The organism is Aromatoleum sp. (assembly GCF_032027225.1).
Classification (GTDB): domain Bacteria; phylum Pseudomonadota; class Gammaproteobacteria; order Burkholderiales; family Rhodocyclaceae; genus Aromatoleum.
This window is the reverse complement of the sequence record NZ_JAVSMM010000002.1, coordinates 113,529-171,199: the sequence shown is the minus strand read 5'-3', so window position 1 is coordinate 171,199 and position 57,671 is coordinate 113,529. Positions and strand designations below refer to the sequence as shown.

46 protein-coding genes and 1 pseudogene (2 of these 47 cut by a window edge) are annotated in these 57,671 nt (G+C 66.7%); 29 read left to right on the top strand and 18 right to left on the bottom strand.

Annotated features, from left to right (window positions below; all coding sequences use genetic code 11):
• From ROZ37_RS04010 to ROZ37_RS03990, 5 genes and pseudogenes are all read right to left on the bottom strand, one after another.
• Positions 1-100: the beginning of an EAL domain-containing protein gene (locus ROZ37_RS04010; RefSeq protein WP_312657705.1), read on the bottom strand. 4,460 nt of this gene lie to the left of the window's left edge; 100 of the gene's 4,560 nt are visible here — the first part of the coding sequence; it begins with the start codon at positions 98-100; its stop codon lies beyond the left edge, outside the window.
• 272 nt (positions 101-372) lie between these two features.
• Complete coding sequence (locus ROZ37_RS04005; RefSeq protein WP_312657704.1) at positions 373-1,425, bottom strand: AI-2E family transporter; 1,053 nt, start codon at positions 1,423-1,425, stop codon at positions 373-375.
• Between the two features lie 26 nt (positions 1,426-1,451).
• Positions 1,452-2,798, bottom strand: coding sequence for a Na+/H+ antiporter NhaA (gene nhaA, locus ROZ37_RS04000; RefSeq protein ID WP_312657703.1), 1,347 nt, complete (start codon positions 2,796-2,798; stop codon positions 1,452-1,454).
• Between the two features lie 363 nt (positions 2,799-3,161).
• Positions 3,162-3,731 (bottom strand): mechanosensitive ion channel family protein, encoded by a 570-nt coding sequence (locus ROZ37_RS03995; RefSeq protein WP_312657701.1) that lies wholly within the window; start codon positions 3,729-3,731, stop codon positions 3,162-3,164.
• A gap of 270 nt (positions 3,732-4,001) precedes the next feature.
• Positions 4,002-5,636 (bottom strand): annotated as a pseudogene (locus tag ROZ37_RS03990) (methyl-accepting chemotaxis protein).
• Positions 5,637-6,199: 563 nt separating this feature from the next.
• On the opposite strand from ROZ37_RS03990, the gene ROZ37_RS03985 reads away from it, so the two are divergent.
• The 3 genes from ROZ37_RS03985 (at position 6,200) to ROZ37_RS03975 (ending at position 9,615) form a co-directional block, all read left to right on the top strand.
• Complete coding sequence (locus ROZ37_RS03985) at positions 6,200-7,393, top strand: hypothetical protein (RefSeq protein WP_312657699.1); 1,194 nt, start codon at positions 6,200-6,202, stop codon at positions 7,391-7,393.
• A 670-nt stretch (positions 7,394-8,063) separates the two neighbouring features.
• Positions 8,064-8,936, top strand: coding sequence for a hypothetical protein (locus tag ROZ37_RS03980; RefSeq protein ID WP_312657697.1), 873 nt, complete (start codon positions 8,064-8,066; stop codon positions 8,934-8,936).
• 10 nt (positions 8,937-8,946) lie between these two features.
• Positions 8,947-9,615 (top strand): hypothetical protein, encoded by a 669-nt coding sequence (locus tag ROZ37_RS03975; RefSeq protein ID WP_312657696.1) that lies wholly within the window; start codon positions 8,947-8,949, stop codon positions 9,613-9,615.
• A 118-nt stretch (positions 9,616-9,733) separates the two neighbouring features.
• Here ROZ37_RS03975 and ROZ37_RS03970 read toward each other — a convergent pair whose 3' ends face one another.
• From ROZ37_RS03970 to ROZ37_RS03960, 3 genes are all read right to left on the bottom strand, one after another.
• On the bottom strand, positions 9,734-11,011 hold the full coding sequence (locus ROZ37_RS03970; protein ID WP_312657695.1) for a nucleotidyltransferase family protein: 1,278 nt from the start codon (positions 11,009-11,011) through the stop codon (positions 9,734-9,736).
• Positions 11,008-11,946, bottom strand: coding sequence for a hypothetical protein (locus tag ROZ37_RS03965; protein WP_312657694.1), 939 nt, complete (start codon positions 11,944-11,946; stop codon positions 11,008-11,010). Before ROZ37_RS03965 ends, ROZ37_RS03970 begins: the two co-directional genes overlap by 4 nt.
• 516 nt (positions 11,947-12,462) lie before the next feature.
• Positions 12,463-12,756 carry a PqqD family protein gene (locus ROZ37_RS03960; protein WP_312657693.1) on the bottom strand — a complete coding sequence of 98 codons (294 nt, stop codon included), beginning with the start codon at positions 12,754-12,756 and terminating at the stop codon, positions 12,463-12,465.
• Between the two features lie 338 nt (positions 12,757-13,094).
• On the opposite strand from ROZ37_RS03960, the gene ROZ37_RS03955 reads away from it, so the two are divergent.
• From ROZ37_RS03955 to fdhD, 4 genes are read left to right on the top strand one after another with little or no spacing between them, the layout of a single operon-like run.
• Entirely contained in the window at positions 13,095-15,722 is a 2,628-nt protein-coding gene (locus ROZ37_RS03955) for a molybdopterin-dependent oxidoreductase (protein WP_312657691.1), read from the top strand.
• Positions 15,722-16,336: a 4Fe-4S dicluster domain-containing protein gene (locus ROZ37_RS03950; protein WP_312657689.1), complete on the top strand. Its 615-nt coding sequence runs from the start codon at positions 15,722-15,724 to the stop codon at positions 16,334-16,336. The genes ROZ37_RS03955 and ROZ37_RS03950 overlap by 1 nt, the downstream gene beginning before the upstream one ends.
• A 22-nt stretch (positions 16,337-16,358) precedes the next feature.
• Entirely contained in the window at positions 16,359-17,261 is a 903-nt protein-coding gene (locus tag ROZ37_RS03945; RefSeq protein ID WP_312657688.1) for a DmsC/YnfH family molybdoenzyme membrane anchor subunit, read from the top strand.
• 22 nt (positions 17,262-17,283) lie between these two features.
• A complete protein-coding gene (gene fdhD / locus ROZ37_RS03940; RefSeq protein WP_312657687.1) occupies positions 17,284-18,180 on the top strand; it encodes a formate dehydrogenase accessory sulfurtransferase FdhD in 897 nt (298 codons plus the stop codon).
• A 30-nt stretch (positions 18,181-18,210) separates the two neighbouring features.
• On the opposite strand, the gene ROZ37_RS03935 is transcribed toward fdhD, so the two are convergent.
• The 3 genes from ROZ37_RS03935 to ROZ37_RS03925 all read right to left on the bottom strand — a co-directional run bounded on the left by ROZ37_RS03935 (position 18,211) and on the right by ROZ37_RS03925 (position 21,731).
• On the bottom strand, positions 18,211-18,762 hold the full coding sequence (locus tag ROZ37_RS03935; RefSeq protein WP_312657686.1) for a hypothetical protein: 552 nt from the start codon (positions 18,760-18,762) through the stop codon (positions 18,211-18,213).
• Positions 18,763-18,980: 218 nt separating this feature from the next.
• Entirely contained in the window at positions 18,981-20,996 is a 2,016-nt protein-coding gene (locus tag ROZ37_RS03930) for a 3-hydroxyacyl-CoA dehydrogenase NAD-binding domain-containing protein (protein ID WP_312657685.1), read from the bottom strand.
• A 132-nt stretch (positions 20,997-21,128) separates the two neighbouring features.
• On the bottom strand, positions 21,129-21,731 hold the full coding sequence (locus ROZ37_RS03925; protein WP_312657684.1) for a winged helix DNA-binding protein: 603 nt from the start codon (positions 21,729-21,731) through the stop codon (positions 21,129-21,131).
• Between the two features lie 303 nt (positions 21,732-22,034).
• Between ROZ37_RS03925 and ROZ37_RS03920 the strand changes: the two genes are divergently transcribed.
• The 10 genes from ROZ37_RS03920 to ROZ37_RS03875 all read left to right on the top strand — a co-directional run bounded on the left by ROZ37_RS03920 (position 22,035) and on the right by ROZ37_RS03875 (position 37,210).
• Positions 22,035-23,240, top strand: a complete 1,206-nt coding sequence (locus ROZ37_RS03920) for a thiolase family protein (protein WP_312657683.1) — start codon at positions 22,035-22,037, stop codon at positions 23,238-23,240.
• A 50-nt stretch (positions 23,241-23,290) separates the two neighbouring features.
• On the top strand, positions 23,291-25,399 hold the full coding sequence (locus tag ROZ37_RS03915; protein ID WP_312657681.1) for a hydantoinase/oxoprolinase family protein: 2,109 nt from the start codon (positions 23,291-23,293) through the stop codon (positions 25,397-25,399).
• A complete protein-coding gene (locus tag ROZ37_RS03910) occupies positions 25,396-27,147 on the top strand; it encodes a hydantoinase B/oxoprolinase family protein (RefSeq protein WP_312657680.1) in 1,752 nt (583 codons plus the stop codon). Before ROZ37_RS03915 ends, ROZ37_RS03910 begins: the two co-directional genes overlap by 4 nt.
• Positions 27,144-28,784 carry an acyl-CoA mutase large subunit family protein gene (locus tag ROZ37_RS03905; protein ID WP_312657679.1) on the top strand — a complete coding sequence of 547 codons (1,641 nt, stop codon included), beginning with the start codon at positions 27,144-27,146 and terminating at the stop codon, positions 28,782-28,784. Before ROZ37_RS03910 ends, ROZ37_RS03905 begins: the two co-directional genes overlap by 4 nt.
• An 18-nt stretch (positions 28,785-28,802) precedes the next feature.
• Complete coding sequence (locus ROZ37_RS03900) at positions 28,803-29,195, top strand: cobalamin-dependent protein (protein ID WP_312657678.1); 393 nt, start codon at positions 28,803-28,805, stop codon at positions 29,193-29,195.
• Positions 29,192-29,878 (top strand): hypothetical protein, encoded by a 687-nt coding sequence (locus ROZ37_RS03895; protein ID WP_312657676.1) that lies wholly within the window; start codon positions 29,192-29,194, stop codon positions 29,876-29,878. The genes ROZ37_RS03900 and ROZ37_RS03895 overlap by 4 nt, the downstream gene beginning before the upstream one ends.
• On the top strand, positions 29,875-31,428 hold the full coding sequence (locus ROZ37_RS03890; protein ID WP_312657675.1) for a long-chain-fatty-acid--CoA ligase: 1,554 nt from the start codon (positions 29,875-29,877) through the stop codon (positions 31,426-31,428). The genes ROZ37_RS03895 and ROZ37_RS03890 overlap by 4 nt, the downstream gene beginning before the upstream one ends.
• Before the next feature lie 27 nt (positions 31,429-31,455).
• Entirely contained in the window at positions 31,456-33,213 is a 1,758-nt protein-coding gene (locus ROZ37_RS03885; RefSeq protein WP_312657674.1) for an acyl-CoA dehydrogenase, read from the top strand.
• A gap of 204 nt (positions 33,214-33,417) precedes the next feature.
• A complete protein-coding gene (locus ROZ37_RS03880) occupies positions 33,418-35,370 on the top strand; it encodes an FAD-dependent oxidoreductase (RefSeq protein ID WP_312657672.1) in 1,953 nt (650 codons plus the stop codon).
• Positions 35,371-35,674: 304 nt separating this feature from the next.
• Positions 35,675-37,210, top strand: a complete 1,536-nt coding sequence (locus ROZ37_RS03875) for an AMP-binding protein (protein ID WP_312657670.1) — start codon at positions 35,675-35,677, stop codon at positions 37,208-37,210.
• A 150-nt stretch (positions 37,211-37,360) separates the two neighbouring features.
• On the opposite strand, the gene mobB is transcribed toward ROZ37_RS03875, so the two are convergent.
• The gene (mobB, locus tag ROZ37_RS03870; protein ID WP_312657669.1) at positions 37,361-37,915 is read right to left on the bottom strand and encodes a molybdopterin-guanine dinucleotide biosynthesis protein B; all 555 of its coding nucleotides are present in this window, start codon (positions 37,913-37,915) and stop codon (positions 37,361-37,363) included.
• Between the two features lie 283 nt (positions 37,916-38,198).
• Between mobB and ROZ37_RS03865 the strand changes: the two genes are divergently transcribed.
• Complete coding sequence (locus tag ROZ37_RS03865) at positions 38,199-39,215, top strand: AraC family transcriptional regulator (protein WP_312657668.1); 1,017 nt, start codon at positions 38,199-38,201, stop codon at positions 39,213-39,215.
• Between the two features lie 2 nt (positions 39,216-39,217).
• Positions 39,218-39,739 (top strand): MarR family winged helix-turn-helix transcriptional regulator, encoded by a 522-nt coding sequence (locus ROZ37_RS03860; RefSeq protein WP_312657666.1) that lies wholly within the window; start codon positions 39,218-39,220, stop codon positions 39,737-39,739.
• Between the two features lie 97 nt (positions 39,740-39,836).
• Here the strand turns inward: ROZ37_RS03860 and dctP are convergent, their stop codons facing one another.
• From dctP to ROZ37_RS03845, 3 genes are read right to left on the bottom strand one after another with little or no spacing between them, the layout of a single operon-like run.
• Positions 39,837-40,802 carry a TRAP transporter substrate-binding protein DctP gene (dctP, locus tag ROZ37_RS03855; RefSeq protein ID WP_312657664.1) on the bottom strand — a complete coding sequence of 322 codons (966 nt, stop codon included), beginning with the start codon at positions 40,800-40,802 and terminating at the stop codon, positions 39,837-39,839.
• Between the two features lie 54 nt (positions 40,803-40,856).
• Complete coding sequence (locus tag ROZ37_RS03850) at positions 40,857-42,173, bottom strand: TRAP transporter large permease (protein ID WP_312657663.1); 1,317 nt, start codon at positions 42,171-42,173, stop codon at positions 40,857-40,859.
• Position 42,174: 1 nt separating this feature from the next.
• Positions 42,175-42,705, bottom strand: a complete 531-nt coding sequence (locus ROZ37_RS03845) for a TRAP transporter small permease (RefSeq protein WP_312657661.1) — start codon at positions 42,703-42,705, stop codon at positions 42,175-42,177.
• 334 nt (positions 42,706-43,039) lie between these two features.
• Here ROZ37_RS03845 and ROZ37_RS03840 point away from each other — a divergent pair, with 334 nt between their 5' ends.
• The 7 genes from ROZ37_RS03840 to ROZ37_RS03810 all read left to right on the top strand — a co-directional run bounded on the left by ROZ37_RS03840 (position 43,040) and on the right by ROZ37_RS03810 (position 51,115).
• Positions 43,040-45,439 (top strand): bifunctional salicylyl-CoA 5-hydroxylase/oxidoreductase, encoded by a 2,400-nt coding sequence (locus ROZ37_RS03840; protein ID WP_312657660.1) that lies wholly within the window; start codon positions 43,040-43,042, stop codon positions 45,437-45,439.
• 40 nt (positions 45,440-45,479) lie between these two features.
• Positions 45,480-46,292 carry an SDR family NAD(P)-dependent oxidoreductase gene (locus ROZ37_RS03835; protein ID WP_312657659.1) on the top strand — a complete coding sequence of 271 codons (813 nt, stop codon included), beginning with the start codon at positions 45,480-45,482 and terminating at the stop codon, positions 46,290-46,292.
• Between the two features lie 207 nt (positions 46,293-46,499).
• A complete protein-coding gene (locus ROZ37_RS03830; protein WP_312657658.1) occupies positions 46,500-47,345 on the top strand; it encodes an enoyl-CoA hydratase family protein in 846 nt (281 codons plus the stop codon).
• Between the two features lie 10 nt (positions 47,346-47,355).
• Positions 47,356-48,537, top strand: coding sequence for an acyl-CoA dehydrogenase family protein (locus tag ROZ37_RS03825; protein WP_312657657.1), 1,182 nt, complete (start codon positions 47,356-47,358; stop codon positions 48,535-48,537).
• 65 nt (positions 48,538-48,602) lie between these two features.
• On the top strand, positions 48,603-49,001 hold the full coding sequence (locus ROZ37_RS03820) for a RidA family protein (protein WP_312657656.1): 399 nt from the start codon (positions 48,603-48,605) through the stop codon (positions 48,999-49,001).
• 275 nt (positions 49,002-49,276) lie between these two features.
• The gene (locus ROZ37_RS03815; RefSeq protein WP_312657654.1) at positions 49,277-49,792 is read left to right on the top strand and encodes a MarR family transcriptional regulator; all 516 of its coding nucleotides are present in this window, start codon (positions 49,277-49,279) and stop codon (positions 49,790-49,792) included.
• Positions 49,793-49,939: 147 nt separating this feature from the next.
• Positions 49,940-51,115 carry an FIST N-terminal domain-containing protein gene (locus tag ROZ37_RS03810; RefSeq protein WP_312657653.1) on the top strand — a complete coding sequence of 392 codons (1,176 nt, stop codon included), beginning with the start codon at positions 49,940-49,942 and terminating at the stop codon, positions 51,113-51,115.
• A 16-nt stretch (positions 51,116-51,131) separates the two neighbouring features.
• On the opposite strand, the gene speE is transcribed toward ROZ37_RS03810, so the two are convergent.
• Together speE and ROZ37_RS03800 are read right to left on the bottom strand one after the other, a co-directional pair.
• On the bottom strand, positions 51,132-52,001 hold the full coding sequence (gene speE / locus ROZ37_RS03805) for a polyamine aminopropyltransferase (RefSeq protein ID WP_312657651.1): 870 nt from the start codon (positions 51,999-52,001) through the stop codon (positions 51,132-51,134).
• A gap of 12 nt (positions 52,002-52,013) precedes the next feature.
• Complete coding sequence (locus tag ROZ37_RS03800; protein ID WP_312657650.1) at positions 52,014-52,394, bottom strand: S-adenosylmethionine decarboxylase; 381 nt, start codon at positions 52,392-52,394, stop codon at positions 52,014-52,016.
• A 274-nt stretch (positions 52,395-52,668) separates the two neighbouring features.
• Between ROZ37_RS03800 and ROZ37_RS03795 the strand changes: the two genes are divergently transcribed.
• The 3 genes from ROZ37_RS03795 (at position 52,669) to ROZ37_RS03785 (ending at position 57,299) form a co-directional block, all read left to right on the top strand.
• Positions 52,669-53,625 carry a radical SAM protein gene (locus ROZ37_RS03795; RefSeq protein ID WP_312657649.1) on the top strand — a complete coding sequence of 319 codons (957 nt, stop codon included), beginning with the start codon at positions 52,669-52,671 and terminating at the stop codon, positions 53,623-53,625.
• A gap of 232 nt (positions 53,626-53,857) precedes the next feature.
• The gene (locus ROZ37_RS03790; protein WP_312657647.1) at positions 53,858-56,671 is read left to right on the top strand and encodes an aconitate hydratase; all 2,814 of its coding nucleotides are present in this window, start codon (positions 53,858-53,860) and stop codon (positions 56,669-56,671) included.
• 175 nt (positions 56,672-56,846) lie between these two features.
• A complete protein-coding gene (locus ROZ37_RS03785) occupies positions 56,847-57,299 on the top strand; it encodes a CBS domain-containing protein (RefSeq protein ID WP_312657645.1) in 453 nt (150 codons plus the stop codon).
• Between the two features lie 102 nt (positions 57,300-57,401).
• Here ROZ37_RS03785 and ROZ37_RS03780 read toward each other — a convergent pair whose 3' ends face one another.
• Positions 57,402-57,671 carry the 3' portion of a cupin domain-containing protein gene (locus ROZ37_RS03780; protein ID WP_312657643.1) on the bottom strand. 144 nt of this gene lie beyond the right edge of the window, so 270 of the gene's 414 nt are visible here — the last part of the coding sequence; the start codon falls outside the window, past its right edge; its stop codon occupies positions 57,402-57,404.

The following is a 57,671-nucleotide window of genomic DNA, read 5'->3' as shown; positions in this document are numbered from 1 at the left end:
CAACGACGCCGAGGCACGCGGGTCGACTGCGCGTGCTGACCGCAGGAGGGCCCGGGTCGGCCGGCCGACGCGCGGAGGGTGAAGACGGATGCGTTGGCACATTGATCCTTTCGAAATGCGAGATCGGCACCGCCCCTGGTCGAGGTCTCGAAACTGCGCCGGGTTTGGCTATTAACGCCGTCGCTTAAGGGTAGGTCGTGCGGCTGCGGCTCGTTACGGGCGAGCCGGGGATGCTTCCCCATCTTAATTCGAACAGGACGCGAGGCGATGTCGCTGCCAGGGCAGCAGGCATCGTCCGACCGCATACATGCGCTGTGCCGACCCCTACGGACTGACGACGGTTTAGGTGACAGGCGTTCCCTTGTCCTGTGGTCAGGGCTGGTGTGACAACGTGTCGTCGACGAAACGCAACAGGGCAACCAGAACCGTCAGCAGGACCGGCCCGACAATGAGGCCGATGATGCCGAAGGCCGAGACGCCGCCGACGACACCTACGAATACTACGAGCGTCGACACCGGCGCCTGGGTCGAAATCAGCAATGGGCGCAGCAGATTGTCGGAGACCGACACGGCCGTGCCCCAGACGGACAGGAAGATCGCCCAGCCCCACTGGGAATCTGCGGCTAACGCAACTACCCCCGGTACCCACACGAGTGCTGCACCGCCCACCGGGAGCAATGCCAGAAGCGCGGCCAGCACGCCGAACACAACCGCCGACGGCAATCCTGCTATGGCGAAGCCGACACCCACCAAGGTGCCTTGGGCGACCGCGGTCAAACCGGTACCGTAGACTACGGCACGCGTCGTGCTGGCAATCAGTCGGAGCAGGTCTCCTCTACGCTGCGCTTCCATGGGGACCAAGCGGACGATCCGGTCGAGCAACTGCTGGCCGTCGCGCAGCAGGAAGAAGAGCAAGAACAACATCATGAAAAAATGAACGACCGTACCGAGAGCACTGATTACAAAGTTGCCTCCCGTGGCTGCCAGCGACTGCAGCAGCAGTTGGGCACCCTTTACCAACCAGCTCTGAAGCTGTTCGGTCGTGGCCGTGAGGTTCTGGCGTAGCCATTCGACAAAACTGCCGACGAAGGGATACTGCTCCAGTTGCGCAAGCAGGTGGACATCGAAGCGCAGTTTCTCCTCCTGCAAACGCGTGACCAGTTCCGTCACCTGGTTCGCGAATGCCACACCGAGGCTCACCATGGGGCCTGCGAGCACGGCGGGCACGAGCAGCGTGATGATTCCAGCGGACAGAGCGGAGCGTCCCTTCAGCTTGCGCGTCAGCCCACGATGCACCGGTGCCAGCAGGAAAGCGAGACAGATACCCCAGGCAAGCGCACCCCGAAAGGGCGCCAGCATCCAGTACAGGGCGAGGGCGAAGAGGGCTGACACGACGATCACGAAAGCCTTGCGGTAATCGTTCACGGACGCTCCTTGCGCTAGATGAGCATTCAGTTGAGGTCCGCTTCGCGCAACGCGCGACGGGTCGACCACATCAATAGAGCGAGACCCGCTCCCGCCGAAAAAATGGATCCGAGGAAGATTCCCACTTTTGCGCTGTCGATCAGTTCCGCGCCGAAGGCCAAGTTGCCAATGAACAGTGCCATGGTGAATCCGATGCCGGCAAGCAGGGCGCCACCCGCTATCAAACGCCAATCGAGGTCCGGGGGCCGGACCGCAAGTCCCGAACGCACCGCGAGCCAACTGAACGTAAAGACCCCGATGGGCTTGCCGAGCGCGAACCCGGCGAACACCGCCACGACGACAGAGGCATTCAAATCGCCAAACGCGAGCCGTAATCCGGCGTTGGAAATGGCGAAGAGCGGCATGATGACAAAGCCGACCCACGGGTGCAGGGCCCTCTCCAAGCGTTCGACTGGAGACAGGGTTTCGCGCGCTGCAATCTCCGCCACCCGCAAAGTCTCGCGGTCCCTCGTGTGGCCGCTGCCTTCGTCTCTCGCGGGGTGCGCGACCACCTGCCGCAAGATCGCGTATAGACGTTCATCGCTCACCCATCTACGCGCGGGCGTGAGCAACCCGAGGATTACGCCGGTGACCGTAGCGTGGATTCCGGACACATCGACCGCAAGCCAAACGAAGCACCCCACGAGGAGGTAGACCGGGGTGCTCCGGACGCCGGCCAACGCCATTATTCGAACGCTCGCGAGACCAAGGACGCCCACGCTCAGTGCACCCCAAGAAATGTTGCTGCTATAGCCGATCGCGAGAACAAGAATGGCGCCGAGGTCGTCCACGATCGCCAACGAAAGCATGAACACGCGCAGGCTTTGAGGGATTCGCGAGCCGAGGAGTGCCAGACAACCCAACACAAACGCGGTGTCGGTCGCCATCACGCTGCCCCACCCCGTCTCACCCGGTCGCCCCCATAGCAGCGCGAGATACACCCCTGCAGGGACGACCATGCCGCCGAGTGCGGATGCAATCGACAGCGCAGCTACGCGAGGATGTTTCAACTCGCCGAGCACGAGCTCCCGCTTGAGTTCCAACGCGACCAGAAAGAAAAACAAGGTCATCAGCCCGTCGTTGATCCAGTCCCTGAGGGACCGAACGAAGTGCAGCGTGCCAATTTGAAATCCGACTTGAGTCTCCCATGCTTCAAGAAAGTGGTGTGCCCACGGAGAGTTGGAAAGCACGAGCGCAGCAACGGTAGCCAACAGCAGAACGGCCGCGGCAGCGACCTCGAAGTGCAAGAAGCGCGCAAAAGACGCGGTTAGTCGGTTAACGGCCTCCTTCGGCAGGTGCGCCAGTTCTCCATCGGCTTGCCGAATTTCGTTCATTGCGAGCCTCTCCAATGCGTGCCCCGCAGCAAGGAAGCCGTGCAAACGGCGACTTAGCTGGGCGGTCAGAACCCGATGCGCGGTTCCGACGCCGCCCATTTCGGGAATTGACTACTGGCGGGTTTCGGGCACATGCAACGGAAGCAAAGGCGTCGACATCCTGAGATCTCGGCGCTGCGCGCCGACGCTTTCGCCACCGCTTATCCCCAAGATCGAGTTAATCCCCCTTTCATCCGCTCTTCCTCATACATCTTCGCGAGCTCCGCCGCGTGCTCGAATGGGCTTGCCTCCGTTTCGAAAATAGAGGCTACGTTTGCCCGGGCGGCAGCAGAGCTGCGGACGTCGGGTCCGGCATCAGTCGCTCTATTTGGCGCCGTGCTCCGGCTCCAATTCCTTCGAGCAGCGGATGATGCGCTGGAAAAACAGGCTGTTCGGGACTCGCAGGATTGCGCCGCGGTGCTCTGCGGAGGTCTCCTGCAGCGTCGTGTAGATCAGGTTGATATCGATCACGTTGCCCTTGAGCCCCGGCTTCTCGCCGTTTTCGAGCACCTCGACGTGGTCGTGCAGGCGAAACGGTCGGACAATGAGGATCAGAAGCGTGCAGAAGATGTTCGACAGCACGCTCCAGGCAGCGAAGAACGCGACCGCGCCGACTGCGGCGAACCCGGTGAGCGCCGTCCACAGCACGGTGGCAGAGACCCCGAAGCGGTCGAGGATCATCAGCAGCGCGCCGGAGTAGATGAGGAAGGAGCTTATCCGGCGGGCGCCGAGGACCATTTCCGGCGGCAGGGCGTAACGCGCACCGAGCCGTCGGATCAGGCGCGACAGCAACATGCGCAGTACCCATGCGCCGACGAGGATCGTGACAACCTGCAGGCCGAGCGAGCTCACTTCGAGCCACGGGAAGATCCATTCGGGAAGTATCTGTCTCATCTCATCCGCTTCGGAAGTGACGGCGGGGCGGACGCCGTGCCAGCCGCGAATTGTAGTCGACGCGTTCCGGATCGAGCCGGCGGCTGGCGCTGCGCCGGAAACGCGGGACGCGTAGCGCGTGCGGCGCTATCGACTCACGAGCGGGCGAGGCGGCGATTCCCCCGCCATATGGTCAGCGGCCGGACCTCCGCGCCGAAGCCGCCCGCGGTGCCGACGTGACACCCGGCGAGGGGCGCCGTCATGCCATTGGTGTCCCGCGGGGCCGGCCGATCAGATTCTGAACTTGCCGATTTCGCCGTTGAGAGTGCGGGCGAGGGCGTCCATATCGTTCGACGCCGCGGAAACCTGCCCGGCGGCGACGCTGCCCTCCTGCGCCATGATCGCGATGGTTTCGATATTCCGGGCGATTTCGGCGCTCGCCGCGCTTTGCTCGGCCAGCGCGGACGAGATTTCGCCGATCTCCGCGCTGGTCTGCTCGACGCGGCCGGCGATGCTCTGGATCGCAGCATCCGCCTCCGCGGACAAGGTCACGCCGCTGCGCACACGTTCGAGGTCGCCGTCCATGCTTTCGGCGGCGCGGCGTGTCCCGGCCTGGATGCGCTGCACCATGTCGGCGATCTCCTGCGTCGAACCCGCTGTCCGCTCGGCGAGCTTGCGGACTTCATCCGCCACCACTGCGAAACCCCGCCCCTGCTCTCAGGCGCGCGCCGCCTCGATCGCCGCATTGAGCGCCAGCAGATTGGTCTGCTCGGCGATTTCCCTGATCACCTGGACGATGGCGGAGATGCTTGCCGATTCGGATTCGAGCGTGCCGATGACGATCGAGGTGTCGGAGACCGAAGTTTCGATGCGCTCGACTTCCTGGACCGACCGGCTGATGACGACGCGCCCGTCGCTCGCCTCCTTGCGGGCTGCCGACGAGATCTGCTGGGCTTCGTGCGCGCTCTCGTTGATGTGGTTGATGCTCACGGTCATCTCTTCGACCGACGCCGCGATCGCCGAGGCGGCGTCGTTCTGCTGCGCGGCGCGCTGCGAACTGTCGCGCGACAACTCGGCCATCGTTCCCGCGGCCGTCATCAGGTCGCGACTGCTGCGCGAGACGTTCTCGACGATGCGCCGCAGGTTTGCCTGCATGTCGCGCATGGCGTGCAGGACGCTGCCGGCACGGTCGCTGCCGCGTATTTCAGTCAGGAGATCGCCCCCGGCGATCCGGTGCGCGATCTCGACGACATCCGCGGGTTCGGCGCCCAGCGTGCCGAGAAGATTTCGCACGATGAAGAAACCGAGCGCGGCCAGCAGCGCGACGCCGACGGCCAGTACGGCGACCAGCAGTGCCGCTGCGGTGCGGGCGCTGGTATCGGCGGCCCCGTAAGAATCCGCCGCCTGCGTCTTGTTGAGTTCGAAGAGCTTGTCCGCGGCCTTTTCGAACCCGGTGAAGCGCTGTACGCCTTCGCCGTTCATCAGGTTCGCGGCCTCCGCGTCCTGTCCGACCTCGGACATCGCGATGACTTTCGCGACGACGGCGAGATAGGCTTTCCAGTTGGTGTCGAGCTCGCCCAATGAAGCCTTCTCATCGTCGCTCGTGTCCGAGTTGCGAAAGAAATCGACGCTTTTGCCGACCTGCGCTTCGTCAGTCTTCATCTGTGTGACGAGCCGCTCCATCGTCGCGTCGTCGGGCGCGATGATGTGCTGCAGCGTATTGACCCGGTGCGCTTGCGCGTGGATGTTCACCTCAGCCAGTTCGGTGACCGGCGTGAAGTTCGAGTCGTACAGGTCGGTGAGCGAATCGTGAATACGGTCGATCGCAACATACCCGGTTGCCCCGACGACCGCGCCGAGCAATACGGCAAGGGAAAACGCCAGGATCAGGCGGGTGGAAAAACCGATCGACGATTTGTGCTGCATCGCTATTCTCGAAATGTGGCTGCGCCCCGAAAGGCATGAGTTATGGGTCGACTGGGGTTCGAGGGGAGGACCATCGCTTGACTCGCAGCAAATCCCGGTTGGACACGACAAAGTCGTGTTGCCGGCGGCGGACGAGGGCGCGCAGGAGCTGCGGTCAAGATCAATAACGGCGGCCGTGCGGCTTACTTGAAGCGGTGACGAAGCGGCTCGCTTAGCGCTAATCCGAAGAGCCGGCACGCGCAGCGCCATGGCAGTTGATGCGCGCGGAAACTGCACATGGCGAACCGCGTTGTCGGAAGCGGCGAAGAGGGCGAGAGACCGCTATATCGCAAGAGGCAGATTCACTTCTTGCGTTTGCCGGTGATCGGGCACCGCCATCAGGCGAGCCTCCGGAACAATCGGCCCGAGCGTGGCCACGCGTAACCTCGCGCACCCGCGTTTCATCTAATCGGCAGCGTCCCGGGTTTGCAGGAAGCGTCCCGTGAAGCGCCGACGAGCCGTTCCCGGCGCAGGCGTGGCGCTGCCGCCCGATGATGCCGACCAATTCCCAAAGGAGAAGGATCATGCCGCTACGTCCCACCATGTCACGGTCCAAAAAGCGTCCCGTATGGCTCGGTGCGCTCTCGACGCTCGCATTGGCGGCCGGCTTGCCGGCGGCAGCGGCGGCTCCGGACGCGACGGCGCGCAGTCCGCACTCCGGACAGTCGATCTTCCGTTTCGACACCTTCGGCGACGAGGCGCAGTGGACGGACAAGCTGCGCCTGCACGAAGTCATTCAGGCGGCGGTCAGCCCGCGCGTCGCGTTGTCGGTCGGACTGAAGGTGGATGCCGAAGCGCTGCCGCCCAATTTTCTTGCGCGGCACGACCTCGACAGTCCGGCGACGACGCTCGAACTGCTCCGTCGCAACGCGGTCGTCGGGCTCGTCGGCAAGGTCAAGGACGGCCGCCTGGTTTCGGTCGGGACGACGTGCGCAATATGCCATTCGACCGTCGACAACTCGGTCGCGCCGGGCGTGGGCAAGCGGCTCGACGGCTGGCCGAATCTCGACCTCAATCCCGGCGCGATTATCGCGCTCTCGCCGGCGCTGACCGACGAGCAGAAGGCGGTGTACGGCTCGTGGGGTCCGGGCCGCTACGATCCGCGCTTCAACATCGACGGCATCAACGGCCCGGTCGTCATCCCACCGGCTTACGGACTGTCGGGCGTGCCGTTCGAGACCTTCACCGGCGACGGCCCGATTTCCTACTGGAACAACTACGTCGCGGTGACGCAGATGGGTGGGCATGGCAGTTTTTCCGATCCGCGGCTGGGCATCGACATCGTGCAGGAGCCCGACCTCGTCACGCCGAAGCTGCCAGCGCTGCTCGCGTACCAGTTGAGTCTGCCGAAACCGCAGCCGCCGACGGCATCGGTGAACGAGGCCGCGGCGCGACGCGGCGAGACGCTTTTCAATGGCGCCGCGGGCTGCGGCGGTTGCCATATCGCGCCGACCTACACCGACGTGCACACCGGCGGCAACGCGCCGCTGCTGCACGACGCGGCCGAGACGGGGATGGACCCGGCGTACGCGCGGCGCACCGCTACACAGAAGTACCGGACGACGCCATTGCGCGCGCTGTGGCAGCATCCGCCGTATTTTCACGACGGAAGTGCGGCGACGCTGCTCGACGTCGTGAATCATTACGACCGCCACTTCGAACTGCGCCTGACGCCGGCCGACAAGTTCGATCTCGTGGAGTTTCTCAAGTCGCTGTAGCCGTGACTCCGGCGCGTGGCGGTCCGCCGCGGGCCGCTCTCCGCGGGCTCTGCCTTCGCGGCGGCGTCTGTGCAGATCCGTCGGCGCCGACTGTCTGTGCAAATCGATGGATAGTCGTAAGGTCGACGGATAGCGGGGAGGGCGGGGCGCCCTTCGCCCCCGCCGCTGGACGTCGCCGAGGAGGTGCTGGCGGCCGAGGAGGGCGACGTGCCCGCCGATCTGGCTTACAATGCCGGTCGAACTCCTTTTCCCCATCGCCGACGCACAATGACCGCTGCTGCCCATTCCGACGTTTCGCCCGCGCTCCGCGCAGGTGCCGTCGCGCGCGCGGTCCGTGTCGCAGATCTCGTTCGCCGGTCGCGCGCCGACCTGGCATTCAAAGTCACAGGGTCTCCCGCCGTGCTTTCTCAAGCCGTGCGGGAACAGACACCGGGCTAAGCCGCCCACCTTCCCGCACGGCACCTTGCCCAAGGCGTTCGCGCCTTGTTCAACGTGCAGCCGGGGTAGGCCTTCCCATCCGTAGTACCCCTTTCCGAGCCTTTGGCGCTCGGCCGAGCGCTCGGCCAAGCCGCGGGATGCGGCCAGGAAAGACGGATCGCCATCCACCCCTGCTGCGATTTTCCGCTGCCGCGAATGCCGCGCAGCGACAAGATTGCAAAGGGGGCAAGTGATGGATTTCACGAAAAAATTTGTCAAGGCCAAGCGGCCGTGCGCGGACGGGTTCCGCTGGTTCATCCGGCATTACGAAGACGGCGGCGACTACCAGGAGCTGCTCGATGCGCTGGTCGCCGATGGGCGCGTCAATGACGCCTGCTGGCTGCTCGACCAGTTCGGGCCGACCGACGGGCTGCGCGTCGTCGACGCCGTCGATGCCGACGCGCTCGTCTTTGCCGGCACGCTCGAAGTTCGCGGCAACATCGACACCGCGGGGCTCGTCCGCGCGGGTCGCTCGATCCACGCCGAAGGCGGAATTCGAGCCGGCGGCTCGCTGATCGCGGGCGAAGACCTGCGCGTGGGCGGCAGCGTGCGGGTCGAAGGCGATGTCGATGTCGGCGGCGACATCCGGGTCGGCTGGGGCATCGAAGTGTTTGGCGGCCTGCGCGGACGCGGCGATCTGCGCGCGGGTTGGGATGTGCAGATCAGCGGTCCGTTCGACCTCGCCGGCAACGGCTTCGTCGGGCTCGATCTCAATGTCGGCGGCGTGATGCGCTGCGGCAAGGGGCTCCACGTGCACGGCACGATCGAGGCCGAGGACGACGTGCGCGCCCATCACGGAATCGTCGCCGGGCACGAGATCCGTACGGCAAACCACATCGAGGCCGGATGGGGCATCAAGGCCGGCGGCGCGATCGTCGCCGGCGGCGCCGTGCGTGCCGGCGAAAGCCTCGAGGCGCAGGAAGAGATCCAGGCCGGGGACGGATACGGGGTCTTCGCCGGACTCGCGGTGCCGGTCGAGGCCTGGGATGCGAGCGCACGGGTCGTCGCCCGCGCGCGGCCTCGTGGGTTGATGAGCGGCTGGTGGGACGGCCGCGAGCTGCGCTGAGGAGACGGCCGTGCATGCATTCGCCCTTCCCGCGTTCCCGCAGGGTGTGTTTCTGCGCGCCGCAACGAGTGTCCTCGCGCGGCTGCGGCCTTGGTTGGAGCTGCGCGTCGACGTTCAGCAGCGACCGGACGACATCGAGACCGAGCTCGAATCGCTGTACGAGCGTCTGTGCACGCTCGACGACCCGCTCTATCGCAGTCGCATCCTCGGTGCGCTGCCGTCGGGCTTCGTCTTCCGCCATCGCGAGGCCGACGGCGAGCACTACATCTACGTCGAGGACCGCGTCCGCCGCCGGCTCGCCGGTTACACGGTCTTCAACCGGCTGATCGAAGTCAATCGTCGCGTGGACCGCTACGTGCGCGCGCCGCATTCGAAGTACGCGCCCGAGTACCAGCGGCAGGGACTCGCGACGGCGGTCTATGAGTTCGGTCTTGACGCCGGCTTCTGCCTGATCAGCGGTGCGCGCCAGTCGCCCGGCGCGCACGCGCTGTGGCACGCGCTCGCCCGCCGGCACGTTCTCGGCTTCGTCAGCTTGCGCGAGAAAAAGCTGCACTACCTTGGCGCCGAAGTGGCCGATCGGGATCGCGACGAACTCGAGACCCGCATGATCCTGCTCGGCAAGGGCTGGACGCTGGAACGCTTGCGGAGGATCGCGGGGGCGGAGCTGGCGCGGAGATAGCGGAAGGCGGCACTTTTTTGGAAGCGGCCGGCCGGTTCGCGAACGAGGTTGGGGTGCACGATTCCTGATGGCGCTGCCGGTTGCGGCGGCTGCCACGTCGCGCCCGGCTGACCGTGCGTCAGGCGAGCCAGTGATCCAGCCCGGCGATTCGTCGCACGGCAGCGCGCGCCTCCATGTCTCGCAGACACAGACGAATCACCGATCTCCCATATCGGCGGGCGAGATGGACGACTCTCTTGAATGCCAATAAGGGCAGAGCGCCGCTGCCGTATTCATCGCGCAGTGCAGCGTTCGAGAACGACTTTGCGACCTGCTGCAAATTCGCCCACGACAAGCCCTGAGTGCCAAAAGCCGCGAGCGTGCTCGATATCGCGATCGCGGGCTGGCGCAGAAAGACCCGATTGATGCCTTCCCGCACCAGTTCAGGCGGAAAATCGGCCGGACGCAAATTGGCGGTAAATCCTTCCGGAACCTTTGCGCCGCAAACCAGCCGCGCCAGCTCCAGCGACAAATAAACGTAGGGCGCGGCCCCGCAGCGCTCGGCCCGTCGAGCGAGTTCATTCCAGTCGAGGTCCACACGCATCCGATGGACGACGGTCGCGACGTCGCAGGTTTGCCGCAAGCCGGGCCCCGTAAGTTTGTCCAGATAGCAGCTGTGCACGGCCAAATGGAGCAGTAGGTCAATAGCGTCCAGCGCGAGCGCCGGCCCGCCCTCCGTCTGGATCGGGACCGCGCGGGTCCAGAGCGCGTCGTCGTCAAAGCGCACTTTGTCGTTTTCGCGTGTCAGTCGAAAGTGAACTTCCACCGCGTGGGTGTGTTCCCGATGTGCGAACGGGTTCAAATGAAAATGCTCGCTCCTCCACACGCCGGGAGTCTGCGTCCCGTCGATGTATCGATATCCCAGTCGCCACATCATGCGTTCGGCGGCATCCAGATCATCGCGACGCACCAGAATGTCGATGTCCGACATCGGTCGGAGGCCCAAGTCGTCATACGCGTACTTCGCCAGATAAGCTCCCTTGAGCACAATGATCTTCAGGCCGCAGCGCGTTGCTTCCCGCACGAGCTGCGCGAGCTGATCGTAAAGAGCGGTATTGATTCGCACCGTGTCGATGTAAGTGCGATAGAGCGTGCGTTCGAGGAGATGGGAACTCCCGGATCCCGAGGGATCGTGAGCGGCGACGGGGTGGGCAACGGCAGCGCGATGCAGTCCCCGATACGCCATCGGACCGACTTCAAGCAGAGCGACCCGGGAATGCACGTCACGCCAGTGCGCGGCTGTCCCTGGCAGACGTATTTCTTCGCCCGTCGTGTCAGTCCTCGTGCACGCGGTCGCGATCGTGGCCTGGATGAACCGGTCCACGGGTTGCAGATCGGCGAACGCGAGGTCGTTCATCGCTCCACCGTGGCGAGAATTTCGGCGAGATCTCGTGCGAAGTCGCCGATTTGGAGGCGGTAAAAGGACGCCTTGCCAAATACGCTCTCGAAAAACCGCAGATCCGGGTCCTGGGCGAGCAGGTTGGAATGCCGCGCGATTTCCATGATCCCCCGAGAAAGGGAAAGACGGCTCAGCGATTCACGTCCCGACGGGCCACCTTTCGACAGAAAGAACACGTGGATGGCGGCGTGCGTTAAAGGTGGGGAGGCGGATTGGAACCGGTTCGGAGGGAGCACGACGTAGCGGCTGATCAAATCGGCGTCGGCGCTCAGGTCGACGCCGATACTGCCGAGCTGCGATAACGCCGTCCCTCGAATTCGCGGGCATCTCGGGCACAGAATCAATCGATCTTCGACCACGTCGAACAATACGACGTCGTCGGTCGCGATCAGGAAGCCGTGATGGGCCAATCCGAGGCTGAGGGTGGTCTTTCCGAACCCTGACGGGGCAACCAGAAAAACGAGCGACTCTCCTCGGACGATGCATGCAGCATGAATCCAGAACTTGTCCGAAGAGCGTGTCACCGCGTAGTCCAGCGTGATTTCCTCCGAGCGGGTCAGATAGGCCAGATCGTCGCCGCCATTGGCCGGGAGGCGGTAATGGAAGTTCAGTTTGCAGCCGTCGCGCGTCACGGTTATCGCTTCGGAACCGTCCTGCAACAACACTTCACGACTGTTACGTCGAGATGCACGTTTCTGCGGCTCTCCCCCGACGTCGTCGTCGCCCTTGATCGCGGGAGTCTCGGCGAGTTGGAATGGGCCGAGAACTTTCCGAAACCAATCGTCGGCGTATTGCAATTGCGCCGGATTTGCTCCGGAGAAGTGAAGGCTGACGTCGAAATCGACCAGTCGGTATCGCGCGGGGCTAGTCAGGACAAAGTCGCAGGCACTCATTGACTTTTCCATCGGCGCTTCGTGGCCTGGCGGCGGTGGAGGGGTGCCGCCAGCTCGGGGCGACGCGTGTATCCGGGTAGCGAAGATTCCCCTGGAAGCTGCTCGGAATCGACGAATCTCGAGGAGATCATCCTTGAGGCATCGAGCGTCGTCTTGTCATCGGATCGACGTTCGTTCAGGTCGCGTCGCTCGATCCGATGCGGTCGGACGGTGGACGTCGCGCGGGCGAGGGGGCCAGGCCCTTTCAAGCCGCACTTGCGTACGGGGCCGTCATTATTGATTCGAACTACCGCCGGGTAGACCGGCTGACCGCGATGACCGGCATTCGACCGCGACCGGTGCTCGGAGCCGCAAAGGCATCTATGACGCTCATTCCCAGGTACACGCCCGCACTGCGTTCAAGCGCCTTCGCGATAAAGTCGCGTCTCGGTGCCGAAGTCAGGTGCTTTGCCTCGGAGACGGTTCCGTCCTCGAAACCATCGGTGCGATTCGAGTTGTCATCGTTCCGAGTCACCGTCACACCTCCATGGCAGGAAGGAAAGCGCCGACTTGCAGCAAGTCCAGATCGACTAGCTGAGCGGTCATTCGCTCGATGTCCGTGCTGATCGTTTCGATGGTCTGGTCCGGATAAAGCTCGCACATCGTGCGGACGATGGCTGATTGCGTCCTCACGCCGTCGCAGAGCTCCCAGTAGATGCCGGCAGGCGGTGTGAGCACGACGGTGCTCGCCGTGTCCGCGTCGAACAATATCCACGACCCGTCGGGCAACACTGTCGGAGAGTAATTCCGGTTCTTCGCGATGGAACGCATATCGACCCACCTCGTTGAGCTTTTGCGGAGTTCCGACAGAGATGCTCGAATCCTAGACCACGAAGTCGGCAACAGGTAGCTCAGGAGTCTTGCCGCGCCGCGTTCGGCAGCAGTGTTCCCTTCGCCGACGCCACGCAAAACAATGTGTCGAGCCGTCTTTGCCGGTTCGAGTCGTCATTTTCGAGTTCGTAAATCTTTGAAAATGCCCTCAGGCGAGGTGAAGCGCCCGCTCCCTGCACTCCGCGGATACGCCCTGCACTGGGCGGATAGCGAACGCGCGCTGCGCCGCTTACCTTGATCGCGAAGACCGGATGGTCTGGCCGACAAGGAGCGCGACAATGAGCGGTAACCCGCCACTACAGAATTCATTGAAGCCGGGAAAGTGGGTCAACTCGACCTGCAAGATGTGCCTGCATTCCTGTTCGATCCGCGTGCATGTCACGGATGGCGGCGTGGTCAACAAGATCGAAGGCAATCCGACCAATCCGTCGAACGCCGGCAAGCTGTGCCCGAAGGGAAATGCGGGCATCATGCGTCACTACGACCCGCAGCGCTTCAAGCAGCCGCTGCGCCGCACGAATCCCGAGAAGGGGCCGGGGATCGACCCCGGCTGGGAGCCGATCGGCTGGGACGAGGCGCTCGACATCACCGCGCGCGAGATCAAGCGCTCGCTCGACAAGGATCCGCGGCTGATCATGCCGTCGCTGGAAGACTTCCAGAAGATGCACATCTGGTTCTGGCCGCTGGCGATCGGCAACCACAACTTCTACCAGTCGGGCGGCACGATGTGCGGCGGCGCGTATCACCCGCTGAACGGCTACATCCACTCCGCGTTCGGCGCGGCGAACGACGCGAAGTACTGCAACTACTGGATCAGCAATGGCGGCGGCGACGGCTTTTCGTCGCACCTGCACGCGGCGGCCGCGGCGCACTGGGTCGCGAAGGCGCGCGTCGAGCGCGGCATGAAGGTCGTCACCGTCGAGCCGCGGATGTCGATCGCCGGCGCGAAGGCCGAGGAATGGATCCCGATCCGTCCCGCGACCGACCGCCTGTTCGCGATGAGCCTCAGTCACGTGCTCGTCAATGAAGGGCTGTGCGACTACGAGTTCCTGCGCAAGGACACGAATGCGCCGTATCTGGTCGGCCCCGACCAGTTCTTCGTGCGCGATGCCGACGGGCAGATTTTCGTCTGGGACAAGGCCGCGGGCTGCGCGAAGCGCTGGAACGATCCGACGCTGAAGAACGAGCACCTCGCGCTCGAAGGAGAATACGTCGTCAATGGCGTCAAATGCCGTCCGGCGTTCCAGGTGTACAAGGACATCCTGCGTGACGCCTCGCCCGAGGCGATGGAGAAGCACACGACGGTGCCGGCCGCGACCGTGCGCCGCATCGCGCACGAGTTCGCCGAGGCCGCACGGATCGGCGAGACGATGACGCTCGAGGACGGGCGCACGGTGCCGTTCCGCCCCGCGGCCTACAACTACTACCGCGGCGCGCAGGGCCACAAGACCGGGATGCAGACGAACCAGGCCTTCCAGCTGGTGAACATGCTCGTCGGCAACATCGACCATCCCGGCGGGCGCTGCGGCGTCACGATCACCGACGGCTGCGTCGACAACAACCACTGCCAGCCCGGCGAATGCGGCCAGATGCTCGGCGCGCCGCACCAGCTCGGCCACATGCCGCCGTTCGCGTGGCCGCCCAACGAGTATCACCTCGCCGGCTATTTCCCGGTCGGCGTCAACGGCCCGCACCTGAACATGCTGTCCTACACCGAGCCCGAGAAGTACGGCATCACGTTCAAGCCGGACGTGCTGGTGAACTGCCATTCGAACCCGGTGTGGTCGATCCAGGGGCCGCGCGAGAAGTGGATCCAGTTCCTCAAGGACATGCGCTTCATCGTCTGCGTCGACGTGATCCCGACCGAGATGACCGACTTCGCCGACATCATCCTGCCGTCGAGCGATTACCTCGAAACCTACAACGCGGTGATGATCGAGCCGCCGTATACCGAGGGCATCTGCTTCCGCCAGCCCGTGACGCCCCCGATTTACGATACCAAGAGCGAGGAGGAGATCTTCTTCGAGCTCTCCGAACGGCTCGGCGTGCTCGACCAGTACAACGAAGTCATCAACCTGATCCTCGGCTTCAACCAGAAGCCGCACCTGGCGCTCGAACCGGGCACGAAGTACTCGGACCGCGACATCGCCGAGCGCCTCGGCAAGCTGTGGAACGACAAGCCGATCGAGTGGTACATCGAGCACGGCCACTCGTCGACCGAGCGCCGGCTCGACAAGTGGTACCGGCCGTGGGAAGGGCTGCGCCTGTTGTTCTACATCGAGGACCTGCCGTTCCAGCGCGAGCAGCTGCGCAGGCAGTTCGAGGACGCGAAAGTGCCGTTCCGCGACGAATGGCCGTTCGACGACTACCAGCCGCTGCCGACGACGGTGCTCGACCCGCTGCACTACGAGCCGCCCGAGTACAACCTCTACGCGATCACCTTCAAGGACATCCAGATGAACTTCGGCGAGAGCCTGAGCAATCCCTGGATCAAGGACATCACGTATCGCGATCCGGTGCATACCGGCCTGCTGCTCAACACCGCGACCGCGCGGAAGATGGGCTTCGCGAACGGCGACATCGTTCTCGTCGAATCGCCGTACGGCAAGCTCTACGGGCGGCTGACGACCGCCGAGGGCATCCATCACGAGACGCTCGGCATCTCGAACGCGCTGTCGCGCACCCGCAACGAGAACCGCTCGGTGCTGATGTCGGGCGGCCATTACAACGACCTGCTGCCCTACGACATGAAGCACACCGACGGCGCCACCGGCCAGCCGGAGACGACCTGCAAGGTGAAGATCACGAAGCTCGCCGACTGGCCCGATTTCCTGAAGCAGGGCTCGACGGTGTACGACTTCGTCGATGCGATCGAGAAGGCGGAAGGAAAGGGGGGGATGCACTGATGGCCAAGATGGGCATGGTCTTCGACCTCAAGGCGTGCATCGGCTGCAACGCGTGCGTGGTCGCGTGCAAGCAGGAGAACTCGCTCCCCGACGGCGTGTTCTTCACGCGCACGCTGAGCCACGACTACGGCGAGTACCCGAACAACAAGCGGGTGTATATCCCGACGATCTGCAACCAGTGCGAGGACGCGCCGTGCGAAACGGTCTGCCCGAGCGGCGCGACCTACACGCGCGAGGACGGCATCGTCATGATCAACAGCCAGAAGTGCATCGGCTGCAGCAGCTGTGCGGTCGCTTGTCCGTATGACATGCGCACAATGCTGAGCGACGAGATGTTCCAGAAGGGGCTGTTCGGTACCGGGCAGCTCACGCCGTTCGAGGAGCAGGGTTACGACCGCTACATCGCCGGCACCGCGGCGAAGTGCGATTTCTGCAGCCAGCGCGTCGACGCGGGGCTGACCCCCGCCTGCGTCTCGACCTGCCCGACGAACGCGCGGATCTTCGGCGACCTCGACGACCCGGACAGCGCGCCGAGCCAGGCGATCGAGAAGCGCGGCGGTCGCCAGCCGCTGCCGGAAAAAGGCACGAAGCCGAAGGTTTATTACATCGATTGAGACCCAACAGGTGGATACCAAGATGACGCAATCCAATGATCGCCTGGTCGGCAACTCGTTTCGCCCGGGCTACCGCTTCCAGCGCTATTGGGATACCTCGATGGCGCTCGCGTTCTTCTTCGCCGAGGTCGGCGCCGGGCTCTTCGTCGTGTCGCTGTTTCTCGACCTCGTGCCGGGGATGGTTCTCGGGCTCGCGCTCGCGGCGACCTTGAAGCCGTACTTCCACCTCGCCCACATGGGCGTGCCGAAGAAGTCCTGGCGCGCGATTGCCCGCCCCGATCGCTCGTGGGTCAGCCGCGGCGCGATCGCGGTCGGCGTGCTCGTCGCGACCGGCGCCCTCCACATCCTCGCGCAGACGGTCGGCGTCGGCCTGCCGCCCGGCGTCGCAGCGGCGATCCGCTATGCCGCGCTTGCGGCCGGGATCGTCGTGATGTGCTACCAGGGTTTCGCGATGTCGGCGTCGGAAGCGTTCGCGTTGTGGGCGTCGCCGCTGTTGCCGGTCGCGAGCTTCCTCTACGCGTCGACGGCGGGCGTGCTGCTCGCGTCGATCATCGGCGCCCTCGCGGGACACGGGCCTGCGCTTGCGCCCGGGCTGATCGCTCTGCTGCTTGTCGCCGACCTCGCCGTCGTTGCCGGCATCCTCGTCGCCGCGCGCCGCAAGTCGAAGGGCGGCGCCTTCTCGGCGGAGTTGCTGCTGAAGGGACGGTACGTGCGCGACTTCGTCGGTGGCGCGCTCGGGGTCGGCCTCGTGCTGCCGCTCGTCGCCGTCGTCGCGGGGGGCGACGGCCTCGTGCTGCGGATCGGCGCCGCGCTCGCGATGCTGATCGGCTTCTTCGCGTTCCGCCTGCTGATGTTGCGCGCCGCGGTCTACGAGCCGATCACGCACGAGCTCGCGGCGAGCATCGGCCTGCCCGCGCGTTCCTGAATCGACGATCCGGAGCGCTGCGATGATCGAACCAGCGGTATCCGCCGACTCCGCGGGCAGGACGTTTTGCGCGACGCGATTCGGCGGCGACGGCCGTTCCGGCAGTGTCGCCAACCAAGTGATCGCCGAGGAGGTGCTGACGCTCGACGTCGGGGATGTTGGCGCCTACAACCTGATGTGGACGCCGACCCGGCCGGTCGACGGGCCGGTCGGCTACACGCCCGACGACGGCATCCTCGCCGACGACGCGGCGCCCGAGCCGCTCGCGCTCGCGGCCGGCTTCCTGCTCACCGAAGGGCTCATCGACAGGCTGTCGGATATCGCCGAAATGGCGGTGTGCGCGCAGCGGCCGGACGTCGTCCGCGTGCGTCTCGCGAACCCCGGTGCGGCGCAAGTGAGGCGCCGCAACGTCGTCATGAACAGTTCCTGCGGCGTCTGCGGTGGGGGTGATCAGATCGCGGCGCAGCTCGCGTGTCGCGCCCCCGTCGGCCGCCGACTGCGCGTCGCGCCGAGCGATCTCTCACGCCTCGTTCGCACGCTGAATCAGCGCCAGTGCGTCTTCCGCAGCACCGGCGGCGCGCACGCGGCGCTCGTCTTCGGCGCCGACCTCGGCGTCCGCGCGTTCGCCGAAGACCTCGGGCGCCACAACGCGCTGGACAAGGTGATCGGAGAGCTGCTGCTGCGCGGCGAGACGTTCTCCGGCTGCGGCGTGCTGGTCTCGAGCCGGTTGAGTTACGAGATGGTCGCGAAGTCCGTGAGGGCCGGCTTCGAGCTGATCGCGGCGATCTCCGCGCCGACCTCGCTCGCGATCGACATCGCCGAACGCGCCGGCATCACACTCTGCGCCTTCGTCCGCGGCGACGGTGCGGAGGTCTATAGCCATCCGGAACGCATCCGCTCGCTGGTCGCCGTCGCCTGAACGGCGCGCGACCGGCGGCAGATCCGGGTTTCAGGCTTTCCACGCGTTGAAGCGGGCCTCGGCCTCTGCGAACAGGGACTTCACCCTCTCGACTTCCCACGGCTGCTCGACGAGAGTTTCGTGGTCCCACAAACTCCGGGGTTTCTCCGGCGCGAAAAAGTCACCCCCGTAGACATGAACCGCGCACGTCATTTTCCCGATGGGATTGAGCACGGAATGGATCGTGTCGCGACCGAGGACGGCGACGTCGCCGACACCGAGCGACTTGGCCCCTTCGGCCTCGATACTCCCGTCCGTTCGTCGCCAGAAGACGTTGTCTTCCCGGCCGCTGTAGATGCCGACCACCGAGAACATATGGTGGTTGTGCGGCATCAGGCTCATGTTCGGTGCCCAGACGAAATTGATGATCGTCAGGTCCTTCGAGCGGTAAAGCGGGGTGATTCCCGCATGGGTCGGCTCGCCGAGCTGGGCCATTGCTTGCGCGCTGTCCGATACCGCTTCGGTCACCAGCTCCCGAAGTGCGCCGCGCCCTTCGGCGACCGCCTCGATGCAGTTCTGGATGAATCGCTCCTTGTCGATCATGACTCGCTCCTGCCGCCCCCTTGCTCCCCGTTCTTCGCCTTTAGGCGCCGCAATGTCCGTCGACCGACGCTTCGGGCCAGCGGCCCGCGGCGCCCCCAGCCGCGTGCAACGTAGACAGGCCGCCCCGGGCGGCGTTTCCGGTGGGTGCCTTTGGCATTCCACCGCTGCGGGCAAACGGCGGAATGCCGGGCCGATGCAGCCGCCGCTGAGCGCCCGGATCACGGGGTCTTCGTGAAGTCCGGCAGCCGCTTCTGCTGGAACGCGGTGATGCCTTCGCGCGCGGCCGCGGTGCAGGCGCTGCGACCCCACGCGCGGTAGCCGATTTCGAGCGCGTCGGAAAAGCGCTCGGCCGCGGCGGCTTCGGTGACCGCGGCTTCGATGATGCCGATCACTTCGGCGCTCAATGGCTGGCCGTTCGCCGCCTTCGGCTCGATCGGCGTGAAGGTCGCGATGCGAACCTTGCCGTCGCGGACGCCCGCGGGTTTGTCGGCGAGCGCATGGACCTGTTCGACCGCCGCCGCGATCAGCTGCGGATAGTCGTCGACGAGACGATCCACGATTCCGAGCTCGAACGCGCGGGACGCATCCAGGTGGTCGGCCCGCCGCAGCATGTCGTGGAACACCGCCGACGCGTCCGGCCAGCGCCGGTAGGGCACGACCATCGCGCCGATACCCGGGACGATGCCGAGCGTGATCTCGGGCAACTGCAGCCGAGCCGAGCGCAGCGCGACGATGCCGCGACAGCGGGTCGCGAGTTCGAAGCCGCCGCCGATCGCGAGGCCGTTCAGTGCCGCGACGACCGGCTTTTCCATCGCATCGAGGTGCACGAGCAGCCGCGAGCAGTCGCGCGCGTATCGGGTCGAGGCTTCGGCGTCGCCGAGCATGTTCGTGAAGCGGCGGATGTCGCCGCCGGCGCAGAACGCCTTGGTGCCGTAGCCGACGAGGACGAAGCCGCGCACCGCCGGGTCGGCCTCGTGGCGACGGATCACCGCGAGGATCTCGTCGGTCATCTCGTCGTGCAGCGCGTTGAGCGCATCCGGCCGGCGCAGCGTGATGACCTTGACGCCATCGACGTCGTCGACGAGGAGGTGCCGCGAGAACGCCTGGTATTCGGCGAGCGCCCGCTTCGGCATCGGCATCCCGGGGCGCTCGGCGGCGAAACGTTCGAGGATGCGGCGCGTCTCGGGTTCGCCGAGATCGCGCATCAGCTCGAGCGGACCGTGGCGGAAACCGAGCGCGAGCTTGCAGCCGAGATCGAGGTCCGCGGGCTCGCCGATGCGACGGTCGAGGATGTCGACCGACTGCGAGAACAGCACGCCGAGCAGGCGATCGCGCACCGCATCGGCGGTTTCGGGCGTCGTCTCGACGGGCTTGCCGGGCGCGGCGGTGAGCCAGTTGTCGACCGAGCGGAAGATCGGCGCGGGGCGGTAATGCTCGCCTTCCTCGTCCGCCTGCAGCGTGTTCGTCTCGGTGATGATCGGGTTGCCGCGCGCGAGGTTCAGCACGAAGAACGGCCCGGCATGGACGAATTCGTCGGCGACGCTGTCGATCTCGCCGGCGGTCGCGCGGTCGAGCAGCAGCCCGGCGTCGTTGCACCAGTTGTCGAAGATCCGGTCGAGCATGAAGCAGACGACGTCGTCGGTCAGCAGCGGCACCTTGCCGGTGAAGGCGAAGAGCCAGCGCAGGTAGGCGAGGACATCCGCGTCGAGCTTGTCCCAGTCGATCACCTCGACCGCCGGGTTGCGCCACGCGGGTGCGAAGAAGTGCGTGATCGTCGCGCGGCCCGGGTGCGCGAGCTCGGCGAAGATCCGCTTCGCCGGTAGCGAGCTGGTGTTGGACGTGATCAGCGCCTGCGGCGAGACGATGCGTTCGACGTCGGCGAAGATGCGCCGCTTCAGCGCGAGGTTCTCGGTCGCCGCCTCGATGACCCAGTCGCAATCGACGAGCGCGCCGTAGTCGAGCGTGCCGACGATGTTCGCGGTGACGGCCGCGGCGTCGGCTTCGCTCATCTTGCCGCGTGCGACGGCCTTGCGCGCGTAGTCGGCGCAGCGCTGCAGCGCGCGGTCGAGCGCGGGCTGCGCGACGTCGACCAGCGTGAGGCGGATCTGCGGCAGCGCGCTCTTGAGGTAGTAGCCGATGTCCGGCCCGATCGTGCCGGCGCCGATGATGGCGACGTGCCGCGGCAGGGGGCGTTGCGGGCGATGCAGCAGCGGGTTTGCGGGGATTGATTGCACTGAGCGGGTCTCCTTCGATGTGGATGTCCTTCGGAAGGGACCGATCGTGCGCGCGGCCGCCTGCCGGCTACCGGTCGAACGCGATCCCCTTTTTCTTGTGCAGCCCGGGCGCGGACGGGCGTCCCCGCGCGTTCATTCTTCCGGCTCGCTCCTGTCCGGTTCTTTCGGCGGCGCGACCCGGCAGTACGTGGCCGAGATCCGGCTCGCTTCATCGTAGGTGCCGGTGAGCAGGCTGATCAGCTTCGCGGTGTCGTACAGCTTCTTGTCGATGTTCTCGATGTTCTTCGTCTGGTCGGTGAGCATCTCGCGGCGGATGCGCGTGTATTCGTCCAGCATCCCGGCCGCGCGCTCGGTCGCGGCGTACATCCAGATCTTGCTGTTCGCGCCCTTGATCTTGTCGACCAGGCCGAAGTTCAGCAGCTTGCGCAGGCTGTACTGCACGTTCGTGATGCCGTCCATGTTGAGCTGGCGCGCGAGCACCGCCGCGGTCTTCGGGCCGTCCTGCATGCGGATGACGTGGAGCAGCACGAGCTCGGCCGAGCTGAGCTCGCCGAGCCCGCACATGCTCCCGGCCTGCAGCATGAAGCGCAGGAAGGCCTGCTCGAAGCGCAGCACCGCCCATTCGAACTCGGTGGTCATCGCATCGTGGTGCGTGCCGCCGAGATGCCATCCCTTGTAGTAGCCCTGATCCAATTCGTCTTCCCCGGTCGGTGCTCGGTTGAGTTTCGTATCCAAAGTGCCTCGCGTGATCGATGCGTGAATGATCAATGTTCAATTGATTTTCAGAGTATCCGTCGTCGTTCGGTGCTGTCAATCGTCGGCGGAGATCCGCCCACGAGGAAACGAGACGGTCCGTAAAGAAGCGAAAAGACGAAGTGGAATGGGCGGTTCACCTTCAAAATAAAAACGATCAAAAAAGTTTCAAACATCGATTGACTTTCAATCGATGTAGGAAGAGAGTGCAGCAAAACGAGTCTGTGCGGTGCCTTCGCGGCCTTGGCTGCGGGCCAGGCAGAAGACGACAAAAGGAGGAGACACGTGGCATTCAAAGCCGAGATTCCGTACGGCGCGTACTGGAGTACCCCCTTCGCGCGCTGGCAGGGCAGCTTCGCGTCATTGCACAGCGTCGAGTTCGCTGCGCACGTGACGAAGCGCGAGCTCGCGAAGCGCAGCATTTCCCCGCAGGACTTCGATTTCGGCGTCCTCGGGCTGTCGGTGCCGCAGCGTCATGCGTTCTACGGGCTGCCGTGGCTCGCGGGGATGGCGGGCGCGCCGCAGGTGGCCGGCCCGACGGTGATGCAGGCCTGCGCCACCGGCGTGCGCTGCCTGCTGACCGCCGCGCAGGAGATCGAGAGCGGCGCCGCTTCGGTCGCGCTGACCGTCACCTGCGACCGCACGTCGAATGGTCCGCACCTCTACTACCCGAACCCGCAGGCGCCCGGCGGCACCGGCACAGCCGAAAACTGGGTGCTCGACAACTTCGGCTGCGATCCGCTCGGCGGGCACTCGATGCTCGCGACCGCGGAGAACGTCGCGTCGAAGCACGGCATCTCGACGTCGCAACAGCATGAACTCGTGCTGCGGCGCGAAGCGCAGTACCGCGACGCGCTCGCTGACGACAGCGCCTTCCTGCGGCGCTTCATGACGCTGCCGTTCGAGGTGCCGACCGCCGATTTCCGCAAGACGGCGACAACGCTCGCCGGCGACGAGGGGATCAACTGCTCGACGCCCGAAGGCCTCGCACGCCTGCGCCCGGTCGCCGCCGGCGGCAGCGTCACCTTCGGCTGCCAGACCCATCCGGCCGACGGCAATGCCGGCCTCATCGTTGCCGACGCCGCGCGCGCGAAGGCGCTTTCGACCCGCCCCGAGATCGCCGTGCGCCTGCTCGGTTTCGGCCAGGCGCGCGTGCCGCTCGCGCACATGCCGGAGGCGACGATTCCCGCCGCGCGTCGCGCGCTCGACGCCGCCGGGGTTTCGCTCGCGCAGATCGACGCGATCAAGACGCACAACCCGTTCGCCCTCAACGACATCGTGTTCGCGCGCGAAACCGGCGCCGATCTCGACAGCATGAACAACTGGGGCTGCTCGCTCGTCTGGGGCCACCCGCAGGCGCCGATGGGGACGCGCTCGGTGATCGAGCTGATCGAGGAGCTCGCGCTGCGCGGTGGCGGTTACGGCCTCTTCACCGGCTGCGCCGCCGGCGACAGCGCGATGGCCGTCGTCTTGCAGGTCGGCGACCGCTGACCGTGACCGGCCCTGCGACGGGCCGGACGAAAACCACAGGGAGGTTCCGGATGAACTATCGAATCGGCGTGGACGTCGGGGGCACGTTTACCGACTTCCTTCTCATCGACTCGGACGGCAATTCGAGCGTGTTCAAGACATCGAGCACGCCGAAGGATCCGTCGATCGGCGTACTGAACGGCCTGCGGGAGATGGCCGACTCGCTCGGGCTGGCGCTCGGCGAATTCGTCGCGCAGGTCGACCTGATCGTGCATGGCACAACCGTCACGACGAACGCGGTCCTCACCGGGCGCGGCGTCAAGACCGGGCTGCTGACGACCGCGGGCTTTCGCGACATCCTCGAGATGCGGCGCGGCTACCGCGAGGAGCTGTACAACAACAAGCTCACGCCCCCGCCGCCGCTGGTGCCGCGTGACCGGCGGCTGCCGGTCGTCGAGCGCATCAACGCCGCCGGCGAGGTCGTGACCCCGCTCGACGAGGCGTCGCTGCGCGCGGCGGTCGAAGAGCTGAAGCGCCAGGAGGTCGACGCGGTCGCGATCTGCTTCATGCACAGCTACGCGAACCCGGCGCATGAACAGGCGGCGAAGGCGATGGTCGCCGAGGTGCTGCCCGGTGCCTACCTCACCGTGTCGTCCGAGCTGCTGCCGCAGGCGCGGATGTACGAGCGCGTGTCGACCGCGGCGCTGAACAGCTACGTCGGCCCGATCCTGCGGCGCTACCTCGACGCGCTGCTCGAAAACCTGAAAGGCATCGGCTTCGACGGCGTGCTGCTGATCATGCAGTCGAACGGCGGCGTCGCGACGCCGGCCTCGACCGCGGAGCGCGCGGTGATGACGCTGCTGTCCGGCCCCGCGAGCGGCCCGACCGCCGGCATCACCTTCGCGGCGGTGCAGGGCTACGACCGCTGCATGACGGTCGATATGGGCGGCACGTCGTTCGACGCCGCGGTCGTCCAGAACGGCGTCCCGCTCCTGCGCAGCGAAGGCTGGATCAACCGCCAGCGCCTCGCGCTGCCGATGCTCGACATCCACACGATCGGCTCCGGCGGCGGCTCGATCGGCTGGATCGACGACGGCGGCCTGCTGCGCATGGGACCGCAGAGCGCGGGCGCCGATCCCGGGCCGGCCTGCTACGGCCGCGGCGGCAGCTTGCCGACCTGTACCGACGCGAGCCTCGTGCTCGGCTACCTCGATCCGGAATATTTCCTCGGCGGCCGCATGAAGCTCGACGTCGAGGCGGCACGCGCCGCGATCGACACCCACATCGCGAAGCCGCTCGGCCTCACGATCGAAGACGCGGCGGCCGGCATGTACCACCTCGTCAACGTAAACATGGCGGCCGGGCTGCGCGAGATCACCGTCAGCCGTGGCATCGACCCGCGCGAGTTCCCGCTCGTCGTCGCCGGCGGCGCCGGGCCGATCCACGGCGCGATGATCGCGCTCGAACTCGACCTGCCGGTGATCCTCGTGCCGAAGGAGTCGTCGATCTTCTGCGCCAGCGGGATGCTGCGCTCGGATTTCAAGCACAGCTACGTGCGCACCTACCACGCGCTCGCGTCGAAGGCCGATGCGCGGCTGATGACGCAGTATCTCGGCGAACTCGAGCATGAAGGGCGCGCGGTGCTGCACGACGAGAAGGTCGAGGACCGCGACCGCGTGCGCGTCGATTACGCCGCCGACATGCGTTACCTGGGCCAGCACAACGAGATCACCTGCAGCTTCGACATCATCCGCTTCGAAGCCGACGGCCTCGACTACCTGCGCGAAGTGTTCCACCGCGAGCACGACGCGCTCTACGGCTATTCGCTCGCCGGTTCGCCGACCGAGATCGAGGTCGTCAACCTGCGCGTCACCGTCGTCGGCATCACCGCGAAGCCGGCGATGAACTTCATGACGCGCGGCGACGAGAGCGCCGAGCGCTGCCGCAAGGGCACGCGCCGCGTGTATCTCGCCGGCGAACGCGCGTTCCGCGACATCCCCGTGTATGACGGCGAGGCGATGGTGTTCGGCAACATCGGCAGCGGACCGGCGCTGATCGAGCAGGTCACGACGACGACCTTCGTGTCCCCCGAGTACGACTTCGTCGTCGACCGCGCGGGCACCTTCTGTCTCTTCCACAAGGAAATCGGCCACACCTATCTGCGGAGGGTATTCGAATGACGAACGCAATCGACCCGATCCTCGTGACGGTGATTCAGCGCCGATTGAAGGCGATCACCGAGGAGATGGGGCTGGTGATGCTGCGCACCGCGCGCTCGCCGATTCTCAGCGAAGCGCGCGATTTCGTGACCGGCCTGTACGACGCGCGCGGCCAGATGATGGAGCAGACGGCCTACATCCCGATCCTCGCGTTCGCGGTGCCGCTCGGCATCAAGTACATCGTCGATTACTACGGCGACGAGCTGTACCCGGGCGACGTGATCATCCACAACGACCCCTTCACCGGCGGCAACCAGGCGGCCGACGTCAAGATCGTGCGGCCGATTTTCGCCGGCGAGCGGCTGATCGGCTTCTCGGCGATCAACGGCCACCAGGCCGACGTCGGCGGCGCGGTCGCCGGCGCGTACAACCCGGGCGCGACCGAGATCTGGCAGGAAGCGCTGCGGATCACGCCGGTCAAGCTGTACGAGAAGGGCAGGAAGCGCCAGGACGTCTGGGATCTCGTGTTCGGCAACATCCGCTTCCCGATCGTGCAGGAGGACATCCAGGCCGCGATCGGCGGCTGCGCGGTCGGCGAGCGCGAACTCGGCAAGCTCGTCGAGCGTTACGGCTGGGAGCGCTTCGACGCGCACCTGCAGCATTTGTACAACGCGACCGAGCAGCAGATGCGCGCGGAGATCGCCGCGATCCCGGACGGCACCTATCGCGGCGCCTCGACCGTGCATTACGACGGCTTCAACGACGGCTCGACGATGGACATCAAGGTCGCGGTCACGGTGAAGGGCGAGGACATCCACTTCGACTTCACCGGCACAGCGCCGCAGACGCCCGGCTACGTCAACGCGCCGCTGGGCTCGAGCATGACGTCGGTGATCCTGACGCTGCTGATGTGCCTCAAGGACCCCGGCATCCCGCAGAACGCCGGGATGGTGCGCCCGCTGACGACGCATATCCCGGAAGGCTCGATGCTGAACCCGCGCTTCCCGGCGGCGAGCACCTTCGGCAACCACCTGTCGGACCAGATCTCGGCGGCGATCTTCGACGCGCTGTCGCAGGCGCTGCCCGAGCGCGTCACCGCCGCGTGGAACCCGCTCTTCGCGATCGCCGCGGTCGGCACCAATGACCGCACCGGCCAGCCCTTCGTCGACATCCTGTTCAACGGGCTAAAGGGCGGCGGCGGCGGCACCGAAGGCGCCGACGGCTACGACCACATCGGCCTGATCGCGTGCGGCGGCGGCCTGCTCGCGCAGGACCCCGAGATGTTCGAGATGAAGGAGCCGCTGTTCCTGCACCGCTTCGAATACAAGCCGGATTCCGCGGGGCCCGGGCAGTGGCGCGGCGGTCTCGGCGTCGAGATGGAGATGGAGTTCCTCAACGACGGCAACCTGATCAGCGCGTTCGGCGACGGCATCGACGCGGGCTCGGAGGCGAAGGGCATCCTCGGCGGCGGCGCCGGCGTCCTGAACCGCGGCGAGCTGCGCTATCCGGACGGCAGCGTGCATGTGTGCCGGAGCAAGGAAGTCGTCGCCGGCATTCCGAAAGGCACGCGCTGGTACCAGCTCGCGGGCGGCGGCGGCGGTTACGGCGACCCGCGGCAGCGCCCGGCGGAACTCGTCGCACAGGAGGTTCGGTACGGCTACGTGTCCGCCGAGGCGGCCGAGCGGCATTACAGCGTCGTCGTGAATCCGGGGACGCTCGCGGTCAATCGCGAAGCGACGCAGACCTTGCGCAAGGGGGAGACGGCATGAGCGCGAAGGGAGCAGCAGCAGGAACGGCGCGCGACCACGAGGAGCAGATCTTCGAGACCGGCGCCGGCATCGACATCAACGAGATGTACCGGCCGGACGACGTCGGCGACTTCGACAGCGCGCGCGATCTCGGCGAGCCGGGCGAATTTCCCTTCACGCGCGGCCCGTATCCCGGCATGTACCGCGAGCGGATCTGGACGCGCCGTTTCCAGGTCGGCTTCGGCTCGCCGCAGGAAACCAACGAGCGCATCAAGTACCTGCACGGGCAGGGCGCGAACGGCTTCGTGATCACGATCGATCTGCCGACTTCCTACGGTTTCGACTCCGACGATCCCGTCGCCGACGGCGAAGTCGGCGTCACCGGCGTGCCGATCAGCACGCTCGAGGACATGGAGACGCTGTACGACGGCTTCGGGCCGGACGCGGTGTCGTACGCGCTGTCGATCCGGCCGCCGGTGTCGTCGGTGACGCTGGCGATGCTGGCCGCGGTCGCGGAGAAGAAGAACGTGCCGTTCGAGAAGGTGATCGGCACGCAGCAGAACGACCCCTTCTATCAGATGAGCGGCGGCCCGCTGCAGACGATCACGCAGTTCTTCCCGCTCGACGGGACGCTGCGCCTGTGCGTGGACAACATCGAGTTCATCTCGAAGAACATGCCGCGCCTGAACTGGATGGTCACGAACGGCTACAACCTGCGCGAAACCGGCGTCGATGCGATCCAGGACGGCGCGTTCTCGCTCGGCCATGCGTTCGCGATCTACCGCCGGGCGCGCGAGCGCGGCCTCGACGTGAATCTCTTTCCGCGCAAGGCGTCGTTCTTCCTCTCGTGCTCGATCGACTTCTTCGAGGAGATCGCGAAGTTTCGCGCGATGCGCCGGCTCTACGCGAAGACGATGCGCGACGAGTTCGGCGCGACCAATCCGGAATGCTGGCGTCTGCGCTTTTCGGTGCAATCGGCGGGGAACACGCTGACCCGCCAGCAACCGCAGGTGAACATCATCCGCGCGAGCGTCGAGGCGATGGCGGCGGTGTTCGGCGGCGCGCAGTCGATCCACCTGTGCTCGTACGACGAGGCGCACGGCCTGCCGACCGAGGAGTCGTCGCGCATCGCGCTGCGCACGCAGCAGGTGATCGCGTACGAAAGCGGCATCACGAAGACGATCGATCCGCTCGGCGGCTCGTGGTACGTCGAATCGCTGACGAACCGCATGGAAGCCGAGATCCGCGCGCGGCTCGAGGACATCGACCGCCGCGGCGGCATGATCGACTGCATCCGCGAAGGCTGGCTGGAGCAGCAGATCAACGGCGCGCGCATCAAGAACCAGGCCGATCTCGACAGCGGCCGGCGCACGCTGGTCGGCGTGAATCGCTTCACGATCGCGCCCGAGGACGAGACGCCGTTGCAGATCCACAAGATCAAGGCCGACGTCTGGGGTGCGCGGCGCGCCGAGTACCTGCGCGACTACCGCGCCGGCCGCGACGCCGGCAAATGGGCGGAGGCAATGGCCCGCATCGAGCTGGCGTGGAAGGCGGGCGACAACATGGTGCCGGTGCTGATGGACGCGCTGAAGAACAAGGCGACGATGGGCGAATGCCATGAAGCGATGCGCCAGGCCCAGAGCTGGTCGTTCCGCTAGGAGGGAGGAGTCATGAGCATGCAAAAACGCATTCTGCTGGCGAAGATGGGGCTCGACTGCCACGACACCGGCATCGTCACGGTCGCGCAGATCCTGCGCGACGCGGGCTACGAGGTCGTCTATCTCGGCCTGCACAACGACGCGCGGCAGGTCGTCAAGGTCGCGACCGAGGAGGACGTCGACGCGATCGGCATCAGCTTCCTGTCCGGGCAGCACATGACCCAGGTGCGGCGGCTGTTCGATGAGATGCGCCGCGCGGGACTGGCCGTCCCGGTCATCTGCGGCGGCATCATCCCCGACGAGGACGCGCGCGCGCTGCGCGAAATGGGCGTCGCCGAAGTCATACCGGCCGGCACGCTGTCGGCCGAAGTGGCGCGCCTCGTCGCCGGCTCGCTCGCGGAGCCGGCATGAACGCCGGCGCCGGGGACACCAGCTCCCGCCTGCGTCCCGACCTGACGGTGACGGCGGCCGAGCGCTGCGCGGCGGCGATCGAGGGCGGCGACACGGCCGAAGCCTTGCGCCTCCTTGCCGCCGTCGGTGACGAATGGCGGCCGCTGCATGACCTCTACGTCGAGATGTCGGGGCTGTTCGCGACCTTCATCCGCGACCGTCTCGGCGAACCGGCGGTCGAGGAGGTGTGGCGTTTCATCGGCGAGCGGCTGTGGAAGCCGCTGCTGATGCAGATCCGCGAAACCGGCGACACCGCGCAGCTGGTGCAGGTCTATGCGGGCTTCCTGCGCGCGCATGGCCACCGTTTCGGCGTGATCGAGGACGACGAGAAGACGACCTTCGTCCTCCATTACTGCGCGAGCGGCGGAATGCTGATGCGCGACGGCAAGAACGAGGATTCCCGCCGCCACCCGATCGACATCGCGGTGATCGAAAAGCGCGCGGACTGGACGTTCGATCGCCCGCTGTCGGCGTACTGCGTGCACACGCCGCTGTGGATGGACATCCTGCCGCGCGAATGGGGCTGGGACGTGTTCGAGTCACGCTTCGGCCGGCAGTTCGACGCCGACGGGCGGCCGGTCGATGAGCCCTGCGTGACGATGATCTACAAGAAGCCGCGCACGCGGCAGGAGGCCCGGCCATGACGCTCGACCGCATCGTCCGGCGCAACGCGCTGCGCTACCCGGACAAGGCCGCGCTCGTGCTCGACGCCAGCAGTTGCACTTGGCGCGAACTCGACGGCCGCGTGGATCGCGTTGCGAACGCGCTGCATGCGCGCGGGCTCGCTCGCGGCGAGCGCGTTGCCGTGCTGCTCGGCAACTGCGCGGAGTTCGTCGAGCTGTATTTCGGCCTCGCACGCGCCGGCGTGATCGCGGTGCCGGTGAATTACCGCCTGACGCCGGGCGAGCTCGCGCAGTTGCTCCGCCACGCGACGCCGTCGCTCTTCGTCGTCGGCGCCGCGTTCGCGGACAAGGCGAGCGACGTCGCGGGCTTGCTGCCCGAGCTGACGACGCGGCGCTGGATCGTCGGCGACGCGGCGCTCCCCGGCGCCGAAGCCTACGCGGACGTCGTCGCCGGAGCGTCGCCGGCGGCGGTCGCCGAGTCGGGCGATGAAGAGGACATCTTCGCGATCTTCTACACGAGCGGTACGACCGGGCTGCCGAAGGGCGCGATGGTGTCGCATCGCAACCTCGTCGCGAACGCGTTCAACCAGTTCGTCGCGGATGGCAGCCGGCACGACGACGTGAACCTCGTCGCGACGCCGCTGTACCACATGGGTGCGGTGTTCATGGCGGTCACCTACATGATGCTCGGCTGCACGCAGGTGATCCTGCCGTCGTTCGACCCCGCGCGCTGGCTCGACGCGGTCGGCCGGCGCCGCGCGAGCGTCGCGCTGCTGGTGCCGACGATGATCAACGCGATCCTCGAAAATCCGCTCCTCGCGGACGCCGACCTGTCGAGCCTGCGCCGAGTGTTCTACGGCGGCGGGCCGATGCCGCCGACGGTGCTGCGCCGCGCGCTCGAGCAGTTGCGCTGCGGCTTCACGCAGGGCTACGGCCTCACCGAAACGCTCGAAGCGACCTTCCTCGTCGCGGCGGACCATGTGGTCGACGGCGACGAGAAGCAGCGCAAGCGGCTCGCGTCCGCAGGGCGGGAGGCGGTCGACGCGGAGGTGCGCATCGTCGATGGGCACGGCCGCGACTGTGCGACCGGCGAAGTCGGCGAGGTGCTGGTGCGCAGCGCGTCGGTGATCCGCGGCTACTGGAACGTGGCGGAGGAGACCGGGAAGGCGATCCGCGACGGCTGGTTCCACACCGGCGATCTCGGCTATCTCGACGAGGACCGCTATCTCTTCGTCGTCGATCGCGTCAAGGACATGGTCATCAGCGGCGGCGTCAACATCTACTCGAAGGAGGTCGAGAGCGTGTTGTACGAGCATCCCGCGGTGCTCGAAGCGGCGGTCATCGGCCTGCCCGATGAGGCCTGGGGCGAGGCGGTGAGCGCCGCGGTCGTGCTGCGTCCGGGCATGAGCGCGTCGGCCGACGAACTCATCGCGCACTGCAAGGCGTCGCTCGCGGGCTACAAGAAGCCGCGGCACGTCGCCTTCCTCGACGAGCTGCCGAAGAACCCGAGCGGCAAGATCCTCAAACGCGAACTGCGCCGCCTCCTCGCCGTCCCCGGCGAGGTCGCGTAGATCCTCCTTCGATCCCGAGGAATTCCGATGAACGATTCCTACACCCCGCCGCTCGACGACCTGCGCTTCGTCCTCGACGACGTGCTCAATTACCGGCGGCTCTTCGCGCTCCCCGCATTTACGCACGCGGACAAGGAGCTCGCCGACGCGGTGCTCGCGGAGTCCGCGCGCTTTGCGGCCGGCGTCCTCGCGCCGGTCAATGCGGCCGGCGACGAGGAGGGCAGCCGCCTCGAAAACGGCCGCGTCGTCACGCCGCGCGGCTTTGGCGAGGCGTATTGGCGCTACGTCGACGCCGGCTGGCCCGGCCTCGACATGCCGCAGGAGTTCGGCGGCCAGGCCTTGCCGCTGACCCTGCAGGCGGCGTGCGCGGAAATGGTCAACGGCGCGTGCGTCGCGTTCGGCATGTTGCCGCTGATGGAGCGCGCGGCGACGCGGCTGCTGCTCGCGCATGCGCCGCAAGCACTCGTCGATGCGGTCGCGCCGTCGCTCGCCACCGGGAAGTGGGGCGCGACGATCTGCATCTCCGAGGCGCAGGCCGGCTCCGACGTCGGCCGCATCGCGACGCGCGCCGAGCGGCAGGCCGACGGCAGCTATCGGCTGACCGGCACGAAGATCTTCATCACCTACGGCGATCAGGATTTCACCGAGCAGATCATCCACATGGTGCTCGCCCGCATCCCCGGTGCGCCGGCCGGTACGCGCGGGCTGAGCCTCTTCGTCGTGCTGCGCCGCGAGTTGCGGGACGACGGCACGCTCGGCGCGGACAACAAGGTCGAGGTCATGCGCGTCGAGCACAAGATGGGCCTGAAGGCGTCGCCGACCTGCGTCCTGAATTTCGACGGCGCGCGCGGCGACCTCGTCGGCGAGGAAAACGCCGGGTTGAAGGCGATGTTCACGATGGTGAACACGATGCGGCTCGAAGTCGCGATGCAGGGCGTCGCGGTCGCGGGCGCGGCGACGGCGAAGGCGTTGCGCTACGCGCTCGAGCGGCCGCAGGGCGGGCGGCCGGAGGCGCCGCCGGTCGCGCTCGTCGAGCACGCCGACGTGCGGCGAATGCTGCACGTGATGCGCGCGCGCACCGAGGCGATGCGGGCGCTGGTGCTGGAAGCCGCGCTGCAGCTCGACCTCGCGCACGCCGGGCCCGAGGCGCTGCGCGCCGATGCGCTCGCGCTCGCCGAATGGCTGCTGCCGGTATGCAAGGCCTGCGGGTCCGAGGCCGGTTTCGAAGTCGCGAACCTGGCGGTGCAGGTGTTCGGCGGCCACGGCTACGTCGCCGACGCCGGCGTCGAGCAGTACGTGCGCGACAGTCGCGTGATGTCGATCTACGAAGGCGCGAACGGCATCCAGGCGCTCGACCTCGTGACGCGCAAGCTGCCGCAGGACAGCGGCAAGCGCTATCGACTTTTCGCCGCGCGCATCCGCGCGGATCTCGACCGCAGCGCGAGGCGGGAAGAGTTGCGGGAGATCCGCGACGCGCTCGCCGACGGGCTCGCGCGGCTCGACATCTGCACCGATGCGATCGCGCCGCAGGCCGCGAGCCGCGACGCCGAGGCCGGCGCGAGCGCCTACCTCGCGCTGGTCGGCCTCGTCGCGGGTGGCTGGATGTGGCTGCGGATGGCCGCCGTGGCGACGGACGATACGCCGGCGCACGAGGCGAAGCGCGGGCTCGCCCGGTTCTACGCCGACTACCTGATGCCCGAAGCGCTCACGCTGCAGCGCCGCGCGCTCGTCGGCGCGGCGTGCCTCGACGCGCTCGACGCCGAAACGCTCACGGCGCTCGGGTGAACGAGCCGTGTCGGCGTCGGACGGCCGTGGCGAGGCAGCGCGGTTAGCAAAACAGGACAGTTGCTGGGCCGGCAGCCGATCACCGTTCGGGCTGAGCTTGTCGAAGCCCACCCGCTGCTCGTCGACCGGCACTGGGCGGTCGGAAGCAACTGGTTGCCAAGTCATACAAGAAAGAACAGACGCGTCACCACGAGGAGGAGGTTCATGGACATGAGATATCCGAAGCTGTTTGCCCCGGGCCGGATCGGCACGCTCGATCTCCCGAACCGCGTCATCAAGGCGCCGACCTCGACCGGCATGAGCAATATCGACGGCTCGGTGTCGGAGCGGCTGATCCGCCACTACCGCGAGGTCGCGAAGGGCGGCACCGGGCTGATCATCGCCGAGTACGCGTACGTCGATGACATCGCGGCCAAGTCGGCGCATTGCCAGCTCGGCATCAGCAGCGACGAGCACATCTCGGGCCTCACGCTGCTCGCGGAGACGATCAAGGACCAGGGCGCGCGCGCCGGCATCCAGATCGAGCATTGCGGGCGGCAGAAATTCCTCGGCACGCCGCCGATCAAGGCCGCGTCCGCGGTGCCGTGGCTGGCGCTGAAGGCGAGGAGCGGCGACAAGGCGATCCCCCAGCAGCTGTCGATCGACGAGATCGCGCAGATCGTCGAGGCGTTCGGCGACGCGGCGCGGCGAGCGGTCGCGGCCGGCTTCGACCTCGTCGAGATCCACGGCGCGCACGGCTACCTGATCACGAACTTCCTGTCGCCGCACACGAACAAGCGCACCGACCGCTACGGCGGCTCGTTCGAGAACCGCACGCGACTGCTCGTCGAGATCATCAGGAACGCACGCGCGAAGATCGGTCGCGACTTCCCGCTGACCCTGCGCCTGAGCGGCACCGACTACGAGCCGGACGGCTTCGGCATCGACGAGACGATCGAGGTCGCGAAGATCGCCGAATCGCTGGGCATCGACGCCATCCACGTCTCGGGCGGCGACCACCACCAGATGATTCATCAGGTCAGCCCGATGTCGGTCCCGCGGCTGCATAACGTCTGGGCGGCCGAGGCGGTGCGCGGCGCCGTCGGCGTCCCGGTCATCGCGTCGGGCTCGATCACGCTTCCGGACTTCGCCGAGGAGATCCTCGCCACCAGCAAGGGCGACTTCATCTCGCTGGGTCGCCCGCTGTGGGCGGACCCGGAATGGTCGAACAAGGCGCGCGAAGGCCGGCAAGAGGACATCCGGCCGTGCATCCGCTGCAACGACGGCTGTCTCGACCGCACCTTCTTCCGTTTCCGAGCGGTCGGCTGTTCGGTCAATCCCGAGATCGGGCGCGAGGGCGACCTGAAGGTGACGCCCGCGCCGCAAGCGAAGAAGGTCGTCGTCGTCGGCGGCGGTGTCGCCGGCATGGAGGCGGCGCGCGTCGCCGCGCTGCGCGGGCATCGCGTGACGCTGTTCGAGAAGCGCAGCCTCGGCGGGGTGCTGTTCGAAGGCTCGGTCGCCGAGTTCAAGTCGGATCTGCGCTTCCTGAATGACTATCTCGCGACGCAGATGACGAAGCTCGGCATCGAAGTCGTGCCGCGCCGTGCCGTAGCCGACGACATCGTCGCCGGCGGCTTCGATGCGGCCGTCGTCGCGACCGGGGGGCAGGCGTCGGCACCGCCGATCCCCGGCATCGACGGGCCGTGCGTGATGGACGCGATCGACGTCTTCAACGGCGGCGCGACGCCCGGGCAGCGCGTGATTGTGCTCGGCGGCGGCGAGACCGCGGTCGAGGTCGCGTTGCACCTGCAGCGGGAAGGCCGCGACGTGACCATCGTGCACCGGCGTGACGAGCTGATGGCGCGCGACTGCACGATCACCGACAAGATCTCGTACGGCGAGATGCTCGCCGCGGCCGGCGTCGAGATCGTCACCGGGCTGCAGGTCACCGAGGTTTCGGGCGGCAGCGTCACCGCCGCGGACCGCAACGGCAAGCCGCGCCATTTCGAAGCCGATTCGGTCGTCACCGCGCTCGGCTACGGTCCGAACCGCGACGGTCTTGCGGAGGCGCTGCGGGCGGCCGGCGGCATCGACGTCTACGAGGCCGGCGACTGCGTGCGCACCGCGAAGGTCTACGACGCGATCCACGCGGGCTACAGGGTGGGCTGCCGGATTTGACCGGGTATCGCGCCGGAGCGTTGGTGGAGTGGGTGCGCGCCGTCCAGGCGAAGCGCGCGCCGCACCCGGGTGCCCGCCTCCCCGTCGAGGGGGGCGCGGGTGCGGCCGGGTTTCGGGAGAATGGCGCACGCTGCGCTTGGAACCCCGGAGGCCCGCTTCGAGCTCGCTTTGAACCCCGTCCGGAGCCCCCGCTTCGAGCCCCTTTCGTCCTTCCCGCAGGGGAAGAAACCCGGCGAGCGGCTGCCCGCACGTTTAGCACGCGTCGCCGTGCCGGAGCCCCGGCGGCGTCGCCCGAGGAGGAGAGATGTCCAAGCTGCCCACCGTGTATCCGAGCGTCGTGCATATGCTCGCCCACGCGGCCGAGCGCGTCCCCGATCAGGACGCGATCGTCTGCGGTGACGAGCGCCTGACCTACCGCGAATACCTCCGCTGCGTCGCGTGGTTCGCCGACGAGCTCGTCGCGCTCGGCGCCGCGCGACAACGCGTCGGCTTCGTCCTTGGCAACTCCGCGGACATCTGCATCGCGATGTTCGCCGCGCACGCCGCGCTCGCGCAGGCGGCGCCGTTCAACCCGATGTACACCGCCCGCGAACTGCGCGCGCTGTTCGAGGACGCCGACCTGCAGGTCGTGATCTACGACGAGGACAAGCGCGACGTCGTCGAGCCGATCCTCGACGCGCTGCGCATTCCGCATCGCATCTGCATCGGAGCGAACGCCCGGCGCCTGACTGCTTGGCGCGACGCCGCCGACCGCGCGCTGCCTCAACCGCTGCCGTCGGGCGACGATCTTGCGACGCTGCAGTACACCGGCGGCACGACCGGCCGCGCGAAGGGCGTGAACCTGCGCCACGGCGCCGTCGCGACCAATGTCAGCCAGCGCGAGGCGCTGCTGCCGACACGCAAGGATTGCGAGCGGCTGCTGTGCGTGATGCCGCTGTTCCACATCTACGCGGTCGCGATGTGCCTGCACAACATGGCCTACGCCGGCGGCACGCTCGTGATCGTGCCGCGCTACACGCCGGACGCGGTGTTCGATCTCCTCGCGCACGAGCGCATCACGATCATCGCCGGCAGCCCGACGCTGTTCACGAGCCTGCTCGCGCACCCGCGCTTCGCCAGTGCGGATTTCTCCGAACTGTCCCTGTCGTATTCCGGCTCGGCCGCGCTGCCCGAGGAACTGCTGCGGCGCTGGGAAAGCGCGACCGGCGCGCCGGTGCTCGAAGGCTATGGCCAGTCGGAAACCGGTCCGGTGCTGAGCTTCAACCCGCTCGACGGCGTGCGCAAGTCGGGTTCGGTCGGCCAGCCGCTGCCGTACACCGAAATCGAGATCGTCGACCTCGACCGCGGTGCGCAGCCGCTCGGCGTCGGCGAAAAGGGCGAAATCCGCGTCCGCGGGCCGCAGATCATGTCGGGTTACCGCAACCTGCCCGACGAGACCGCGGCGACGATCCGCGGCGGCTGGTTGTATACCGGCGACGTCGGCGAATTCGACGACGACGGCTACCTGTACATCCGCGACCGCAAGAAGGAGATGGCGAAAGTCTCCGGCTTCAACGTGTTCCCGCGCGAGATCGAGGAAGTGCTGTACCTGCATCCGGCGGTGCGCGAAGCGGCGGTCGTCGCGGTGCCCGACGCGTATCGCGGCGAAGTCGTGCGCGCCTTTGTCGCGCTGCGCCCAGGCGATGCGGCGGGCGCCGAGCAACTGATCGAGCATTGCCGCGCGAATCTCGCGAAATACAAGATCCCGGCGCAGATCTCGGTTGTCGAGGAGCTGCCGAAGACCGCGGTCGGGAAGATCGACAAGAACCGGCTGCGGCAGGGCGAGCCGGTGCGAAGCTGAGCGCTCAAAGTGCGAATATTTCCGATCGCCCGGTCCCGAGCCGCATGCCGCGCAGCTTCCGTCGCGTGTGCTGCGCTTCGGCGCAAAGGGTCGGTCTGCCCTGCGGTCCGCGCCGTTCGGCGTCAGCGCAACAACGTGGTCGCGCCCCGGCTAGCGATTGCTCGCCGGATTTCCGCGGCTTTTTCCGGACGCCGCGCCGGATTGCGGCCTGCGTCGCAGTGCGAGGTAGCGGCAGATGAAGTGCGCGATCGCGTCGTAATCGTCGAGACTGAAGGTGCGCAGATGCGTGTCCTCGTCACGATCGCTCGCGACCGCGACGACCCACGGGTCGGTGCGGTGCTGTGCCGGGCCGGGTCCTGCGGTCCGCCGCACTTCCATCTTGGGCAGGGGCGCGTGCCGGTAGCCTTCGACGAGCACCAGGTCGCATGGCGCGAGCATGCGGACGAGGCCGTCGAGGTCGGGTTCGCCGGCGTCGCGCAACTCGCGCATCAGCGCCACGCGTTTGCGCGACGAAACGAGCACTTCGCCGCACCCGTCCCTGACGCCGCTCCACGAATCGTTGCCCGGCTGCGCGAGCTGGAAGTCGTGCTCGGTGTGTCGGATCAGCGACACGCGCAGGCCGTCGTCGACGAGGCGTGGAACGACCCCCTCGATCAGCGTCGCCTGTTCCGCCACGCTCGACCCGGCAAAACCGAAAACTTTCATTTGCTTTCCCCCTGTCACGCCGGTGGGAGCAGAGTAGGGGGCGCGGCGCGGATCGCCTATCCACTTAATGAAGCGCCTATCCGTGCGCTGCACGTTCCTGCCGGCATTCCGGACGGGGCGCATGCCGAGGGCAAGTGCCGCAGTCGCGTCCAGCGGTCGGCGAGCAGTGCGTGAGGCGAAACGAGAAAAATGTTTGCAGGAGGGTGACAAGCGAGTTGATTTAAGCGTAATTTATTTAGATATAAAAAACCTGCCTAGAAGCAGGATATCCCGGAGGAGCGTCGTGGAGACACAACATCGTTTCGGAGCCGGTGCGTCCGGCCCCGTGCTGGCCAATTCCCTTTTATTCCGGACGTCGGATCTCGACGAGGCGCGCGATCGCGTCTCGCGCGTGTTCTGTTCGCACCGGCTGCAGGTCGTCGGCGAGCGCCGGCAGATCGGCGCCGAGATGTATTACCGCAAGATCCGCGGCATCGGTGTCGGCCGCATGCGCTACGGCGCGAGCGTCGAGATCGAGCCGGGCCGGCTCGAGGACTTCGCGCTGATCCAGATGCCGATCTGCGGCTCGGAAGTCATCGAGCACGGCGGGGAGACCGTGCACTCGACGCCGGACGTCGCGTCGGTGCTGAGCCCGACGCTGCCGCTGAGCATGCGGCACGGTGTCGACACCGAGAAGCTCCTGATCAGGATCGACCGCGACACGCTCGAACGGCACTGTCGCCAGCACCTCGGCGGCGACCTGCGCCAGCCGGTCGAATTCCGCCCGCGCATGTCGCTGACCGATCCGCGCAGTCTGTCCTGGGTGCGGCTGATGAACTGGCTCTGCGAGGAAGTCGGCCACGAGCGTGCGGACGAGGAAACGATCCTCGACTCGCCGCTGTTCTCCGCGCAGATCGAACAGATGGTCATCGCGACCCTGCTGCTCGCGCAGCCGCACAACTACTCGGCGCGTCTGGAGGACGAGGGGCCGTCGGTTGCGCCGCATTTCGTCAAGCGCGTCGAAAGGCTGATCGACGAGAAGGCGCACGAGCCGCTGACGATCGGGGATCTGTCGGAGCACGCCGGCGTCAGCACGCGCTCGCTGTTCTCGGGCTTCCGCAAGTACCGCAACACGACGCCGATGCAGTACCTCAAGGACGTGCGGCTGAAGAGGGTCCGCGACGAGCTGCTGAAGGCTGCGCCCGATGCGGCGACGGTGACGGGCGTCGCGATGCGCTGGGGGTTCAGCCATCTCGGCCATTTCACCGTCGACTACAAGCGCGCTTTCGGCGAGAGCCCGTCCGTGACGCTGCATCGCTGACCATGGAGCAGATCGCCGGCGGGCCCCAAACGGTGTCGGATCGCGACGCGGACGTCGACGAGGCGGCGGATCATCCGCGCTTCATCGACGGCTATCTCGCGTATCTGCTCGCGCAAGCGAGCAGCCGGATCTCCCGCGAGTTCCATCGCGAGGTGACGGCGGCGGGCCTGTCGGTGACCGAGTGGCGCGTGCTCGCGAGCCTCGCCGGCAGCGACGGAGAAAGCATCAGCGCGCTCAGCCAGCTGGCGCTGACGAAGCAGCCGACGCTGAGCAAGGTCGTGCAGCGCATGGAGGCGGACGGCCTGGTCGAGCGCACGCGGGTGCGCTCCGATCGCCGGCAGACGGTCGTCCGCACGACGCCGAAAGGCCGCCGGCTCGCATCGATGTTGTGCGAGCGGGCGCTGCGGCATCAGCAAGCGGTGCTCGGACCTTTCGGCGCCGACAACGCGCGGATGCTGCTGGCGATGCTGCGCGAACTGCTCGCGCTGCACCCGCCGTCGCCGCCCGAAGACGGTGACGACTAGCCGGGTAAATCAAATGCCGTTCGGGCTCGAACGGCTGCGATGAATTGCCGGTTCGATCAGGCCGGCGGGCCGTGGTGAGGCCCGCCGGACGCCGCTTTCAGCGGCCGTTGCCGAACAGCTCGCGCAGCTTCGCGACGTGCTGCGGGCTCGCCTGCTCGATGCCTTTCCAGCCGGCGTCGTACGCGCGGGCGCGGAACGCGTCGGCCTGGGCCGCCGGGACGGCGATGCTTTCGATCTTCGCGCCGGCCTGGCGCGCTTTCTCGGCCTCGGCCGCTTTCAGGTCCTTGACGTTCTCGGACTCGACCCACGCGATCTGCTTGTCGAGGAACGCGCGCTGCGCGTCGTCGAGCTTCTTCCACGTGTTCTGGTTCATGTAAAAGCCGACCTCGACGTTGTAGAAGCCCGGCTCGACGCGGTACTTCGTCTTCTCCTGCCAGCCGAGATCGAAGATGCCGACCGACGGCCAGCCGTAGCCGTCGACGACGCCGCGTTCGAGCGCGGTGAACACTTCGCCGGGCGGCACCTGCAGCGGCGTTGCGCCGAGCGACTGGAAGAACCCGCGGTACACCGGCACGCTGCGCAGCTTCATGCCGGCGAAATTGCCGCCGTCCACCTTCTTGTTCGTGTAGATGTGGTACTGCAGGCCCTCGGATACGCGCGCGAGCCACACCATGTTCGCCTTTTCGCGATGGATGCGGTCGAGCAGCGCGTGGCCGCCGTTCGCGCGCAGCTCCGCCATCGGCTTCTCCGCGAGCGAGCCGGCGATCGCTTCGGGGACGAGGTTCGCGTGGAACACGCCGGTCGTGTTCGCGAAGTCGACGACGCCGGTGCGCAGCGCGTTGCCGACTTCGAGCGGCGGGATCGCTTCGGGGCCGCCAACGACCTGAATCTTCATGATCCCTTTGCCTTCGGCATTGACCTTGTCGACGAAGGTCTTGAAGCGCTGGTTGAAGAAGGTGTCGTGGCCGAACGCGCTGACGGCCTTCAGCGTGATTTCGGCGGCATTCGCGCCGGAACCGAGCAGCGCGATCAGCGCGGCGACGGCGAGTTTGCGGGGGCGCATCTTCATCTCCTCATTCTCCATCTCGTTATGGTGCTGCGGGGGTGAAACGCGAAACTACTGCATCAGTCGCGGCAGGCCGACGGCGAGCCACGGCAGTGCGACGATCAGGGCGAGCACGGCAACCTCGATCGCGACGAACGGTGCGGCGGCGGCGTAGATCTGGCGCAACTGGATCGGCGGCGGCGCGACCGACTGCATGACCATCAGCAGCAGGCCGAACGGCGGGGTCAGCAGGCCGAGTTCCATCGCGACGAGCATCAGCACGCCGAGCCACACCGGATCGATGCCGGCGGCGTTGGCGAGCGGCATGAAGAACGGCAGCGTGATCATCATCATGCTGATCTGGTCGATGACGCAGCCGAGCACGAGCAGGATCGCGAGCATGCCGAGAACGAGCATCAGCGGCGAGAGCTCGAGCGCGTTGATCAATCCGAGCGCGCCGCTGGTCGCGCCCGAGAAGCTCAGGATCTGCGCGAACGTCGTCGAGGCGACGAGCACGAACAGGATCACGACCGACACGCGCGCGGTCTCGATCAGCGATTTCTTCAGCGCGGCGAAGCTGAGCGCGCCATAGCACGCGGTGGCGATCACCGACGCGACGGCGCCGATCGCCGCCGATTCCGTGGGGGACGCCCAGCCGACGAGCATGCTGCCGACGACCGCAGCGAAGATCGAGAACAGCGGCACGACGTCGCGCAGGAACGGCTTCCAGCGCGTCCAGGCGTCGGGGGAGACGGGCGCGTCGTCGACCGGCGCGAGCTGCGGGTCGATGCGGCAGCGGATCATCACGTACGCGAGAAAGCAGCCGGCCATCACGAGACCCGGCAGGATGCCGCCGATCAGGAGCTGCGCGATCGAGATGCCGGCCAGGCTGCCGAGCATCACCGCCAGCGCCGACGGCGGAATCAGCATCGCGATGCCGCCGACGGCCATGATCGGGCCCATCGCCAGCGTCGGGTGATAGCCGCGGCGCAACATTTCGGGAAGCATCACGCCGCCCATCATCGCGGTGTTCGCGATCGTCGAGCCCGACAGCGCGGCGAACGTCGTGCCGCCGAGCACTGACACGACCGACAGCCGCCCGGGAAGCCTTGCAATCAGCCGCTCGATCGCCTCGATGGCGCGGAATGCGAGCCCGGTGTGGAACAGAACTTCGCCCATCAGCACGAACAGCGGGATCGGTGTCAGCGAGAAGCTCGTCACCGAGCCGACCGAGTTGCGCACGAGCTGCGCGAGGCCGGCTTCGCCGCCGAGGAACACCCAGGCGCCGACGAGATTGACGCCGAGGAAGGTGAAAGCGACCGGGAGGCCGAGTGCCATCAGCCCGAACATCAGTCCGAGCATCAGCGCGAGTGCCGAATACCATTCCATCTCAGCACTCCTCCCGCCAGGCGCCGGTTGCGGCGCGGCGCGCGAATTCGACCGCGAGCAGCGCGCACGAGAACGCCATCGGCAGGTTCAGCCACCATTCGGGGAACACCAGCACCTTGAACACGAGGCTGCCCTGCTCGGCGGTGTCGAGCGTGACGGCCACCGACTGCCACGCGAGCACCGCGCAGACCACGAAGCACGCGAGGTCGGAGGCGAGCCCGACGAACCGCCGCGCCGGCGCCGACAGCGCACGGACGACGACATCGACGCGGATGTGATCGCCGAGGTAAAGCAGCCACGGTGCCGCGACGAAGGTGGCGATCATCAGGATGTACTCGGTCGCCTCCACGCTCCACGCGATCGATCCGAGGCCGAGGTTGCGCATCAGCACGTCGGCGCAGACGAGCAGCGCCATGGCGCCGAACAGCGCCGCGGCGACCGCGCCGCAGGCGCTCATGAACCTGTGATAGCTGCGCCGGACGGGCGACCGGAATGAAACCGAGGGATCGAGCGTTGCCTGCTGCAAAGCCATTGAGGTCTCCAGAAGTGGTCGCGTGAAAAAATATATCAAGTCTAAAATATCAGGTCACGGATTTTCTTTTTGCCCGCACTTCAGGAGCGAAGCATCTGCGGCTCCCGCATCTCCGGCCCGGGCCGCGCGCCCTCCACCTCCCCCAGATGGGGGGGTGAAAGTGCCCGGCGGGGTGAGTAAATACAGCCGTCAGCACGCGTCGCCTTCGACAGACCGCCGCGGCGGTATCGGTGGGTCGACGTTTGACTTAATAGTTTAAGTGTGAAATATTCGACGCTAAAGAAGAAAGCCGCTCCGGCCAGCCGCCGGGGCGCTCATACAGAGGAGACCTGAGATGACACAACCCCCACGCTCACTTCGTTCGCTGCCCCCCGAGGGGGCGCAGGCCTCCCTTGGGACGACCCGGCGGGAGGCCATGCGCATCGTCTGTATCGGCGGCGGCCCGGCGGGCCTGTATTTCGCGATCCTGATGAAGAAGCTGAACCCGGCGCACGAGATCCGCGTGATCGAGCGCAACAAGCCGTACGACACGTTCGGCTGGGGCGTCGTGTTCTCCGACGCCACTATGGACAACATGCGCGAATGGGATCCGGTCACCGCGGATGCGGTCCAGGTGGCGTTCAACCACTGGGACGACATCGAGCTGCATTTCGACGGCAGGACGATCCGCAGCGGCGGCCACGGCTTCGTGGGCATCGGCCGCAAGAACATGCTGAACATCCTGCAGGCGCGCTGCGAGGAGCTCGGCGTCGAGCTGGTGTTCGAGCAAGACGTCGAGTCCGACAGCGAATTTCCCGACGCCGACCTGATCATCGCGTCCGACGGCATCAACTCGCGCATCCGCACGAAATACGCCGAAGTGTTCAAGCCCGACATCGTCACGCGGCCGAACCGCTACATCTGGCTCGGGACGAACAAGCTCTTCGACGCCTTCACGTTCTTTTTCGAGAAGACCGAGCACGGCTGGTTTCAGGCGCACGTCTACAAGTTCGATGACAACACGACAACCTTCATCGTCGAGTGCCCCGAACACGTGTGGCTAGCGCACGGCCTCGACAAGGCCGACCAGGAAGAGTCGATCGAATTCTGCGAGAAGCTTTTCGGCAAGTATCTCGACGGCCACCCGCTGATGACGAACGCGCGCCACCTGCGCGGCTCGGCGTGGCTGAATTTCCAGCGCGTCAAATGCGAGCAGTGGCATCACTACAACGGCCGCAGCCACGTCGTACTGATGGGCGACGCGGTGCACACCGCGCACTTCGCGATCGGCTCGGGCACCAAGCTCGCGCTCGAGGACGCGATCGAGCTGACGCGGCTCTTCAAGGAGCAGGGCGACTCGCGCGAGCAGATCCCGGCGGTGCTCGCGCGCTATCAGGAAGTGCGCAACATCGACGTGCTGCGGCTGCAGAACGCCGCGTGGAACGCGATGGAATGGTTCGAGGTCTGCGACGCGCGCTACTGCGATACGCTCGAACCGGAGCAGTTCATGTACTCGATGCTGACGCGCTCGCAGCGCATCTCGCACGAGAACCTGCGGCTGCGCGACGCGAAGTGGCTCGAAGGCTACGAGCGCTGGTTCGCGCGCAAGGCCGGCGTGCCGGTCAAGGACGACGAAGTGCCGCCGCCGCCGATGTTCACGCCGTTCAAGCTGCGCGGCCTGACCGTCCCGAACCGCATCATGATGTCGCCGATGGCGATGTACTCGGCCGACGACGGCGTCGCCGGCGACTTCCACCTCGTGCATTTCGGCTCGCGCGCGCTCGGCGGCGCGGGGCTGCTCTACACCGAGATGACCTGCGTGTCGCCGGACGCGCGTATCACGCCGGGATGCGCCGGCATGTACAAGCCCGAACACGTCAATGCGTGGGCGCGCATCGTCGATTTCGTCCATTTCAACTCGAGCGCGAAGATGGGCATCCAGCTCGGTCACGCCGGTCGCAAGGGTGCGACCAAGCGCGCCTGGGAAGGGATCGACCAGCCGCTCGAATCCGGCGCGTGGGACCTGATCTCGGCGTCGCCGCTGCCCTACCTGCCGCATTCGCAAGTGCCGCGCGAGATGACGCGCGACGACATGGACCGCGTGCGCGACGACTTCGTCCGCTCGACGAAGATGGCCGCCGAAGCCGGCTTCGACATCCTCGAACTGCACTGCGCGCACGGCTACCTGTTGTCGAGCTTCCTGTCGCCGCTGACCAACCGGCGCAAGGACGAGTACGGCGGCGACGTCGCGAAGCGCGCCCGCTATCCGCTCGAAGTGTTCCGCGCGATGCGCGCGGTGTGGCCGGCCGACCGCCCGATGTCGGTGCGCCTGTCGTGCCACGACTGGTTCCCGGGCGGTAACACCGCCGACGAAGCGGTCGAGATCGCGCGGCTCTTCAAGGAAGCCGGCGCCGACATCATCGACTGCTCGTCGGGTCAGGTGTGGAAGGGCGAGCAGCCGGTGTACGGGCGGATGTTCCAGACGCCGTTCGCCGATCGCATCCGCAACGAAGTCGGCATCCCGACGGTCGCCGTCGGCGCGATCTTCGAGGCCGACCACGCGAACAGCATCGTCGCCGCGGGCCGCTCCGACCTGTGCGCGGTCGCGCGTCCGCATCTCGCCGACCCGGCCTGGACCTTGCACGAGGCGGCGAAGATCGGCTTCGGCGACGTCGCGTGGCCGAAGCAGTACCAGTCCGGCCGCAGCCAGTACGAGACGAACCTGAAGCGCAGCTTCACGACGCCGGGCAAGTGAGCCGGCGGCTCGAGTTGAACGAAGAATCGGGACAGAGCGCATGAACGCCACCTCCGACAACAACAGAGAGAACGCCGGCGCGCCGCTCGCCGGCCGCCACGCGGTCGTCACCGGCGCCGGCAGCGGCATCGGCGCGGCGATCGCGGTCGAGCTGGCGCGGCTCGGCGCGACGCTGACGCTCGTCGGGCGACGCGCCACACCGCTCGAAGCGACCTGCGAGCGGCTCGCCGGCGGCGGCCACGGCATCGCGGTCGCCGACGTGACCGACCACGCCGCGGTGCACGAGGCCTTCGACGCCGCAGCCGCGGAGCGCGGGCCGATCGCGATCCTCGTCAACAACGCCGGCGCGGCGAAGAGCGCGCCGTTCGGCAAGACCGATCCGGAGATGTGGAACGAGATGCTGACGGTGAACCTCACCGGCCCGTACAACTGCACGCAGGCGGTCCTCGCGGGAATGCAGGCTGCGCACTGGGGACGCATCGTCAACGTCGCGAGCACCGCCGGCCTCGCCGGCTATGCGTACGTCGCGGCTTACTGCGCCGCGAAGCACGGTCTCGTCGGCTTCACGCGCGCGCTCGCGCTCGAAGTCGCGAAGCAGGGGATCACCGTCAACGCGGTCTGCCCCGGCTACACCGACACGCCGCTGATCGAAGGCGCCGTCGGCAACATCGTCGCGAAGACCGGACGCAGCAGCGACGACGCCAAGGCGGCGCTCGCGATGACGAATCCGCAAGGCCGCCTCGTGCAGCCCGACGACGTCGCGCGCACCGTCGGCTGGCTGTGCCTGCCCGGCAGCGACGCGATCCACGGCCAGTCGATCCCGGTCGCCGGCGGCGAAGTGATGTGCGGCTGAATCGCCGGGAAGGGAGGAGAGCGCCCATGACCGAGCTTTCGATGCACGCAGCCGCAGGGCGGAAAAGCGTAGCGCCTTCCGCCGAATGCTCGCAGATCGATCGTGCCCCTGCGCTTTCCCGCCCTACAGACGGTGGGGCGCCAATGACGGAAAGGAATCCCCGCTCGGCGGCCCGCTGAGCGGACAACAACAAACAGGAGACTCGAAATGGCAGAGCTGTCGATGCAGGACCACAAGCGCCCGTTCAAGGACTACGCCGCGCGCCACTTCCGCTGGGACTGCACGGATGACGGGCGGGTCGCGACGATCACGCTGAACCGGCCGGAGAAGAAGAATCCGCTGACTTTCGATTCCTACGCCGAGCTGCGCGACCTGTTCCGCGACCTCGCGTACGCGAGCGACGTGCGCGCGGTGGTGATCCAGGGCGCCGGCGGCAACTACTGCTCCGGCGGCGACGTGTTCGAGATCATCGAGCCGCTGACCAAGATGAGCATGCCCGAGCTCGTCGCCTTCACGCGCATGACCGGCGATCTCGTCAAGGCGATGCGCCGCGCGCCGCAACCGATCATCTCGGCGATCGACGGCATCTGCGCCGGCGCCGGCGCGATGGTCGCGCTCGCGTCGGACTTCCGCCTCGGCACGCCGGAAGCGAAAACCGCCTACCTCTTCACGCGCGTCGGCCTCGCCGGCGCCGACATGGGCGCGTGCGGCCTGCTGCCGCGCCTCGTCGGCCAGGGCCGCGCGACCGACCTGCTGATGACCGGCCGCGCGATGGGCGCCGACGAAGGGCTCGCGTGCGGTTTCTTCAGCGCGCTGCACGCGCCGGCCGAAGTGCTCGGCAAGGCGCAGGCGCTCGCCCGCACGCTCGCCGACGGCCCGTGGTTCGCGCACACGATGACGAAGACGATGCTGAACCAGGAATGGGCGATGGGCATCGAGGAGATGATCGAGTCCGAAGCCCAGGCCCAGGCGATCTGCATGATGACCGGTGACTTCCGGCGCGCGTTCGAGGCGTTCGCGTCGAAGCAGAAGCCGAAGTTCGAAGGCAACTGAGGCGGCGACGATGGACCGCTCCTGCTTCGACCTGCCGTTCTACGGCCCCGAACATCGCCAGCTGTCGGACGCGATCTTCGACTGGGCGTCGGCGATGCCCGGGATCGATCACCACGACACCGACGCGGCGTGCCGCAAGCTCGTCGCGGCGCTCGGCAAAGCCGGCTTCCTGCGCTACTGCGTGCCGGCCGAGTACGGCGGCGCGCTGCCGGAGCTCGATTCGCGCTCGCTGTGCATTGCGCGCGAGACGCTCGCGTACCACGACGGCCTCGCGGACTTCGCGTTCGCGATGCAAGGACTCGGCTCCGGGGCAATCACGCTCTCGGGCTCCGACGAGATGAAGCGCCGGGTGCTGCCGAAAGTCGCGTCGGGCGAATGGATCGCCGCGTTCGCGCTGACCGAGCCCGAAGCGGGTTCCGACGTCGGCGCGATGGCCTGCGATGCGCGGCTCGATGGCGACCATTACGTGCTCAACGGCGAGAAGACCTGGATCTCGAACGGCGGCATCGCCGACGTGTATTGCGTGTTCGCGCGCACTGGCGAAGCGCCGGGGACGCGCGGCCTGTCGGCGTTCGTCGTGACGCCGGACATGCCGGGCTTCGAGATCGCCGAGCGGCTCGAGGTGATCGCGCCGCACCCGCTCGCGCGACTGCGCTTCACGGATCTGAAGGTGCCCGTCGGGAACCGTCTCGGCGCCGCCGGCGAGGGCTTCAAGATCGCGATGCGCACGCTCGACATCTTCCGCTCGTCGGTCGCCGCCGCCGCGACCGGCTTCGCGCGCCGCGCGCTCGACGAAGGGCTTGCCCACGCGCGCGGCCGCGCGATGTTCGGCCACACGCTCGCCGACTTCCAGATCACGCAGGCCAAGCTCGGCGAGATGGCGACCGACATCGACGCCGCCGCGCTGCTGGTAGCGCGCGCCGCGTGGAAGCGCGACGTGCAGCAGCAGCCGACGACGCGCGAAGCCGCGATGGCGAAGATGACCGCGACCGAGAACGCGCAGCGCGTCATCGACGCGGCGCTGCAGATGCACGGCGGGCAGGGCGTGCGCGTCGGTGTCAAGGTCGAGTCGCTGTACCGCGAGATCCGCGCGCTGCGCATCTACGAAGGCGCGACCGAGGTGCAGAAGCTGATCGTCGCGCGCGAACTGCTGAAGCAGACCGGGCAGCGGGACGAAGCCGGCGCCGCATGACGAACGCAGAGAATTTGAAGTCGCCGGAGAGCGACCCGACGTCAATTCCTCACGGAGACAGAAAAATGATGAACAAGGTTCTTCAGCCCGAAGGCTGGGCAATGCCGCGGGGCTACTCGAACGGGATCGAGGCGCGAGGACGTCAGATCTACGTCGGCGGACAGATCGGCTGGGATGCCGACTGCCGATTCCAGAGCGACGACCTCGTGCAGCAGGTCTACCAGTCCCTCCGCAACGCCCTCGACGTCGTGAAGGCGGCCGGCGGCGGCCCCGAGCACGTCACGCGAATGACCTGGTACCTCGTCGACAAGAAGGAATACGTCGCCCGACTGAAGGAAATCGGCATCGCCTACCGCGAAGTCATGGGGCGCAACTTCCCCGCGATGACGGCGGTCCAGGTCGCCGGGCTGATCGAGGATGAGGCCAAGGTTGAGATCGAGATCACGGCCGTCATTCCGGATTGACGAGCGACGAGCCCGCGTCGCCATCGCCATCGCGATCGGCTCAGGTCGACCTACGCCGGACCCGTCCCTGACGCGACCGGGCAGTAGGTCGGACCGAGCGCAGCGATGTCCGGCGTGCGCGGCTTCCGTACCGCGCCGATCTTCGTATCCCGAAGAACCGTATGTTCCAAGGTGATTGAGATCAAATATATTCAGAAGTGAAGAAAACGACCCGGGCCGGACTAAAATAGGGGCGTCCCATGCCGCTTACGGCATTCACAGGTAGCTCGAATCTCATGGAAAACGCGCACAACTCCGTCGAAAGCAACGCCGCCGTCGAGACGCTCGATCACGAGACGCGGGCGACGGATCGCGACCACGAGGCGCTTCGCGTTTGGCTGCGCATGCTGACCTGCACGAACATCGTCGAGTCGCAGCTGCGCACCCGCTTGCGCCAAAGCTTCGATTCGACGCTGCCGCGCTTCGACCTGATGGCGCAACTCGATCGTCACCCGGACGGGCTGAAGATGAGCGAGCTGTCGCGCCGCCTGATGGTGACGGGCGGCAACGTGACCGGCCTCACCGACAAGCTCGTTCAGGAAGGGCTGGTCGTGCGGCAGGACGACCCGCGCGACCGGCGCTCGTTCACCGTGAGGCTCACGCCCGAAGGCAAGGCGCAATTCCGCCGCATGGCGGGGCCGCACGAGCAATGGGTCGTCGAGCTGTTTGCCGGCCTCGACCACGGCGAGAAAGTGCAGCTCCTGAAGCTGCTCGACCGGCTCAAGAAGCATCTGGGGACGCTGTCCGTCTGAAGGTTCGAGCGGACGGGGCGCGCACGCGGACGTCCGCATCGGCTCGAATTTCCGCGCGCCCTCGTGGAGTCGATGCTCGGTCCGGCGGGTTGAACACCCCTTGCCGGCCGGGGTCGAATGGCTTGTTATCCCGGACAGGCCGCCGCCATGCTTCGCGCTTCGTTTGTACATGCCCACGCTGCCGCTCCCGACTGGCAGGACGCCTTGGCGGACTGTGTGGGGCAATTGCGGACCCGGATTGCCGCGCAGCATGCCGCGGCTGACGCCTTCACGCTCGGCTGGTGCTACCTCAGCGATTACTTTGCGCCGGCCGCCGAGGCGATTCTCGAAGCGCTGCAGCAGCAGCTCCCGGGCATCGCGTGGGTCGGCACCGCGGGTGTCGGTGTGCTCGCGAGCGGCGTCGAATATATCGACGAGCCGGCGCTGGTGCTGATGGCGGCGCCGCTGCCCGCCGAATCCTTCCGGCTCTTCTCCGGCCGCCAGCCGCTCGCAACCGTCTCGTCCGATTTCGTCGCGCACACGGCGCTCGTGCATGGCGAGGGCAGCACACCCGACATCCAGGATCTGCTGCACGAATTGAGCGGGCGCACGACCACGGGTTATCTCTTCGGCGGCTTGTCGTCGGCGCGCAACCGCAGCTTGCATCTCGCGGACGGCGTGTTCACCGGCGGACTCTCGGGCGTGCTGTTCGATTCCAGCGTCCACCTGATCTCGCGCGTCACGCAGGGTTGCCAGCCGATCGGGCCGCAGCGCGCCGTCACGGGGTCGGAAGGCAATTACGTCATCACGCTCGACGGTCGGCCGGCGCTCGACTGCGTGCTGCAGGACCTCGGCATCGACGACGAGCTGCTCGCCGAAGAGCTGGCCGACGCGCTGTCGGCGACGTTAGTCGGCATCAGCAGCGGCAACGAGGACGTCCCGCTGCACGCCGGCAAGTTCGGCGCCGACACGCTGGTGCGCCATCTCGTCGGCGTCGATCTCGAGAACCGCGTCCTCGCGGTCGGCGACGAGGTCGAAGCCGGCTCGCAACTTGCGTTCTGCAAACGCCACCCGGAAGCGGCGCGGCGCGACCTGCAGCGAATCGCGACCGAGATCCGAGACGAACTGGAAAACGGTGCGTCGGGCGAGCTTGCGGGAGCGCTCTACGTCAGTTGCTCGGGGCGCGGCGGTCCGCACTTCGGCGCGCGACATGCCGAGTTGCGCGTCGTGCGGGACGTGCTCGGTGACGTGCCGCTGGTCGGTTTCTTCGCCGGCGGCGAAATCGCCCGCGATCACCTGTATGGCTACACCGGCGTGCTGACGGTGTTCACAACCGGGACCTGAGCCCGATGCGCGCCCGTTACGATTGGGCGAGCAGCTCGCGCAGAGAATTCGGCAGCGCGAACTGCGCGCAGTGCACCGCACCGTTGTAGTGCTGGAGCAAGCCGATGCGTCGCTCGGCGATGCGCCGGTCGACGTCGTCGGCCGCGAGCGCGCACGGGTCGAGCGTGTCGGACGCGGTCGCGAGTCCCCACAGCGTGCCGTACAGCGGGATGTACAGGAAGTACGGTCGCACGATGGCGAAAACCTGCCGCAGCCGTTCGACGAGCGCCCGCACGCGCTCGGGCTGGAAGACCGGCGCGCCGATGTGCAGGCTGAGCGCGCCACCCGGCGCGAGCAGCGCGCGGCAGCCGCGGAAGAACGCTTCCGAATAGAGCGCCTCGGCCGGGCCCTCGGGGTCCGTCAGGTCGAGCACGATGAGGTCGAAGCGCTCGGCGGGCGCGTCCATCACGTAGCGGAAGCCGTCGCCGATGCGGAGCTCGACGCGCGGATCGTCGAGTGCGCCGTGGTGCACTGCCTGCAGGTGCTGGCGCGCGATCTCGATCACCTTCGGATCGAGTTCGGCGATCACGACCTTCTCGATCGTCGGCTGCTTCAGCAGCTCCTCCGCGGACCCGCCGTCGCCGCCGCCGATGATGAGCGCCCGGCGCGGCCCCGTGTGCGTGATACAGGGCACCTGGATCATGTTCTCGTGGTAGTAGAACTCGTCCCGCTCGGACGTCATGAAGCAGCCGTCGAGCCGGAAGAGACGCCCGAACTGCGGCGTGTCCCACACCTCGTAGTCCTGGTACTGCGACCGGCCTTTCTCGATCAGCTTGCCGCGGTAGAAATAGCCCGCGTCGTCGTTGATCTGTTCGAAGATCACGCCGTCGGCGGCGGGCAATTGCATCGGAAGCATCGTTCAGCCCCCCCGACGGCCGCGGACGACCTCGTGTTCGATGGCATCCTCGGGCTGGAACGCGTCGAGCAGACGGCGATAGACGAGCCGGGCCCGGTCGCTGTTGTCGCGCGAGAAATTGCAGACATAGACGTCGAGCGTCACGTCGCCGGACTCAGGCCAGGTGTGGATCGCGAGGTGTGATTCGGCCAGTACGACCGTCCCGGTCACGCCGGCGGCCTCGCCGTCCTCGTCGAGGAACTGGTGGAAGTAAGCACCGAGCGGGGTCAGCCCCGCGTCCCGGCACTCGCCGACGCACAAATGTTCCAGCGCTTCCCGTTGAGTCAACGGCACCGCGGTCCCGCCGCAGCGATAAAGATCTGCAATCAGATGAATCCCGTTCATGCCTCTTCGATACCTCCCCATCAAGCGGATTTAGCGAATGGCGAACTTTAGCATTTTCGAAGTCCTTAATATTGCTGCAAAAGTAAACCGGTGCTGCATACGGGGTCATTCCTTCGTCCTGTCGCTCGTGCTGACGGCCCTGCTGGCGAGACACGTCAGGCGGCTCCGCCGCCGCCGGTGTGCGGGTTCGGGATGCCGTTAAGGTGTTCTTAAGCGGCGCTGCCTACGCTGATGCCCCTCGCCGGAAAAAACCGGCCGCAACTGGAGTGATCTGATGAAGAAGGCCGCCTACCGTGTCGTCGTGAACTGGGAATGGACCAGCAAGTGCAACGCCCGTTGCGCGATGTGTCCGCGACACATGATCGACAACCCGACGATCTCGACCGGCGACAGCTTCGAGCAGACCCTCGCGCGCCTCGATCCGCAGGACGTATTCCGCTGCGTGATCGCCGGCTACGGCGAGCCGACGACGCATCCGCAATTCGACCGCTACATCGAACGGCTGCGCGACCACCCGGTCACGTTCGACATGGCGACCAACGGCAGCCGGCTGTCGGAGGAGCGGCTGCGGGCGCTCGACGGTGTGCTGCGTACGCTGATGATCTCGTTCTCGAGCATCGATCCGCAGGTCTACCAGTCGGTGCATACGAACCTCGACCAGCGCGCCGTCATGGACAACATCCTCGCTGCCGCCCGGCTGCTCAAGCGCACCCGGGTCGTCATCAACCTGTCGCCGACGCGCGAATGCCTCGATACGCTCGACGACACCGTCGCGTGGCTGCGCGGTAATGGCGTGACCGACCTGCACATGTCGCCGACCTACTACGACCGCGCCGGCGCGCAAAAGACGTCGGGGCAGCCCGACCACGTCCGACTGCGCAACGAGATCCGGCGGCACGGACTGGGCAGCCAGGAAACCGCGTTCATCCCCGGCGCCGTCGACATCTACCGCCAATGGCGCGCGAACCGCTTCAAGTGCGTCCCGCGCAACACCAACATGCTGATTTCGGCGAGCGGCCACTACACGTATTGCTTCAACGACATTCGCGAAAGCCAAAAGCTCGGGCATGTCGCCGACATCAGCCTGCGCGAAGCCCTGGAGCGCCGCGAAGCGCTCGCGGAGCAGGGCGCGATCTGCAAGCAATGCAACCTCCGTGACCGCTACCGGCCACGGGAGCTGGTGCGGGTGGCGATGTCGTATGCGCGGGCGAGGGTGGCGGCTGCGGCGTAGCGCTTTGAACGAACGGCGGTAACCCGAAGAATGCCGGCTATTGATTGCGCGCGGCGTGCGATGACCGCGCGCGCTTCGGGCAACTCTTGTCCGTATCGCGTATCTGCACCAATCCCTGTCCGAAGAGTCTGAACCCTGCCACGGCAGTTCCGGAACTCACGCCGCGGCTCGTCGGCCGTACGAGTGAGCATCAGGCCGGGTCGGTACAGCCCTATCAGGAGGAGATCGCGTCATGGCAAGCAAGAACAGCTTCGGAGCCCGTCGAACCTTGCAGGTTGGGGCGAAGGCCTACGAAATCTACCGGCTCGACGCGGTCGTCGGCGAGGGGACCGACGTCGCAAGCCTTCCGTACGCGCTGAAGATCCTGCTCGAGAACCTGCTGCGCACCGAGAACGATGGCGACGTCACCGCCGACGACATCCGGGCGCTGGCCGCGTGGGATCCCGGCGCCAGGCCCGACCGGGAGATCGCGTTCACCCCCGCCCGGGTGATCCTGCAGGACTTCACGGGTGTGCCCGCCGTCGTCGATCTGGCTGCGATGCGGGAAGCCATGAGCTCGCTCGGCGGTGACCCGGCGTTGATCAATCCGCTTGCACCGGTCGAGTTGGTCATCGACCACTCGGTGATCGTCGATGTATTCGGCAAGCCGGACGCCTTCGAGAGCAACGTCGAGATCGAGTACCAGCGCAACCGGGAGCGGTATCAGTTCCTGCGCTGGGGGCAGGACGCGTTCAACGACTTCAAGGTCGTGCCTCCCGACACCGGCATCGTCCACCAGGTGAACCTCGAGCACCTCGCCCGGGTGGTTTTCACGCGCGAGGAGAACGGGGCTACCGTCGCCTATCCCGACACCTGCGTGGGCACCGACTCGCACACGCCGATGGTCAACGGACTCGGAGTGGTCGCGTGGGGCGTGGGCGGTATCGAGGCCGAGGCCGCGATGCTCGGCCAGCCGGTGTCGATGCTGATTCCGCAGGTGCTCGGCTTCAAGCTGACCGGCAAGCTGCCCGAAGGCTCGACCGCCACCGACCTCGTGCTCACCATTACCGAGATGCTTCGCCGCCACCGCGTGGTCGGCAAGTTCGTCGAGTTCTACGGCCCCGGCGTGAGCGCCGTCCCGCTGGCCAATCGCGCGACGATCGGCAACATGAGCCCCGAGTACGGCTCCACGATCTCGATCTTTCCGATCGACGATGAAACCCTGCGCTATCTAGAGCTGACCGGGCGCTCGTCCGAGCAGATCGATCTCGTGCAGGCCTACGCCAAGGCGCAAGGGCTCTGGCACGACCCGCAGGCCGAGCCGCGCTACTCGGAGGTGCTCGAACTCGATCTCTCCACTGTGGTTCCGTCGATCGCCGGTCCCAAGCGGCCGCAGGATCGCGTCCCCCTTGTGCAGGCGAAGGAAGCGTTCCACGGCGCCCTGGCGACATTCATCCACAAGCCCGAGCAGAAGCAGCAGGGATACGATAATGCGGTCGCCGAATCGTTTCCGGCTTCGGATCCGCCCGCCTATAAAAGCTCGACGGTGCACTCGCCGTCGCCGAGCGATCATGTCGCCGAGGCGCCCGCCGGCGGCGACCGCTCGCGCGACCCCGTGCCGGTCACGCTGGCCGACGGCTCCGGGTGCGAGATCGATCACGGGTCGGTGGTCATCGCCGCGATCACCTCCTGCACCAACACCTCGAATCCGACGGTGATGCTCGCCGCGGCCCTGCTGGCCAAGAAGGCGGTCGAGAAGGGGCTCACGCGCAAGCCGTGGGTGAAGACCAGCCTGGCGCCCGGCTCCAGGGTCGTCACGGACTACTACGAGCGGGCCGGCCTCACTCGCTACCTCGAGGCGCTCGGCTTCAACCTCGTCGGCTACGGCTGCACGACCTGCATCGGCAACTCGGGGCCGCTCATTCCGGAGGTGAGCGAAGCGGTCAGGGAGCACGATCTATCCGTCGTGTCGGTGCTCTCCGGCAACCGCAACTTCGAGGGCCGGATCCACCCCGAAGTCAAGATGAATTACCTGATGTCGCCGCCGCTGGTGGTCGCGTACGCGCTCGCAGGCACCATGGACATCGACCTGTTCCACGAGCCTCTCGGCAAGGGCCGCGACGGCCGGGATGTGTTCCTGAAGGACGTCTGGCCGTCCGCGAGCGAGGTCCAGGCGGTGGTCGACACGTCCATCGTCTCGGAGATGTTCAAGACCGGCTACGCCGACGTGTTCGCGGGCGACGAACGCTGGAAATCCCTGCCCACGCCGCACGGTGACCTCTTCGCCTGGGATGCGGCCTCGACCTACGTTCGCAAGCCGCCGTATTTCGAGAACATGTCCCGCAAGCCCCTGCCGCTCGCCGACATCACCGGTGCCCGCGTGCTGGCTCTTCTCGGCGACTCGGTGACCACTGACCACATCAGCCCCGCCGGCTCCATCGCGAAGAATTCCCCGGCCGCGGCCTACCTGCTCTCTCACGGCGTGGAGCAGCACGACTTCAACTCCTACGGTTCACGCCGAGGCAATCACGAGGTGATGATACGCGGCACCTTCGCCAACGTGCGCCTGCGCAACCAGCTCGCGCCGGGCACCGAGGGCGGCTATACGCGCGACTTCACGAAGCGCGATGCGCCCGTCACCACCATCTTCGACGCCTCTCGATCGTATATCGCCGCCGGCACCCCGCTGGTCATCCTGGCCGGCAAGGAATACGGCTCGGGATCCTCACGCGACTGGGCCGCCAAGGGCACCTTGCTGCTGGGCGTACATGCGGTGATCGCCGAGTCCTACGAGCGCATCCATCGTTCGAACCTGCTCGGCATGGGCGTCATGCCGCTGCAGTTCCCCGAAGGCGAGAACGCACGGTCGCTCGGCCTGACCGGAGAGGAAACCTTCGACATCGCCGGCATCACGGCGCTTGACGAGGGCCGCACCCCGGCTACGGTAAAAGTGAAAGCCGGAGACGTCGAATTCGACGCGATCGTCCGCATCGAAACGCCCAGCGAGGCGGACTACTATCGCCACGGCGGAATAATGCAGTACGTCCTGCGCAACTTGCTGCGGTAGGGGCAGGGTCGAGAGCCCGTTCTCGGCTCGGGTTGCGGCTTCACCCCGTCGTGCAGGCCATCGCGCTTTTATGGAGTTGCCGGCTGTCCGATGTGTCCTGCGCCGCAGCCGGCGTTTCCCGACCGACGGCGCACCCCATTCAACGGAATTCGCGCTGAAGAGGAAAAGTAAAGGCATGAACACGAAACTGGTCAGCAGCATAGGAGACGTTGCACGTTCGCGCCTGCTAATCGTCGGCATCGACACGTGGCTGATGGATGCCGCGAAGCTGCTTACGGACACGCATATCGGCCTTGTCGTCGTTTGTGGTCCCGACGGGAAAATGGCGGGGGTCATCACAAAAACGGACATCGTCCGGCTGATCGGCACATGTGCCGGCGGCGCTTGCAGGACTCGGGCCGCCGACGTCATGACCCAGGAGGTCACTTCCTGCTGCCCGACCGACCGCTTGCCCGATGTCCTGTCGATGATGCAGCAACGCGGCTTCGTGCACATTCCGGTCGTCGACGAGCATTACATACCGGTAGGAGTCATCAACGCCCGTGACGCATTGCGGGTGCTCATGGCCGAGGAGGAGTACGAAGGGTCGCTGTTGCGCGATTACGTGATGGGCATCGGGTATCACTGACGCGCGGCGTTTCAGCCCTTCGGCGCCCGGGGCAGGAACTCCGGGACATCGCGGGCTCCCTTCGCCGCTTCTTGCGCGTGCCACCCGATCCTCGTGATCCGATCAGTCGCGGGTGGGGTCGAGGAAGGGCGTGTCCGGATCGCTTACGTAGAAGATGACAGCCTTCATCGGATCGGTGCCGCGGTTGTAGCCCGTCAGTTTCACGTTCGGCGGCTCCACCATCGACTGACCGGTCGTAAGCGTCACCGGCGCGCCACCTTCCCTCTCCAAGGTGAAGGTCCCCGCCAGGATGTAGACGGTCACCGGGAAACGGTGGGTATGGGACGGGGTCGCTTCGCCCGGCTCGAGCGTCGCCACGATGACCCGCACCTC

Excerpts from the sequence above, each read along its gene's own strand:
- nhaA (WP_312657703.1), bottom strand. The coding sequence starts at position 2,798 with ATGAACGAAATTCGGCAAGCCGATGGAGAACTGGCGCACCTGCCGAAG.
- ROZ37_RS03995 (WP_312657701.1), bottom strand. The coding sequence starts at position 3,731 with ATGAGACAGATACTTCCCGAATGGATCTTCCCGTGGCTCGAAGTGAGC.
- ROZ37_RS03985 (WP_312657699.1), top strand. The coding sequence starts at position 6,200 with ATGCCGCTACGTCCCACCATGTCACGGTCCAAAAAGCGTCCCGTATGG.
- ROZ37_RS03980 (WP_312657697.1), top strand. The coding sequence starts at position 8,064 with ATGGATTTCACGAAAAAATTTGTCAAGGCCAAGCGGCCGTGCGCGGAC.
- ROZ37_RS03970 (WP_312657695.1), bottom strand. The coding sequence starts at position 11,011 with ATGAACGACCTCGCGTTCGCCGATCTGCAACCCGTGGACCGGTTCATC.
- ROZ37_RS03965 (WP_312657694.1), bottom strand. The coding sequence starts at position 11,946 with ATGAGTGCCTGCGACTTTGTCCTGACTAGCCCCGCGCGATACCGACTG.
- ROZ37_RS03960 (WP_312657693.1), bottom strand. The coding sequence starts at position 12,756 with ATGCGTTCCATCGCGAAGAACCGGAATTACTCTCCGACAGTGTTGCCC.
- ROZ37_RS03955 (WP_312657691.1), top strand. The coding sequence starts at position 13,095 with ATGAGCGGTAACCCGCCACTACAGAATTCATTGAAGCCGGGAAAGTGG.
- ROZ37_RS03950 (WP_312657689.1), top strand. The coding sequence starts at position 15,722 with ATGGCCAAGATGGGCATGGTCTTCGACCTCAAGGCGTGCATCGGCTGC.
- ROZ37_RS03945 (WP_312657688.1), top strand. The coding sequence starts at position 16,359 with ATGACGCAATCCAATGATCGCCTGGTCGGCAACTCGTTTCGCCCGGGC.
- fdhD (WP_312657687.1), top strand. The coding sequence starts at position 17,284 with ATGATCGAACCAGCGGTATCCGCCGACTCCGCGGGCAGGACGTTTTGC.
- ROZ37_RS03935 (WP_312657686.1), bottom strand. The coding sequence starts at position 18,762 with ATGATCGACAAGGAGCGATTCATCCAGAACTGCATCGAGGCGGTCGCC.
- ROZ37_RS03915 (WP_312657681.1), top strand. The coding sequence starts at position 23,291 with ATGAACTATCGAATCGGCGTGGACGTCGGGGGCACGTTTACCGACTTC.
- ROZ37_RS03910 (WP_312657680.1), top strand. The coding sequence starts at position 25,396 with ATGACGAACGCAATCGACCCGATCCTCGTGACGGTGATTCAGCGCCGA.
- ROZ37_RS03905 (WP_312657679.1), top strand. The coding sequence starts at position 27,144 with ATGAGCGCGAAGGGAGCAGCAGCAGGAACGGCGCGCGACCACGAGGAG.
- ROZ37_RS03900 (WP_312657678.1), top strand. The coding sequence starts at position 28,803 with ATGCAAAAACGCATTCTGCTGGCGAAGATGGGGCTCGACTGCCACGAC.
- ROZ37_RS03895 (WP_312657676.1), top strand. The coding sequence starts at position 29,192 with ATGAACGCCGGCGCCGGGGACACCAGCTCCCGCCTGCGTCCCGACCTG.
- ROZ37_RS03890 (WP_312657675.1), top strand. The coding sequence starts at position 29,875 with ATGACGCTCGACCGCATCGTCCGGCGCAACGCGCTGCGCTACCCGGAC.
- ROZ37_RS03885 (WP_312657674.1), top strand. The coding sequence starts at position 31,456 with ATGAACGATTCCTACACCCCGCCGCTCGACGACCTGCGCTTCGTCCTC.
- ROZ37_RS03880 (WP_312657672.1), top strand. The coding sequence starts at position 33,418 with ATGGACATGAGATATCCGAAGCTGTTTGCCCCGGGCCGGATCGGCACG.
- ROZ37_RS03875 (WP_312657670.1), top strand. The coding sequence starts at position 35,675 with ATGTCCAAGCTGCCCACCGTGTATCCGAGCGTCGTGCATATGCTCGCC.
- mobB (WP_312657669.1), bottom strand. The coding sequence starts at position 37,915 with ATGAAAGTTTTCGGTTTTGCCGGGTCGAGCGTGGCGGAACAGGCGACG.
- ROZ37_RS03860 (WP_312657666.1), top strand. The coding sequence starts at position 39,218 with ATGGAGCAGATCGCCGGCGGGCCCCAAACGGTGTCGGATCGCGACGCG.
- dctP (WP_312657664.1), bottom strand. The coding sequence starts at position 40,802 with ATGCGCCCCCGCAAACTCGCCGTCGCCGCGCTGATCGCGCTGCTCGGT.
- ROZ37_RS03850 (WP_312657663.1), bottom strand. The coding sequence starts at position 42,173 with ATGGAATGGTATTCGGCACTCGCGCTGATGCTCGGACTGATGTTCGGG.
- ROZ37_RS03845 (WP_312657661.1), bottom strand. The coding sequence starts at position 42,705 with ATGGCTTTGCAGCAGGCAACGCTCGATCCCTCGGTTTCATTCCGGTCG.
- ROZ37_RS03840 (WP_312657660.1), top strand. The coding sequence starts at position 43,040 with ATGACACAACCCCCACGCTCACTTCGTTCGCTGCCCCCCGAGGGGGCG.
- ROZ37_RS03835 (WP_312657659.1), top strand. The coding sequence starts at position 45,480 with ATGAACGCCACCTCCGACAACAACAGAGAGAACGCCGGCGCGCCGCTC.
- ROZ37_RS03830 (WP_312657658.1), top strand. The coding sequence starts at position 46,500 with ATGGCAGAGCTGTCGATGCAGGACCACAAGCGCCCGTTCAAGGACTAC.
- ROZ37_RS03825 (WP_312657657.1), top strand. The coding sequence starts at position 47,356 with ATGGACCGCTCCTGCTTCGACCTGCCGTTCTACGGCCCCGAACATCGC.
- ROZ37_RS03820 (WP_312657656.1), top strand. The coding sequence starts at position 48,603 with ATGATGAACAAGGTTCTTCAGCCCGAAGGCTGGGCAATGCCGCGGGGC.
- ROZ37_RS03815 (WP_312657654.1), top strand. The coding sequence starts at position 49,277 with ATGGAAAACGCGCACAACTCCGTCGAAAGCAACGCCGCCGTCGAGACG.
- ROZ37_RS03810 (WP_312657653.1), top strand. The coding sequence starts at position 49,940 with ATGCTTCGCGCTTCGTTTGTACATGCCCACGCTGCCGCTCCCGACTGG.
- speE (WP_312657651.1), bottom strand. The coding sequence starts at position 52,001 with ATGCAATTGCCCGCCGCCGACGGCGTGATCTTCGAACAGATCAACGAC.
- ROZ37_RS03800 (WP_312657650.1), bottom strand. The coding sequence starts at position 52,394 with ATGAACGGGATTCATCTGATTGCAGATCTTTATCGCTGCGGCGGGACC.
- ROZ37_RS03795 (WP_312657649.1), top strand. The coding sequence starts at position 52,669 with ATGAAGAAGGCCGCCTACCGTGTCGTCGTGAACTGGGAATGGACCAGC.
- ROZ37_RS03790 (WP_312657647.1), top strand. The coding sequence starts at position 53,858 with ATGGCAAGCAAGAACAGCTTCGGAGCCCGTCGAACCTTGCAGGTTGGG.
- ROZ37_RS03785 (WP_312657645.1), top strand. The coding sequence starts at position 56,847 with ATGAACACGAAACTGGTCAGCAGCATAGGAGACGTTGCACGTTCGCGC.